The 41,404-nt window shown below is 73.6% G+C and carries 43 protein-coding genes and 1 pseudogene; 19 read left to right on the forward strand and 25 right to left on the reverse strand.

Annotated elements, in window-relative coordinates:
- Positions 1–70: 70 nt before the first annotated feature.
- The 6 genes from ABEA42_RS10830 to ABEA42_RS10855 all read right to left on the reverse strand — a co-directional run bounded on the left by ABEA42_RS10830 (position 71) and on the right by ABEA42_RS10855 (position 6,539).
- Complete coding sequence (locus tag ABEA42_RS10830) at positions 71–406, reverse strand: PadR family transcriptional regulator (RefSeq protein ID WP_345503233.1); 336 nt, start codon at positions 404–406, stop codon at positions 71–73.
- A gap of 311 nt (positions 407–717) precedes the next feature.
- On the reverse strand, positions 718–2,223 hold the full coding sequence (locus ABEA42_RS10835; protein ID WP_345503234.1) for a carboxylesterase/lipase family protein: 1,506 nt from the start codon (positions 2,221–2,223) through the stop codon (positions 718–720).
- 38 nt (positions 2,224–2,261) lie between these two features.
- A complete protein-coding gene (locus ABEA42_RS10840) occupies positions 2,262–3,287 on the reverse strand; it encodes an SDR family oxidoreductase (protein WP_345503235.1) in 1,026 nt (341 codons plus the stop codon).
- Between the two features lie 69 nt (positions 3,288–3,356).
- Positions 3,357–5,063 (reverse strand): alpha-amylase family protein, encoded by a 1,707-nt coding sequence (locus ABEA42_RS10845; protein WP_345503237.1) that lies wholly within the window; start codon positions 5,061–5,063, stop codon positions 3,357–3,359.
- Between the two features lie 111 nt (positions 5,064–5,174).
- On the reverse strand, positions 5,175–5,702 hold the full coding sequence (locus ABEA42_RS10850; RefSeq protein WP_345503238.1) for an FUSC family protein: 528 nt from the start codon (positions 5,700–5,702) through the stop codon (positions 5,175–5,177).
- A 375-nt stretch (positions 5,703–6,077) separates the two neighbouring features.
- Complete coding sequence (locus ABEA42_RS10855; protein WP_345503239.1) at positions 6,078–6,539, reverse strand: SRPBCC family protein; 462 nt, start codon at positions 6,537–6,539, stop codon at positions 6,078–6,080.
- 104 nt (positions 6,540–6,643) lie between these two features.
- Between ABEA42_RS10855 and sqr the strand changes: the two genes are divergently transcribed.
- From sqr to ABEA42_RS10895, 8 genes are all read left to right on the forward strand, one after another.
- Positions 6,644–7,912: a type III sulfide quinone reductase, selenoprotein subtype gene (gene sqr, locus ABEA42_RS10860; RefSeq protein ID WP_345503241.1), complete on the forward strand. Its 1,269-nt coding sequence runs from the start codon at positions 6,644–6,646 to the stop codon at positions 7,910–7,912.
- 6 nt (positions 7,913–7,918) lie between these two features.
- On the forward strand, positions 7,919–8,233 hold the full coding sequence (locus tag ABEA42_RS10865; protein ID WP_345503243.1) for a TusE/DsrC/DsvC family sulfur relay protein: 315 nt from the start codon (positions 7,919–7,921) through the stop codon (positions 8,231–8,233).
- Positions 8,234–8,287: 54 nt separating this feature from the next.
- Complete coding sequence (locus ABEA42_RS10870; protein WP_345503245.1) at positions 8,288–8,803, forward strand: DsrE/DsrF/DrsH-like family protein; 516 nt, start codon at positions 8,288–8,290, stop codon at positions 8,801–8,803.
- A 36-nt stretch (positions 8,804–8,839) separates the two neighbouring features.
- Entirely contained in the window at positions 8,840–9,487 is a 648-nt protein-coding gene (locus ABEA42_RS10875) for a hypothetical protein (RefSeq protein WP_345503247.1), read from the forward strand.
- A gap of 5 nt (positions 9,488–9,492) precedes the next feature.
- Positions 9,493–11,025 carry an FAD-dependent monooxygenase gene (locus tag ABEA42_RS10880; protein WP_345503248.1) on the forward strand — a complete coding sequence of 511 codons (1,533 nt, stop codon included), beginning with the start codon at positions 9,493–9,495 and terminating at the stop codon, positions 11,023–11,025.
- 131 nt (positions 11,026–11,156) lie between these two features.
- Entirely contained in the window at positions 11,157–11,618 is a 462-nt protein-coding gene (locus ABEA42_RS10885; protein ID WP_345503249.1) for an Hsp20/alpha crystallin family protein, read from the forward strand.
- A gap of 27 nt (positions 11,619–11,645) precedes the next feature.
- Positions 11,646–12,020 (forward strand): hypothetical protein, encoded by a 375-nt coding sequence (locus ABEA42_RS10890; protein WP_345503251.1) that lies wholly within the window; start codon positions 11,646–11,648, stop codon positions 12,018–12,020.
- Positions 12,014–13,189 carry a hypothetical protein gene (locus ABEA42_RS10895; protein ID WP_345503253.1) on the forward strand — a complete coding sequence of 392 codons (1,176 nt, stop codon included), beginning with the start codon at positions 12,014–12,016 and terminating at the stop codon, positions 13,187–13,189. The genes ABEA42_RS10890 and ABEA42_RS10895 overlap by 7 nt, the downstream gene beginning before the upstream one ends.
- A 63-nt stretch (positions 13,190–13,252) precedes the next feature.
- Here the strand turns inward: ABEA42_RS10895 and ABEA42_RS10900 are convergent, their stop codons facing one another.
- The 15 genes from ABEA42_RS10900 to ABEA42_RS10970 form a co-directional block, all read right to left on the reverse strand.
- Positions 13,253–13,891 carry a GyrI-like domain-containing protein gene (locus ABEA42_RS10900; protein ID WP_345503255.1) on the reverse strand — a complete coding sequence of 213 codons (639 nt, stop codon included), beginning with the start codon at positions 13,889–13,891 and terminating at the stop codon, positions 13,253–13,255.
- A gap of 76 nt (positions 13,892–13,967) precedes the next feature.
- Positions 13,968–14,222 carry an acyl carrier protein gene (locus tag ABEA42_RS10905; protein WP_345503257.1) on the reverse strand — a complete coding sequence of 85 codons (255 nt, stop codon included), beginning with the start codon at positions 14,220–14,222 and terminating at the stop codon, positions 13,968–13,970.
- Positions 14,219–15,688 (reverse strand): 2-oxo acid dehydrogenase subunit E2, encoded by a 1,470-nt coding sequence (locus tag ABEA42_RS10910; RefSeq protein WP_345503259.1) that lies wholly within the window; start codon positions 15,686–15,688, stop codon positions 14,219–14,221. Before ABEA42_RS10910 ends, ABEA42_RS10905 begins: the two co-directional genes overlap by 4 nt.
- Positions 15,681–16,727 carry an alpha-ketoacid dehydrogenase subunit beta gene (locus ABEA42_RS10915; protein ID WP_345503260.1) on the reverse strand — a complete coding sequence of 349 codons (1,047 nt, stop codon included), beginning with the start codon at positions 16,725–16,727 and terminating at the stop codon, positions 15,681–15,683. The genes ABEA42_RS10910 and ABEA42_RS10915 overlap by 8 nt, the downstream gene beginning before the upstream one ends.
- Positions 16,724–17,794 carry a pyruvate dehydrogenase (acetyl-transferring) E1 component subunit alpha gene (gene pdhA, locus ABEA42_RS10920; protein ID WP_345503261.1) on the reverse strand — a complete coding sequence of 357 codons (1,071 nt, stop codon included), beginning with the start codon at positions 17,792–17,794 and terminating at the stop codon, positions 16,724–16,726. The genes ABEA42_RS10915 and pdhA overlap by 4 nt, the downstream gene beginning before the upstream one ends.
- Entirely contained in the window at positions 17,791–19,590 is a 1,800-nt protein-coding gene (acsA, locus tag ABEA42_RS10925) for an acetate--CoA ligase (RefSeq protein ID WP_345503263.1), read from the reverse strand. Before acsA ends, pdhA begins: the two co-directional genes overlap by 4 nt.
- 59 nt (positions 19,591–19,649) lie before the next feature.
- Positions 19,650–20,285 carry a V-type ATP synthase subunit D gene (locus tag ABEA42_RS10930; protein WP_345503264.1) on the reverse strand — a complete coding sequence of 212 codons (636 nt, stop codon included), beginning with the start codon at positions 20,283–20,285 and terminating at the stop codon, positions 19,650–19,652.
- A complete protein-coding gene (locus tag ABEA42_RS10935) occupies positions 20,282–21,691 on the reverse strand; it encodes a V-type ATP synthase subunit B (RefSeq protein WP_345503266.1) in 1,410 nt (469 codons plus the stop codon). The genes ABEA42_RS10930 and ABEA42_RS10935 overlap by 4 nt, the downstream gene beginning before the upstream one ends.
- Positions 21,688–23,421, reverse strand: a complete 1,734-nt coding sequence (locus tag ABEA42_RS10940; protein ID WP_345503268.1) for a V-type ATP synthase subunit A — start codon at positions 23,419–23,421, stop codon at positions 21,688–21,690. The genes ABEA42_RS10935 and ABEA42_RS10940 overlap by 4 nt, the downstream gene beginning before the upstream one ends.
- The gene (locus ABEA42_RS10945) at positions 23,406–23,939 is read right to left on the reverse strand and encodes a hypothetical protein (protein WP_345503269.1); all 534 of its coding nucleotides are present in this window, start codon (positions 23,937–23,939) and stop codon (positions 23,406–23,408) included. Before ABEA42_RS10945 ends, ABEA42_RS10940 begins: the two co-directional genes overlap by 16 nt.
- A complete protein-coding gene (locus ABEA42_RS10950) occupies positions 23,936–24,217 on the reverse strand; it encodes a hypothetical protein (protein ID WP_345503271.1) in 282 nt (93 codons plus the stop codon). The genes ABEA42_RS10945 and ABEA42_RS10950 overlap by 4 nt, the downstream gene beginning before the upstream one ends.
- 7 nt (positions 24,218–24,224) lie before the next feature.
- Positions 24,225–24,650 carry an ATP synthase subunit C gene (locus tag ABEA42_RS10955; RefSeq protein WP_345503273.1) on the reverse strand — a complete coding sequence of 142 codons (426 nt, stop codon included), beginning with the start codon at positions 24,648–24,650 and terminating at the stop codon, positions 24,225–24,227.
- Positions 24,644–26,056, reverse strand: a complete 1,413-nt coding sequence (locus ABEA42_RS10960; protein WP_345503274.1) for a V-type ATPase 116kDa subunit family protein — start codon at positions 26,054–26,056, stop codon at positions 24,644–24,646. Before ABEA42_RS10960 ends, ABEA42_RS10955 begins: the two co-directional genes overlap by 7 nt.
- A complete protein-coding gene (locus tag ABEA42_RS10965; RefSeq protein WP_345503275.1) occupies positions 26,043–26,978 on the reverse strand; it encodes a hypothetical protein in 936 nt (311 codons plus the stop codon). The genes ABEA42_RS10960 and ABEA42_RS10965 overlap by 14 nt, the downstream gene beginning before the upstream one ends.
- Positions 26,975–27,439, reverse strand: a complete 465-nt coding sequence (locus tag ABEA42_RS10970; protein ID WP_345503276.1) for a hypothetical protein — start codon at positions 27,437–27,439, stop codon at positions 26,975–26,977. Before ABEA42_RS10970 ends, ABEA42_RS10965 begins: the two co-directional genes overlap by 4 nt.
- Before the next feature lie 251 nt (positions 27,440–27,690).
- Here ABEA42_RS10970 and ABEA42_RS10975 point away from each other — a divergent pair, with 251 nt between their 5' ends.
- Positions 27,691–27,957 (forward strand): hypothetical protein, encoded by a 267-nt coding sequence (locus ABEA42_RS10975; RefSeq protein ID WP_345503277.1) that lies wholly within the window; start codon positions 27,691–27,693, stop codon positions 27,955–27,957.
- On the forward strand, positions 27,954–28,871 hold the full coding sequence (locus tag ABEA42_RS10980; RefSeq protein WP_345503278.1) for a class I fructose-bisphosphate aldolase: 918 nt from the start codon (positions 27,954–27,956) through the stop codon (positions 28,869–28,871). Before ABEA42_RS10975 ends, ABEA42_RS10980 begins: the two co-directional genes overlap by 4 nt.
- 71 nt (positions 28,872–28,942) lie before the next feature.
- Here ABEA42_RS10980 and ABEA42_RS10985 read toward each other — a convergent pair whose 3' ends face one another.
- Positions 28,943–30,289, reverse strand: coding sequence for a GAF domain-containing protein (locus tag ABEA42_RS10985; RefSeq protein WP_345503279.1), 1,347 nt, complete (start codon positions 30,287–30,289; stop codon positions 28,943–28,945).
- A gap of 170 nt (positions 30,290–30,459) precedes the next feature.
- Between ABEA42_RS10985 and ABEA42_RS10990 the strand changes: the two genes are divergently transcribed.
- The 5 genes from ABEA42_RS10990 (at position 30,460) to ABEA42_RS11010 (ending at position 35,966) form a co-directional block, all read left to right on the forward strand.
- A complete protein-coding gene (locus tag ABEA42_RS10990; RefSeq protein WP_345503280.1) occupies positions 30,460–31,392 on the forward strand; it encodes a polysaccharide deacetylase family protein in 933 nt (310 codons plus the stop codon).
- Positions 31,393–31,444: 52 nt separating this feature from the next.
- Positions 31,445–32,647, forward strand: a complete 1,203-nt coding sequence (locus ABEA42_RS10995) for a geranylgeranyl reductase family protein (protein ID WP_345503282.1) — start codon at positions 31,445–31,447, stop codon at positions 32,645–32,647.
- Between the two features lie 96 nt (positions 32,648–32,743).
- The gene (locus ABEA42_RS11000) at positions 32,744–33,898 is read left to right on the forward strand and encodes an acyltransferase family protein (RefSeq protein WP_345503283.1); all 1,155 of its coding nucleotides are present in this window, start codon (positions 32,744–32,746) and stop codon (positions 33,896–33,898) included.
- 94 nt (positions 33,899–33,992) lie between these two features.
- A complete protein-coding gene (locus ABEA42_RS11005) occupies positions 33,993–34,409 on the forward strand; it encodes a nuclear transport factor 2 family protein (RefSeq protein WP_345503285.1) in 417 nt (138 codons plus the stop codon).
- Between the two features lie 42 nt (positions 34,410–34,451).
- Positions 34,452–35,966, forward strand: a complete 1,515-nt coding sequence (locus ABEA42_RS11010; protein ID WP_345503287.1) for a phospholipase D-like domain-containing protein — start codon at positions 34,452–34,454, stop codon at positions 35,964–35,966.
- A 16-nt stretch (positions 35,967–35,982) separates the two neighbouring features.
- Here the strand turns inward: ABEA42_RS11010 and ABEA42_RS11015 are convergent, their stop codons facing one another.
- Positions 35,983–36,939, reverse strand: a complete 957-nt coding sequence (locus ABEA42_RS11015) for an SMP-30/gluconolactonase/LRE family protein (RefSeq protein ID WP_345503288.1) — start codon at positions 36,937–36,939, stop codon at positions 35,983–35,985.
- A gap of 311 nt (positions 36,940–37,250) precedes the next feature.
- Between ABEA42_RS11015 and ABEA42_RS11020 the strand changes: the two genes are divergently transcribed.
- Together ABEA42_RS11020 and ABEA42_RS11025 are read left to right on the forward strand one after the other, a co-directional pair.
- Complete coding sequence (locus ABEA42_RS11020; protein ID WP_345503289.1) at positions 37,251–38,153, forward strand: ATP-binding cassette domain-containing protein; 903 nt, start codon at positions 37,251–37,253, stop codon at positions 38,151–38,153.
- Positions 38,154–38,290: 137 nt separating this feature from the next.
- Positions 38,291–39,010: an ABC transporter permease gene (locus tag ABEA42_RS11025; protein ID WP_345503290.1), complete on the forward strand. Its 720-nt coding sequence runs from the start codon at positions 38,291–38,293 to the stop codon at positions 39,008–39,010.
- Between the two features lie 61 nt (positions 39,011–39,071).
- Here the strand turns inward: ABEA42_RS11025 and ABEA42_RS11030 are convergent, their stop codons facing one another.
- The gene (locus tag ABEA42_RS11030; RefSeq protein ID WP_345503291.1) at positions 39,072–39,425 is read right to left on the reverse strand and encodes a VOC family protein; all 354 of its coding nucleotides are present in this window, start codon (positions 39,423–39,425) and stop codon (positions 39,072–39,074) included.
- A gap of 183 nt (positions 39,426–39,608) precedes the next feature.
- Between ABEA42_RS11030 and ABEA42_RS11035 the strand changes: the two genes are divergently transcribed.
- Both ABEA42_RS11035 and ABEA42_RS11040 read left to right on the forward strand, forming a co-directional pair.
- Positions 39,609–40,211: a DUF1326 domain-containing protein gene (locus ABEA42_RS11035; RefSeq protein ID WP_345503293.1), complete on the forward strand. Its 603-nt coding sequence runs from the start codon at positions 39,609–39,611 to the stop codon at positions 40,209–40,211.
- A 5-nt stretch (positions 40,212–40,216) separates the two neighbouring features.
- Positions 40,217–41,020, forward strand: coding sequence for a DUF2182 domain-containing protein (locus ABEA42_RS11040; RefSeq protein ID WP_345503294.1), 804 nt, complete (start codon positions 40,217–40,219; stop codon positions 41,018–41,020).
- A gap of 7 nt (positions 41,021–41,027) precedes the next feature.
- Here the strand turns inward: ABEA42_RS11040 and ABEA42_RS11045 are convergent.
- Positions 41,028–41,404 (reverse strand): annotated as a pseudogene (locus tag ABEA42_RS11045) (inositol-3-phosphate synthase); the annotation flags it as partial.

Here is a 41,404-nt window from a genome sequence, read left to right on the forward strand (position 1 = left end):
CACCACGCGCTTGGGCCACGGCCGGCCACGGCCGACCTGCCCCGCGAGTGATGGTGCCAGCGTGCGCATCTCATGCCTCCCCGCTCGCCGGGTGGGGGAGGGAGAAGCCGCGCCGAGGTCGGTGTGCCCGGGCCACCGCCGACTGCGCGGACTGGGCACCGGCACCCGTCAGGCGGTAGTACCGCCGCGCGGGGCGGCCTTCGACGCGTGGGTCGATGTCCTCCCATCGCGACTCCAGCCAGCCGAAGCCCTCGAGCCTGGCGAGGATTGGGTGCACGGTGCCGCTGGGGAGCCCGGCCTCCGCGCCGATGTCGCTGCCGTACCGGTCGCGGGTGGCGTCATCGAGGAAGACCTGCAGCACGAGCTGGGTCGGGATCGTCATCCGTGGCTGGTGACCGGTGCCCACGGCCGTACTCTACCTAGCCCCTAGGTAGAGTACAAGGGAGTCGGGAGTCTCACTGGATGACTCCGCGGTGGTTGGCGACGCCGTCAAGGCCGTCGGCGGTTCAATGCTCTGAAATCAACCTAGGCCCGCGCCTACGGCGCCTAGCGAGCCGGACGGCCACGTGCGCGAACGCGGCGATGTGTGGAACGTCCGCTCATCGGCTGATCCGGTAAAGGCGTCTGACCGACGTGTGGGCGTCAATGGGGACACGACCCAGTGAGCCAACCGCCCGCGACCCGGCGCCCCCTCCTGCGCCGAGAGGGCGACGGACCTCAGCGCCAGAGGGCCAGCTCGTCGGCCCGTGGCGCCCGCACGACCTCCGACGGGGTGTCGAACGTCATCACCGCCCGGTCCTGCGGTGTCCACAGCTCCCACCCGGGGTCGCCGTCGCGGACGAAGCGCGCCCACGCTGAGTGCACCTCGTCGGCCAGGGCCTGCGGCGCGTCGGTCCCCAGCATGAGGCCACCGTCGCCGAGGGTGTCGAACACGAACGGCAGCTCGAGTGCGTGGCTGGCGCCGAGGTCCGCGACCTTGGTCTGCCAGGCGAACTCATAGGAATGCACCGCTCCCCCGGCGCCGTGCTGGGCGGCGGCGAGGTCGTGCGACGGCACCCGGAACCCCGCGTCGGTGAGGATGGCCGCCGCGACGTCGCCGGGCGAGGCGCCCGGGCGGTTCGCCGTGTAGGTCTCGACGACTCCCGTGGGCCAGCCGTACCGCGCACCCAGCGCCGGGAGGGCCGCCTCGGTGACCTGCCCCGCGATGCCGGTGGGCACGAGGAAGAGCCGGAACTCTTCCCGGGTGGTGCCGATGAGCAGCGGTATACCGGCTGCGGAGCCGTCCGCCACCGCGGACAGGGGCACGTCGGGCACGACGTCACCGTCGACGACCGGGAACGTGCTCATGATGCCGAGGCCACCCCGGAGGACGCTGGCGCCCCAGCGCGCCGGGTCGGGGTCGGACTGGATCGCGAGCGTGAGCGCGGTCTGGGCCGCCACCACGGTCTGCGGGTCGAGGGCCGCGAAGGCCTCGGCGGTCGGCGGCACCCCGAGCATCTTGGCCACCTCACCGGCGACGAGCCGAGCGTCGTCGAGGGTGCACACCGCCGTCCCGCCACCGCTCTGCACCACGGCCTGCTGGAACAGCCCCTTCGCCGCGGGCGAGGCCATCAGGGTGGCGACGCTCATCGCGCCGGCCGACTCACCGACGACCGTCACCCGGTCGGGGTCGCCACCGAATGCCTCGACGTTGTCACGCACCCACTCCAGCGCGGCCACCTGGTCGCGGATGCCGAGGTTGGTCGGAGCGCCCTCCAGCACGGCGAAACCCGGCACGCCGAGCCGGTAGTTGATGCCGACCACGACCACCCCGTCGCGGGCGAAGGCGGTCCCGTCGTAGGTCGGCACGGAGTTGGCCCCGCGCACGAACGCCCCGCCGTGCACCCACACGAGCACCGGCCGGCCCGCGCCACCCGTGGGCGCCCACACGTCCACGTTGAGGTAGTCGTCGCCCGGGGTCACCGAGCTCGGCAGCAGCCGGTCCATCGGTGTGGGGTACGGCGACTGCGCGGCGGTCGGCCCGTGCCTCGTGGCGTCGCGCTCTCCCTCCCACGGCTCGGCCGGGCGCGGCGCCCGGTAGCGGTCCGCTCCCACGGCCGGCGCGGCGTACGGGATGCCGAGGAAGGCGCTCACCCCGCCGCGGGTGGTGCCGCGCACACGGCCACCGGTGACCTCGACGACGACGGGCTCGCTACCTGCGGGGCGGGTTCCTCGGGGGTCCATGGCTCCATCCAACCCTGCCGGGACGTGCCCTGCAGGGTTCAGGAGCGACGCCGGCCGCCGCGCCCACCCAGCACCGAGGCCAGCGCCGCCACCCCCGCCGCTCCGACGGCGAGGCCCCCGGCGACCTGCGGGTAGTGGTGGGCGACGACCTGCTGCCAGCTGCGGGCCCTGGCCCGGTCGCCGAAGGCGCCGTGCGCCCCGAAGTCCCGTCCGTCCGGACCGTCGGCGGGCTCCCACAGGTTCGCCGGCTGGTCGGGGTCGCGCGGCTCGCCGGTCTGCTGGGAGGAGTACCCGGTGCGGGCGAGGTAGCGGTCGAGCAGCCCGGGAGCAACGGCGTTGGCGACGAGGGTGGCCACCGTGGACGCCCCCACCCAGTACTCGCGCCGCCGTGGGTGGTCGGCCGCGAAGGCGACGGCGCGCGCTGCCACCTCGGGCTGGTAGATGGGTGGCACCGGCTGGGCCTTCTGCGGCAGCTTCGAGAGCACCCAGGTGAACTGCGGCGTGTTGAGGGCCGGCATCTGCACCATCGTGACGCGGACGCCGCTGCGGTCGTGGAGCAGCTCGCAGCGCAGCGACTCGTGGAACCCCTGGACCGCGTGCCGGGCGCCGCAGTAGACGGTCTGGAGCGGCACGCCCCGGTAGGCCAGCGCCGACCCCACCTGCACGACCACGCCCCGGTCGCGCTCCTTCATGCGTCGCAGCACGGACATGGTGCAGTGCACGTAGCCGAGGTAGGTCACCTCGGTGGCGCGCTGGTACTCCTCGGGAGTGATCTGGTCGAACGGCGCGAAGACCGAGGTGAAGGCCGAGTTGACCCACACGTCCACCGGCCCCAGCTCGTCCTCGACCCGAGCCACAGCCTCCTCCACGGCGCGGGCATCCGCGACGTCGACCGGCACGGTGAGGACCTGCACCCCTGCGCGTCGCGCCTCCTCGGCCGCTGCGTCGAGCCCCGCGGTGCCCCGGGCGAGGAGCGCGAGCCGGTCACCACGGCGGGCGAACTCCCGGGCACAGGCGCGCCCGACTCCCCCGCTCGCCCCCGTCACGGCCACCACTCGACTCATGCGCCACCTCGTCCTCTCCGGCCCGCACCCGGGCCTGTCCTGCCCTCGCCCGGGCCCCTCGGCCCGGACTCAGGCGATGCGGTCGTCGCCCTCACGGACGACCCGTAGCCACCTGTACCCGTAACCGTCGAGGTCAACCTCGATGGTGGACGCACCCGTGCCCGTCGTGACCGGCTCGACCCGGTAGTCCGAGAGCAGGTCGGTGAGATGGGTGACCGGGGCGAGCCCGTCACCGCCGAGCGAGGCCAGCGACAGGGGCACCCGGCACGCGTCCGAGCCGAGGTTGTGGATGGCCACGGTCGCCCACCCGTCCAACCGGGCGACGTGGGCGAGGACGGCCGGGAACGGCTGGTCCAAGGGCTCTAAGCCACCCCACCCGAGCTCCGGGGACTGGCGGTACCGGCGGACGAGCTGGGCCATGAACGTCCACAGCGAGTCGGGGTCGTTGCGCTGCGCGGCGACGTTGACGTGCTCGGGACCGAACGCCCCCTGCGTCAGCGGCCGGGCCAGGCGTCGCGGCGCGGCCGCGGAGAACCCACCGTTGCGTGCGTCGCTCCACTGCATCGGCGTCCTGACCGCCAGGCGGCCGGGCACGTCGAGGTTCTCCCCCATGCCGATCTCCTCGCCGTAGAAGAGCACCGGGCTGCCGGGCAGGGAGAACATCAGCGAGTAGGCGAGCCGGATCCGGCGCGGGTCGCCGTCGAGCATCGTCGGCAGCCGGCGTCGCAGCCCCCGCCCGTAGAGCTGCATGTCGGGGTCCGGGCCGAAGGCGTCGAACACCTCCTGGCGTTCCTCGTCGGTGAGCTTGTCGAGGGTGAGCTCGTCGTGGTTGCGCAGGAAGTTGACCCACTGGCTCTCCTCGTCGCCCGGAGTCCTGCTCTCGAGCGCCTCGACCAGTGGGCGGGCGTCTCCCCGGGCGAGGGAGAGCCACGCTGCCTGCATCCCGATGAAGTCGAACTGCATCGTCAGCTCGTCGCCGTCGGCACCGCCGAAGAACGCCTGCTGCTGCTCGCGCGGCACGTTGACCTCGCCGAGCAGGACGACGTCGCTGCCTCGTCGGCCGCAGAACGCCTTGACGTGGCGCAGGGTCGAGTGCGGGTCCCACACGAACTTCTCGTCCTTCTTGGGCAGGGCGTCACGCGCGAAGAGGAACGGCACGGCGTCGATGCGGAACCCGGAGACACCGAGCTCCAGCCACAGGCCCATGACCTTGACGATCTCCTCGCGCACGCGAGGGTTGGCCGTGTTGAGGTCCGGCTGGGTCCGGTAGAAGTTGTGCAGGTACCACTCCCCGGTGCGCTCGTCCTCCTGCCAGATGCTGTCCTCCTCGTCGGGGAAGACGACCAGGGCCGAGGTGTCCGGCGGCGGGGTCGAGCGCCACACGTAGTAGTCGCGGTACGGGTTGTCCTTGCTCTTGCGCGCCTCCTTGAACCACGGGTGGTGGTCCGAGGTGTGGTTCATGACGAAGTCGAGGATGACGCGGATGCCGCGTGACCTCGCGGTCCGCACGAGCTCGACGAAGTCGGCCAGGTCGCCCAGGCGCGGGTCGACGGTGAGGAAGTCCGTGATGTCGTAGCCGTCGTCGACGTCGCGCGTCGGGTACAGCGGCATCAGCCACAGGCACGTCACCCCGAGGTCGGCGAGGTAGTCGACGCGCCGGGCCATCCCGGGCAGGTCACCCTGCCCGTCGCCGTCGGTGTCGAGGAAGGTCTGGACGTCGGCGCAGTAGAACACCGCGGTCTTCCACCACAGGTCGGCCGTCTTGGACATCTCCATGCGCCCTGACTACCACCGATGGGGTGCCCCAACCACCCTCGTGCGCCATGGGCATCCCTCGGCGAGGGTGGGCTCCACGGGCGAGGCGCAGCGTGGCGTCCTCGCGGCGGCTCAGCGGTGGAGCACCCGGCGCCCGTACCGGTGCACGGACGCGAGCACCGCGACGCCGACGAGGCTCCCCACCACCGTCTCCACCCCGCGGTCGAGGATGAGGCCGCCGGCGGGGACGTGGTGGGCGGTCTGGCCCATGAGCAGCGCGAGGGGGGTGATGAACAGCAGGGCGAGCCCGTAGTTGCGCCCCACCATCAGCTCCGTCACGAACTGCAGGACGGCGATCACCAGCACCAGGGCAACACCACGCAGGTCGAGCGCGAGCAGCGCCGCCGCCGGGAGCAGGCCCAGCAGGGTCCCCACGACGCGGTGGACGGCCCGCCCGAGCTGCCCGGTCACGCCTCGCACCCCCAGCGGGGCGAGGGCCGAGACCATCGCCCAGTACGGGTGACCGATCCCTGACGCGACCGCCGCACCACCCGCGACGAGGACGGCGACGCCATCGCGGACCGGCAGCCACGACCAGTGCCAGGCCAGGGGTAGCGGCGGCGTCCGCTGGCCGCGGACGAGACCACCGACCGCACCCACGANAGGCGAAGACGAGGAAGAGGGACCCCGGCGGGTGCCAGTCCTGGGCGCGGGCCAGGTGCGAGCCCGAGAAGGCGACGAGCCCGGCCACCGGAACGGCCCACCAGGCCGCCGACGGCAGGCAGCCCACGAGCACACCGGACACCGCGGCGAGCACCAGCGCGGCGCCCGCGGTCACCTGCATCGTGGCCCGCGACAGGTGCCGGTGGTTGCGGCCGTAGAGCGAGGCGAAGGCGCCGAACGCGGCGTACGCCGACCACTCGGGGCGGCCGGCCAGCGTCACCGTCGCGAGCGGGACGAAGACGGACACCGCTGCCCGGAGCGCGACGCGGTGCGCGCCCTGGTGCGGGCGCACGTGGAGCAGGTCGAGCCTCGTCACGATGTCGCCGTCGCCTCCCCGCGGGTCTCGAGCAACTCCTTGAGCCTGGCAAGGTCCTTGGTCGTGGCCCGTCTCATGGCGCGCTCCAGCGCCGGCGCCGCCATGCGCGAGAAGCCCGAGGGCTCCCCCCGGTTGCGCAGCCTCATCCTCGTGCCGCCCTCACCCGCCGGCTCCCACGAGTACGTGGTCTCCATCGGGAACGGGCCGTCCGCGGTGCGCATGACGAGACGTCGCCCCGGCTCCAGCTCGACGACCTCGTACGTGTACGCGAGCCGCCGCCCCAGGAAGCGGGCGACGAAGTCCATCCTCGACCCGACGGCGAGGGGTGGGGCCGTCACCCACTCGACGGACGTGATGTTCGCGTACCACTCGGGCGCCCTCCCGGGGTCACCCGCGAAGGCGGCCACCACCGCGACCGGTCGCGCCACCGTGCACTCCACCTCGACGTCGACACCCATGGGCCCATCGTCTCGCACCCCGGGGCGAGCGGGACGAAGTGCCCTGTGGCCCGCCGGCGGCTGCTCCTAGCGTCGGGGAGGGACGACACGGAGGAGTGAGGCGCATGCGACGGCTGCTGGTGCTCGGTGGTGGGACGGCGGGGACGATGGTCGTCAACAGGCTGCGCCGGGCCCTCCCACAGCGCGAGTGGCAGATCACGGTCGTCGACCGTGACGACGACCACTGCTACCAGCCGGGCTACCTGTTCCTGCCGTTCGGCACCTACACGCCGGACCAGGTCGTCCGGAAGCGGCACGCCTTCATCGCCGACGGCGTCGACCTGGTCCTGGGCGAGGTGGAGCACGTCGACGGGGACGCCGAGTCGGTCCTGCTGGTGGACGGCCGCGTCCTGGACTACGACTACCTCGTCATCGCCACCGGCACCTCACCGCGGCCCGACCAGACCCCCGGCATGCTCGGGCGGCAGTGGCGTCGCAGCATCTTCGACTTCTACACCTACGACGGCGCCGTGGCCCTCGCGGCAGCGCTGCCCTCGTTCGACCACGGTCGCCTGGTCGTCCACGTCACCGAGATGCCGGTCAAGTGCCCCGTGGCCCCGCTGGAGTTCACCTTCCTCGTGGACGCCTGGCTCCGCGAGCAGGGCCTGCGCGACCGAGTCGAGCTCGTCTACGTGACACCGCTGTCGGGCGCGTTCACCCAGCCGATCGCCTCCGACCTGCTCGGCGCCATGCTCGAGGACCGCAAGATCCTGCTCGAGACGGACTTCGTGGTCGAGCGCGTCGACGACGAGCGGAAGATGCTCGTGTCGTTCGACGAGCGCGAGGTCCCCTTCGACCTGCTGGTGACCGTCCCCCTCAACATGGGTGCCGACTTCATCGGGCAGTCCGGCCTGGGTGACGAGCTCAACTACGTGTGCGTCGACAAGCACACGTTGCGGTCGACCACGCACGACAACATCTTCGCCGTCGGCGACGCCTCCGACATCCCCGCGTCCAAGGCCGGGTCCGTCGCGCACTTCTCGGCCGAGGTCCTCGTCGACAACTTCCTCCAGCTCGTGCGGGGCGCGCCGATGACCGGGAGCTTCGACGGGCACGCCAACTGCTTCGTCGAGACCGGCGACGGCAAGGCCCTGCTCATCGACTTCAACTACGACACCCAGCCGCTGCCCGGGAGGTACCCGGTGCCCGTCATCGGGCCGCTGAGCCTGCTCAAGGAGTCCCGCGCCAACCACCTCGGAAAGCTCGCCTTCCGCTGGGTCTACTGGAACGTCCTGCTGCCCGGTCGACCACTGCCCCTCCCGTCGCGGATGTCCATGGCGGGCAAGGTCGCTCCCGTCGAGACCACCACCGCCACCCCACCAGAAGAGGACTGAGAGACCATGCCCGTGACCACGATCGACAGCCGCCCCGTCCACGTCGACCAGGAGGGCTTCCTCACCGAGCCCGACGAGTGGGACGAGGACCTCGCCACCGCCCTCGCGGCCCAGATCGGCATCACCCTGGGTGACGACCACTGGAAGGCGATCCGCTTCCTGCGCAACGACTTCGCGGCCCGGGGCGAGACCCCGACCCTGCGCCGGGTGACGGTCGCCGGCGGCATACCCACCAAGGAACTCTTCGCCCTGTTCCCGCAGAAGCCGGCCAAGAAGCTCGCCTACGTGGCCGGGCTGCCCAAGCCTCGCGGCTGTGTCTGAGCCGAACACCCGTACCCCGACCGCTCCGTACCCCGACCACAGAGGGAGTCCCCGATGACCACCACCGACACCGCACCCGCCATCGTGCCCAGCTTCGACACCCCGTCCACCCGGGGCCGCAAGCTCGCCATCATCTGCTCCAAGGGCAGCCTCGACATGGCCTACCCCGGGCTGATCCTCGCCAACGCCGCGCTCGGCGAGGGCGTCGAGACCCACATGTTCTTCACCTTCTGGGGCTTCGACATCATCAACAAGCAGACCATGGGCGACCTCAAGTTCACGCCCCTGGGCAACCCGGCCACGCACATGCCCCAGGGCCTCGGCGGCGTCCCCGGCGTCACCCACCTGGCCACCTCCCGGCTCAAGAAGTCGATCGCGGACCTCGACGTCCCCGAGGTGCCGGAGTTCCTCGAGCAGATCGTCGCCTCCGGTGGCCACCTGTGGGCGTGCCGGATGTCGGCCGACATGAACCACCTGACCGAGGAGGACCTCTACGACGAGGTGGAGGCGATCATCAGCGCCAGCGACTTCATCGAGAAGACCGAGGGTGCCCAGCTGCTGTTCATCTGAGCCGTCCGCCACCCGGCCCGTCCGAGGAGGACCCGCATGGACCTGGACCCATCGCCCGTCGGGGACGCCGCACCCGGTCCGCCCGGGGAAGCGCCGCAGCACGACCCACCACCCCTGCCCCTCGCCGTGTCGGCGGCAGCCGTCGGCCGCTGTGCGGTCAGGACGGCCGTGCTCCTCGCCCGCCGCGAGGTGCACCTGCCCAGGGGCAACGTGGGGCTGCGCCTGCGCTTCGGCGACGGCAGCACCGGGCGGGTCTACCGGGAGACGGTGGTCGACCACCCTCCCGAGACCCGGCGCTGCGTGCTCGTGGTGTCGTTCCGGCTGCGCGGTGTACGGGGCCGAGGGCACCGCGCGTTCGAGGTGGAGAGCCTGCTCAACACCCCCTTGTTCGTCGGCTTCCCCGGGTTCGTCTCCAAGCTGTGGGTCGCCGCGGACGGACGTGGGGTGTACCGGGGCGTGTACGAGTGGGACGACCCCAGCCTCGCCGACGCCTACGCCCGCGCGCTCTGGTGGGTCCTGGCCCTGGTCAGCCACCGTTCGTCGATCCACCACCACGTGGTCCCCGGCACCCGTCGCGACGACGTGCTGGTGGCGGCTGCCCGGCTCGGGCCCGGAGGCGACTCGGGCAGGCTCCTCGCCCCTGCGAGGGAGGACGGGTGGTGGAAGGTCGTCGGCACCCTCTGAGCGGCGTGGACGTCCTCGTCGTCGGGGCCGGCCCGACCGGGCTGGTGACCGCCCTGCAGGCGCACGACCACGGCGCGTCGGTGCGGGTGGTCGAGCGCAGGCCCGACGCCGTCCGGCCGTCGCGGGCCATGGTCGTGCACCCCCGGACCCTGGAGGGCCTGCGCCCGCTGGGGGTGACGGACGCCCTGCTCGACCGCACCGACCCGGACCCCCGGGCCGAGCTCCACCTCGGGCGGCGCACCGTACCCGTCCGGCTCGCGGACGTGGCGCTGCCCGACAGCGCCTTCCCGCACCTGGCCCTGGTGCGGCAGGCGGACGTCGAGGACGTGCTGACCCGCGCGCTGCACCGGCGGGGGGTCGCCGTCGAGCGGGGTACCGAGCTCGTCACCCACCACGCGGACGAGGAGGGTGCCTCGGCGAGGCTGCGTGGCAGCGGCCCGGACGAGGAGGCGCACTGCCGCTTCCTCGTGGGGTCCGACGGCTCGGCCAGCACCGTACGCCGCGCAGCCCGCATCGACTTCGCCGGCGCAGCCCACGCCGAGGAGGTCGTCCTGGCCGACATGCACCTGGCCACGGAGCTCTCCCCCGGCTCCCTGCACGTCGCCGTCGGCCGCCACGGGCTCGCCTTCCTCTTCCCGCTCGGGGAGAACGCGGCGCCGTGGCGCCTCCTGGCCACGCGGGCCAGCCAGCACACCCGTGCCACCCGGCCCACCACGGTGACGGAACCCGAGCTGGCGCGGCTGCTGGAGGACTCCGGGCTCCCAGCCACGCCGACCGGCTGCACCTGGTCATCGGTGGTGCCGCTGCAGCACCGGGTCGCCTCGGCCTTCCGCACCGGGGCGGTGTTCCTGGCCGGCGACGCCGCCCACACCAGCTCACCGGCGGCCGCGCAGGGGATGAACACCGGGCTGCTCGACGGCATCGACCTCGGCTGGAAGCTGGCCTTCGCGGCGGAGCACCGCAGGGCGAGCCGCGGTACGGCGGAGGTCCTGCTCGCGTCGTACGGCGACGAACGCCGCCGCGTGGCGCAGCAGGTGGTGGCGCTGACCCGGCTCGTGCTCTTCGCGGAGGCGTCGACCTCGCCCGTCGCCGAGCTGGCGCGGGCGCGCCTGGTGCCCCTCGTGGTTCCCGTCCTGCCTCATCTGCTCGGCCGGCGACGCCTCGCCATGACCGTGGCGGCCGTCCTCTCCCAGCGCTGGGTCCACCACCGTGGCAGCGCCCTCTCACTCGACGACACCCCGTGGGTCGCAGGGCCCCGGCCCGGCCACCGGCTGCCGGACCGTGAGGTCCTCGTCGCGGGGTGCAAGCGCACGCTGCACGAGCTGACCGCCGGCCCCGGCATCCACGTGCTGCTCGACCGCGAGTCCGCGGCACCGCCTCGCCCACTCCTCGGGCCGCACGTGGTGGTCCACCGCCTCGACGACGCGCGGGGACACGGGCTGGTCGCCGTGCGCCCGGACGGCCACCTCGGCTACCGCTCCGCCCGCGGCGACGTCACGGGGCTGGGCAGGTGGCTCGACCTGGTGGCAGCCCGGTAGCCGCGGCCCGTCGGCAGGGCCCGGCGAGGACCCGGGGCGGCCGGGACCTAAGGCACTGGACCCTCCCCGAACCCCCTGCTGGACTGGCCCCGCAGGGTGTCCACGACCACGTGTCGAACGAGGAGACCAGCATGAGCAGCACCACCTCACCATCCACCGAGCTGCGCCGCCGTACACCGGGACGCGATGTGGACCCCTGGACCGGCTTCGCCCCGTGGGGACCGCGGTTCCAGGAGCTCATCGAGCAGATGTGGCCGTCGGCCGAGGGCACCAGCGACTTCTCCCCCGGCGGCCAGATCTCCGAGACCGACGACGCGTTCACCCTCGAGCTCGACCTGCCGGGCGTGGACAAGAAGGACATCGAGATCGACATCTCCGGCCGGCGGGTCAGCGTCACGGGCACCAAGGTGGTCAAGGAGCGCGAGGGCGTGCTGCGTCGGTCCACCCGCGCCTCAGGGTCCTTCGCGTACGAGGCCGTCCTCCCCGTCGCCGTGGATGCGTCCCGCACGACGGCGTCGCTGGCCGACGGGGTCCTCGTCGTGTCGATGCCGAAGGTGGCCGAGTCCAAGGCCACCCGCGTCGAGATCCACTGACTGGCCACGACGGGGTCGACACCGATGATGAAGCGCTCATCGCAGGACAGCCGGCTCTGGGCCCGACGCCTCGCAACCCGGCAGGACGGGTCCCTGGACGGCGTCCCGCTGCGCGAGCTGCTGCAGCGGCTCATGGCCACCGAGGAGGCCCTTGCCGCGCTGGGGTCCGACATCCCCGAGTTCGCCGACTTCGCCGACTCGGCCCCGGGAGCGGACGCCCCCGGCGGCTGGATGGCACCCGACGAGGTGCCCGGTCCGGCGCTGGAGGACACCCGGGAGCTGATCCTGCGCCAGCAGGGCGCGCTGGTGCGCGAGCTGCGACGTCGCCGGGTGGCCTCGCGTCGCCTGGCCGCCGAGCCCCTCCGGAAACCGTCGGCCGCCTGGCCGCCACCGCCATGGTGACCACCGCCGGGCACGGCGTCTCCGCGGGGCCCAGCTCCCCCGACCCCGAGGCCCTCGAGGCGTGGGTCGGGCGCTGGGTCGAGGGCGGGATCATCACCCCCGAGCAGGCCCACCGCATCCTCGTGATGGAGGCCGTGGACCTCGAGCCCACCGGGGCCGGGCCCAAACCGCTGGCCACCGTGGCCGCGCAGCCCCGTGACGTCCCACCGGCCGCCGTCCCGCTCCCCCGTGCCGTCACCACCGCCCCCTCCGGCAGCCTGGTCACCGAGGCGCTCGGCTACGTGGGCGGGGTGCTCATCCTCATCGCCGCGCTCGTCATCGGTGGTCTCTACTTCGACGACCTCGGGCGGGTCGGACGCCTGGCAGTCACCCTGGCGGCCGCCGCGGCACTGTTCGCAGGGGGGTACCTCGTGCCGGTGGCCCCGGACCGCCCCGCCGCCGGCCGGCTCCGCTCGGTGCTGTGGGTGCTCACGGTGGTCGCCGTCGCTGCATTCGTGGGCCTGCTGGGTGACGAGGTGTTCAGGCTGAGCGGCGAGCGGGTGGGCTTCGTCGCAGCGTCGGGTGCTGCCCTGGTCGGCGCGGAGCTGTGGCGTCGGCACCGCTGGCTGCCGCAGCAGGCGGCCTTCGTCACCGCCCTGGCTGTGGCGGTGGGTTCGGGGACCGCGGCCTTCCTCGGCGACGGTGGCTCGGACGCCACCGGCCTGGCGCTCTGGGGGCTGGGTGGTGTGTGGCTCATGCTGGGTTGGGGCCGCCACCTTACGCCGCGCTACGGCACCGACCTGCTCGGCGGCACCATCCTCGCCATCGGCTCCGAGGTGACCATGGAGCACGACTGGGGCTCGGTGCTCGCCGTGGTGACCGCCGCGGTGCTCGTGCTGGCCGGGGTGCGGCTGCGCAGCCTCGTGCTGCTCGCCGTGGGCTCCGTGGCCACGCTGTCCACCGTGCCCGGCCTCATGCAGCGCTACTTCCCCGACACCGTCGCCGCACCCCTGGCGCTGCTCGGGGTGGGCATCCTTCTCGTGCTCGTCGCCTCGACCACCGCCACGAGCTGGGGGCGGCGCCGCGGCGCGAGGCGCGAACCCGCCCCGCTGCCCGGTCTCGGCCTGCCGACCATCGCCGGCTTCGCCGCGGTGGTGGCGGGCGCGACCGTCCTCGTCGCCCTCACCTGAGGAGACTCGCCTTCACCTGGGGAGACGCGACCCCGGCGCGTGCCGCGGGGATCCTGCCCCAGGTCAGACCGGCTCCACCGGTTGGCGCAGGATCGTCCGCAACCGTTGCGGCGCAGCGCGTCTGGGGTCGCCGAGGTAGATCTCGTGGTGGCGTCCACGGGGGCGCAGCCCGGCCTCGGCGATCACGGAGTGGAGCCGCACCAGGGACGGCGACTCGTCGGCATACGGACCGACGTGGAGCAGCTGGGCGCAGCGGCCCTCCTCCCACGTGCGGAGCTCGAGCCGGCCGAGCGCGGTGAGGTCCTTGCCCCGGGCCCGCGCGACCGCCTCCGCGACGACCACGGCGTCGATCGGGTCGCCCTGCATGATCATCGCCTCCCAGCGCCACTGGCTCCGGTCGGTCGAGGCCATCGTCGCCCTGCCGCGCGACACCTCCTCGACGAGGCCCTGCTGCTCGGCTCCGACCCACCACAGCGCCTCGAGGGGCATGACCGGCGGGGCCTCCCCGAACGCCTTGCGCGCGAGGAAGTGGGCGCCCCAGCTCACGGCGTAGAGCGCTTGGACGGCTGCTGCGAAGTCGAAGCCCTCGGGCGCCCCCTGGCCCGCGACCACCAGGAACGACAGCTCCGGGACGTCGACGAGCTCGACCCTGCCCCGGCGGGGCTTGTACAGCGCGGACAGTGGCTGGGCGGCGACGGTCATCCCACCAGCGTGCGGGTGCGTGCGACCTCGAGTTGAGGACAAAGGTCCCGATCCGTCGTGGTCGCTGCACGCGGGGTCAGGACCGACCCGCCGAGCCCCTCACGAGGAACGACGTGGCCGAGTCGGGGGTACGCAGCTCGTCCGCGTCGTCGTCCTCGATTCGAAAACCCGCGCGCTTGCTGAGCCGGTCGACCAGCTCGACGAAGTCGAGGGAGTCGAGCTCGAGCTCCTGCCGCAGGTCTGCGGTGCCGCCCAGCTCGTCCAGCGACGCGTCCGGGACGATCTCCCGCAGCGTCGTCTCGAGCATGGTGCGGGCCTCCAGTGGTGTCATAGCTCCTCCGGTCTCTGTAGCAACGCGTCGATGGCCTTGAGCAGCCGTGAACCGGTCGCGCCGTCCGTCGCGCGGTGGTCGCCGGCGAGGGTCGCCGTGACCAGGGGGCGCACCCCGATGAGCCCGTCCACGGCCCACGGTCGCTCGACGACGGCGCCGAACCCCACCAGCGCCACCTGCGGCGGGTAGATGACCCCGTGGACGCTCTCGACGCCCTGCTCCCCCAGGTTGGACACGGTGATGCTGGGCTCGGCCAGCTCGGAGGCGCGGAGCCTGCCGGCGCGGGCCCGCCGCGTGAGGTCGCGGATCCCGGCCATGGTCTCCACCACCGACAGCGTGTCCGCCGCGCCCAGGGCTGGCACGAGCAGGCCGCCCCCGCGCAGCGACACGATGAGCCCCAGGCGCACCTCGGTCGCGGCCACGAAGCCACCGTCGACCCAGTGCCCGTTGAGCTCCGGCACCTGTCTCGCGGCCCGCGCGGTCGCGGCGAGCAGCAGCGCGGCGGGTACGAGGCGGTCGGCCACCTCGAGCTCACGGTTGCGCTCACGCATCCACCGCAGGGCCTCGTGCAGGTCGATGGTGCTGGACAGGTAGTAGTGCGGCACCTCCCGGTTGGACCGGCTCATCAGGGCGGCGATGCTGGTCCGCATGTCCGCGGCTGCACCGTCGTGGGTCGCGACGGCGGCGCGGGCGGAGGTCTCGGGCACCCCCTCGGAGGGCGGAGCCACCGCGACTGCCGGGGCCCCGGGGTGCCCGTTCGCCGATGGCCCGGGTGTGCCGTTCGTCGACGGCGCGTAGGCGCCGCCGGCCAGCCGCGTGGCGACGGCGTCCCTGACGTCGTCGGCACGGATGCTGCCTCCCGGACCGGTACCGGTCAGGGTCGCGAGGTCGATGCCCTGCTCCGCCGCGAGCCGCCGCGCCAGCGGGGAGACACGTCGGCGGCCGGCGCGGCCCGTGCCCGCCGCCGGGTGACCGCCCGCACGGCGACCACCACCGGGTACCCCCTGGTCCACCGCGTGCTCGACGTCGTGGCGCGTCACCGAGCCACCCGGTCCGGTGCCCCTGAGGTGGGCCAGGTCGACCCCGAGCTCGCGGGCCCGGTGACGCAGGACCGGGGACGGTGCGTGTGCAGCCGCGAGCGGCACCACGGGTGCGGCCTCGCCGGGTGCGGGCGTGGCGGGTGCGGGCGCGGCAGCCGAGGCCGGTACGGCACTGACAGGCTCGGGTACGGCGGCCTCGCCGATCACCGCGAGTGGCGCCCCGACCGGCACGGTCTGCCCCTCCTCGACCAGGAGCTGCTGCACCGTGCCGTCGTCGAAGGTCTCCACCTCGACCGCGGACTTGGGGGTCTCCACCACGGCCACGATGTCGCCCCGGTGCACCGCGTCGCCGGGCTTGACGAGCCACTCGAGCAGGATGCCCTGCTCCATGTCGGCGCCGAGCGACGGCATGCGGAACTCAGCCACCCTCACCCACCGCCCGTCGAGCCGCCGCGACGATGCCCGAGACCTGCGGCAGGGCCGCCTCCTCCAGGTGCTGGGCGTAGGGCACGGGGACCTCCACGGAGCAGACCCGTTCCGGCGGTGCGTCCAGCTCGAAGAAGGCCTGCTCGGCCACCCGCGCACTGACCTCGCCCGCGAGGCTGCCCGAGCGCCAGGCCTCGTCCACGACGACGAGCCGGTGCGTCCGCCCGACGGACTCCAGGATGGTCGCGTCGTCCAGCGGGCGGAGCACCCGCAGGTCGATGACCTCGGCACTGATGCCCTGCGCTGCAAGGGATTCCGCGGCGGTGAGTGACTTGCCGACAGTACCCCCGAAGGCGACGAGCGTGACGTCGGTGCCGGCGCGGCGTACCGCTGCCTTCTCGATGTCGACCGTCACGGGCTCGGCCGGGAGGTGTCCGGCGAGGTTGTAGAGGGAACCGTGCTCGAACACCACGACGGGGTCGGGGTCCTGCAGCGCCGGCCACAGCATCCCGCGGGCGTCCTCCAGCGTGGCGGGAGCCAGGACGCGCAGGCCTGGGATGTGCGCGTACCAGCCCTCCAGGCTGTGGGAGTGCTGGGCGGCCAGCTGGCGCCCAGCCCCGGTGGTCATGCGGATCACCAGCGGCACCGACAGCTGCCCGCCGGACATGTGCCTGAGCGTGGCCGCGTTGTTGAGGACCTGGTCCAGCGCCAGGAGGCTGAAGTTCACCGTCATGATCTCGACGATCGGCCGCAGCCCGCCCAGCGCCGCACCGATCCCGGCCCCGGTGAACGCGGACTCGGACAGTGGTGTGTCGCGCACCCGGTCCTCGCCGAACTCCTCGAGCAGCCCGAGGCTCACGGCGAACGCACCGCCGTAGCGGCCGACGTCCTCGCCCATGAGGAACACCCGGGGGTCGCGGCGCATCGCCTCGCGGTGGGCCTCGCGCAGCGCCTCGCGGTACGTCGTGGTGGTGGAGGCGCCTGCCGCCGGCGCCTTGCGTGCCCTGCGTCGCGTGGGCGTGGCCGCCCGCGGGGTCATGACGTGCTCCCGGCGCCGGCTCGTGTCGTGAGGTGCCTCGTGAGGTCCTCGACAGGCTCCACCGGAGCCGCCTCGGCGGCGGTGATCGCGTCCGCGAGCTCCTGGCCTATCTGCCGCTCCCACTCCTCGACCCGGCCGGGCGACAGAAGGCCGTCGTGGATGAGCTGGGCGGTGAGGTGCGGGATCGGGTCGGACTGCTTCCACTGCTCGACCTCGGCGGGCTCGCGGTAGCGGTCCGGGTCGTACATCGAGTGGGCGCGGAAGCGGTAGGTGCGCAGCTCGAGGAAACACGGCTGCCCGCTGTCGCGGACGTAGGCGAGGGCCTTGGTCGTCGCCTCCCGCACCTGCGTGACGTCCATGCCGTCGACCGCCCACGAGACCATGCCGTATGACGCGGCGCGCGCGGCGAGGTCGATCTGCGCGTGCTCGCGGGCCAGGGACGTCCCCATGGCGTACCGGTTGTTCTCGCAGCAGAACAGCACGGGGAGGTGCCACAGGGCTGCGAGGTTCGCGCTCTCGTGCCACTCGCCCTCGGCGAACGCCCCGTCGCCGAAGAGGCACGCCGTCACGGCAGGGCTTCCCGTGAGGTGGTCGGCCAGCGCCAGTCCCACGGCGACCGGCAGGCCGCCGGCCACGACGGCGTTGCCACCGTAGAACCGCCGCCCGATGTCGAACAGGTGCATGGAGCCGCCGCGGCCTCCGCTGCAGCCGGTGGCCCGTCCGAACATCTCGGCCATGATCGAGCCCATGGGCACCCCACGCGCCAGTGCGTGGCCGTGCTCGCGGTAGGTCGAGACGACGGCGTCCTCGTCGGCCAGGGCGCCCACGACCCCGACCGCCACCGCCTCCTCCCCGATGCACAGGTGGAGGAAGCCGCGGATCCTGGTGGCGCTGTACAGCTCTGCACACTTCTCCTCGAACCGCCGGATCCGCAGCATCGCCCGCAGCTGGTCGACTGCCGAGCCGGTGCCCGGCGTCGCCAGCGGGCCCTGCCCGCTCGACACCTGCTCTGTCGCAACCTGTTCTGTCGCAACACCTTCGGTGACGTTCTGCTCGGTCGCGGTCATGGCTGTCCCTCCACGGTCGACAGGTCACCCTCGGGCAGCCCGAGCTCACGGGCCTTGAGCAGCCTGCGCATCACCTTGCCGCTGCGGGTGTGGGGCAGCGCCTGGTCGAAGGCGATCTCCCGTGGGGCGACCGACCCGAGCCGGTGCCGCCCGAAGGTGATCAGCTCGCGCTGCAGGGCCGGCGTGGGTTCGTACCCGGCGCGCAGGGTGACGAACGCCTTGACGACCTCACCGGCCAGCGGGTCGGGCTTGCCGATGACCCCGACCTCGGCGACGGCGGGGTGCTCCATCAGCGCGCTCTCCACCTCGAACGGCCCGATGAGGTGTCCCGCGGACTTGATGACGTCGTCGGCGCGGCCGACGAACCAGCCGTAGCCGTCCGCGTCGAAGCGGGCGAGGTCGCCACTGAGGTACCAGCCGTCGGCGAAGCACTGGGCGTAGCGCTCCGGGTCGTCGAGGTAGGCGCGGAACATCGACGGCCAGCCGGGTCGCAGGGCGAGCTCCCCCACCGCGTCCGGCTCGGTCAGGACGTGGACGTGGCCGTCGACCACGGCGGCCCGGCCGTCGGGTCCGCGCTCGAGGACCGCGGCGGTGATGCCCGGCACCGGGCGCCCCATCGACCCGGGGCGGATCGGCATCCCGGGGAAGTTGCTCACCATGATCGCGCCCGTCTCGGTCTGCCACCACGTGTCGTGGACCGGCATGCCGAACGCCTCGACACCCCAGACCACCGCCTCCGGGTTGAGCGGCTCGCCGACGCTGACCACGTGCCGCAGCGCCGGGAAGCTGTGCTCGTGCGCCAGGTCGGCCCCGACCCGCATGAGCATCCGCAGGGCCGTGGGTGCGGTGTAGAACACGGTGACCCGCTGGTCCTGCAGGACGCGGTACCACCGCCGGGCATCGAAGTCCGAGGAGTCGGTGACGACGGTGACGCCACGGCACAGCGGCCCGATGATGCCGTAGGACGTGCCGGTCACCCAGCCGGGGTCGGCGGTGCACCAGTAGACGTCTCCCGGCCGCAGGTCCAGGGCCCACATGGCGGTCACGTGGTGGGCGACCACGGCCTCGTGGACGTGCACGGCTGCCTTGGGCCGCCCGGTGGTGCCGCTGGTGAAGTGCAGCAGGGCGGGCTGCTCCGGCCGGGTCCGTGCGATCTCGAAGCTGCTGCGGTCCAGGGCGTCGGTGGCGCTGGCCACCATGGCGTCCCACGAAGCCGTCCCCTCGGTCGGGGCGGCGTCGTCGTCCACGAGCAGGACGGTCTCGAGGTGGGGCAGGCGCGCGCGGAACGGCGCGACCTTGCGCTCGTAGGAGAGCCGGTCGGTGACCAGGACCCGGACACTGCCCAGCGACAGCCGGTCACAGACCGGTTCGGGGCCGAAGGCCGGGAAGAGCGGGCAGTACACGGCGCCGGCCTTGAGCGTCCCGAGCACGGTCAGGTAGAGCGCGGGCGAGCGCTGCAGCAGGGTGCACACGCGGTCGCCCGGGACCACCCCGAGCGCCTGGAGCCCGACGGCCACCACGTCGCTGGCCCGCCGCAGCTCGGCATAGGTGAGCTCTGCGGTGGGCACCCCGCGGTCGAGGAAGCGCAGCGCCACCACGTCGCTAAGGGGCCCGGCGGCGTGGCGGTCCACGGCCTCGTACGCCATGTTGAGCCCACCGTCCGGCAGGCCGGCGAGGAGGTCTCGCGCCTGCTCCCAGCCGAAGGTGCGGCAGCGCTCCTCGTAGTCCCCGATCAGGGGTTCGAGGAGCGGGACGTGCCTGATCTCACCGGCTCTGCGGGTCGAGGTGTCCGCCATGGGGCCACGATGCCCCGGCGCCGCGAGGGCCAGCAGGGACCAATGGCACGCTCCCTGGCCTACGGGCCGGACGGGGTGCGCCGGGTGCCGGTCGCCCCACCGTGGCGCAGCCGGATCCCGTCCTCCAGCTCGGTCTGCTCCAGGACGAGCTCGAGGTCGGTCAGCGCCCCGGTGAGCTGCGGGAGCCACCGCTGGTCCAGCACGCGCAGCCGCCGCCGGGTCAGGGTGATCTCCGCGTCGAGCCGCCGCAGCGCCTCCTCCGTCACCGCGAGCGCGGCCGCCGCCTGCGTCATCCGCCAGGCGGCAGCCGCGGCGGGGGCCAGGGCCGGGTTGCCCCAGAGCCGCTCTACCTCGGGTCCTGTGCGCCCCACCCTGGCCTCGACCGGGAACGTGACGCCCATCGAGCTCACCCACGCCACCTCGACCTCCACCCGCTGTCCGCTGCGGGCCAGGTCCAGGGCGTCCTCCCCACCGAGGACCGCAGCCCTGCGCAGCCAGGTGGCGGCCTCCTCGCAGGCCACGGACCAGTCGTGCCGCTGCTGGTCGACCACCGCCACGAGCCCTCGCCGCAGCGGCAGCAGGATGCGCAGCCGGCGGTCCATCTGCTCGCGTCCGCGGCGGGCGGTCCGGAGGCGCCGACGCAGCCACACCCGCCCGGCGCGGCCCGGCGGCACGGACCGGTGCCCGGGGGTCACGGCGACTGCACCCCGTACCGGTCCAGCAGCCCGGTGGGCAGCATCGCCAGCTCCCGGCGCGGGAGCGTGCCGACGACCCCCCAGCACCGCCGCAGGGTCTCGTCGAGGGTGCGCCGTTCGGTCCGTCCCTGGTGCACCAGGTCGCGCTCGAGGTGGTCCTCGAGCTCGAGGTAGAGCCGGTCGGTGGCGCTGAGCCCCTCCGTGCCGACGAGCTCGGACAGCTCTGCGACGTCGCGGGCGCGGGCCAGCGCGGCCAGCAGCTGCGCCGCGACCTCGACGTGCCCCTCACGGGTGTGCCCCTTCCCGGCACCGTTGCGCATGAGGCGGGACAGCGAGCCCAGCGGGTCCACGGGTGGGTAGACCCCGCGCGCGTGGGCCTCGTGGCTGAGCACGACCTGCCCCTCGGTGATGTACCCGGTGAGGTCGGGCACGGGGTGGGTGATGTCGCCCGCGGGCATGGTGAGCACCGGCACCACCGTCACCGAGCCGGGTGTCCCCTCGATCCGCCCGCAGCGTTCGTAGAGGCTGGCGAGGTCGCTGTAGAGGTAGCCGGGGTAGGCGCGCCGCCCGGGCAGCTCGCCGCGCGCCGAGGACACCTCGCGCAGCGCCTCGGCGTAGCTCGTCATGTCGGCGAGGACCACCAGCACGTGGCGCCCGAGCTCGAAGGCCAGGTGCTCGGCCACGGTGAGGGCGATCCGCGGGGTGAGGATCCGCTCGATCACCGGGTCGTCGGCGGTGTTGAGCATGAGCACCAGCTCGCCTGCGTCGAGCCGCTCCTCGAGGACGTCGCGCACGGCGTCGGCGTCGGCGTGGGTCAGGCCCATCCCTGCGAACACCACGCAGAACGGCTCCCCGCCGGCCGTGGACTGGGCGGCGAGCTGGGCGGCGAGCTCGAGGTGGGGCAGGCCGGCGGCCGAGAAGATCGGCAGCTTCTGCCCGCGGACCAGCGTGGTCAGCGCGTCGATGACCGAGATGCCGGTCAGGACGGGCTCGGCCGGGGAGAGCCTGCGGGTGGGGTTGAGCGGGCTCCCGGCCACCGCGGCCGTGCTGGCCCCGGACACCGGCGGTCCCCCGTCCATGGGCTCGCCGCGGCCGTTGCACACGCGGCCCAGCCACCCCGGCCCCACGGGCACCCGAAGTGGGCTGCCGGTGAACACGACCCCCGTCGTCTCGGGCACGAGGCCGTCGGTGCCCTCGAGCACCTGCACGACCGCGACGTCCCGGTCGACCTCGAGCACCACCCCGTGCCGGTCGTGGCGCCGGGTGCCGTCGGTGCGCACCCTCACCTGCGCGAACTCGTCCCACCCGGTGCCCTCGACGGCAGAGAGGACGAGCAGCGGGCCGTGGACCGCGACGACCCCGGAGTGCTCGACGCGAAGCAGCGCCCGGCCGTCGGCCCCGCTCATCGCAGCGTCCCCAGCCGCTCGGACATGATCCGGCGGCGCTCGACCACCGGGGCGCTCTCCCCGGGCGGGGACTCCTGGGCCGCCCGCAGCACCGGGGAGAAGTCGACCTCCTCGACCTCGGAGGCCGTCACCCCGTGCGCCACCAGGTCCTGGCACTCGTCGACGACCCCCAGCACCAGGTCGATGAGGGCGGCGGTCTTGGCCGCGGAGCAGTGGGCCTCGTTCGGCGACAGGGCGCCCTGCTGCAGGACCCCCTCCCGCAGGAGGCGGCCGGCCAGCAGGGAGACGCGCTCGGCGCCGGGCAGGGCGTTGACGCCGACGAGGGCGGCCAACGCCCCGAGGCGGTCGGCCTCGGCGAGGAGCCCGACCACCCGGGCCCTCCGGACAGCCCACTCGGGGTCGCCGTGGCGCGCGTACCAGGCGCCGACCGCCTCGGCCTCGCGCGAGAAGCTGCCCGACCACGCGACCGCCGGGTAGTGCCGCGCATAGGCCAGGTCGCGGTCGAGGCCCCAGACGGCCCGGACGAACCGCTCGGTATGGGCGGTGACCGGCTCCGTGAGGTCCCCGCCGGGTGGCGAGATCGCCCCGACGATGGTGACCGAGGCCAGGTCGCCGCCGAGGGTCTCCACGGAGCCCGCGCGCTCGTAGAACGCCGCGAGCGCGGAGGGGAGCTCCGCCGGGTACCCCTCCTCGGCCGGGAGGGCGCCGGAGCGTGACGCGAACTCGCGCAGCGCCTCCGCCCACCGCGAGGTCGAGTCGGCGATGACGACGACGTGGTAGCCCATGTCGCGGAAGTACTCGGCGACGGTCACCCCGCTGTAGATGCTCGCCTCGCGCGCCATCATCGGCATGTTGGAGGTGTTGGCGATGATGACCGTCCGCTCGGCCAGCCGCCGGCCGGTGACGGGGTCGGTGAGCTCACGCAGCTCGGCCAGCACGTCGGCCATCTCGTTGCCGCGCTCGCCGCAGCCGACGTAGACGATGACCTCGGCGGAGCACCACTTCGCGATCTGCTGCAACAGCATCGTCTTGCCCGTCCCGAAGCCCCCGGGGACGGCCACCGTGCCACCCCGGGCCACGGGGAAGACCGCGTCGAGCACCCGCTGCCCCGTGAGCAGCGGCTCGGCGGCCTCGACCCTGCGGCGGACGGGGCGCGGGTGGCGTACCGGCCAGTCCTCCACCGCCCGCACCACCTCGCCCGCGACCGTCACCAGTGGCTCGGCGGCGGAGAGGGAACCGGCGGGGGCGACCCACTCCACACTCCCGCCGAGACCCGGGGGCACGAGGACCCGGTGCTCGAGCGCGCCCGGCCCCGGCACCACCCCGAGCACCGTGCCGCCCGCGACCTCGGCCCCCACGACCACCCGGGGCTCCCAGACCACCTGAGCGGCGCCGGCGGCGGGTCGGCCGGCGTCCGCGGTCAGCCACGTCGACGCGCCGAGCAGGGGACGGAGCAGGCCGTCGAAGACACCGCCGAGCAGGTGCTGGCCCAGCCGTGCCGACAGCGGCCGGCCGAGGGCTCTCGCCGGTTCCCCCACCGCGAGCCCGCCCGTGTACTCGTAGGCCTGCACGGTCGCCACGGAGCCGCGCAGCGCGACCACCTCGCCGGGCACCTCGAGCCCGCCCAGCGCGACGAGCTCGGACATGGCGACCTCCGACAGGCCGTCGACCTCCACCAGGGGGCCGCTGACCCTCGACACCGTGGCGCGGGTCCTCAGGAGGTCGTCCACAGCGCCCCCAGGTCGAGCTCGTCGACGGCACGACCGGCCAGGGCCGCGACGGAGGCGTCGAGCGCCCGGCCGTCGCCCGACACGGCCTCCAGGCCGCCGTCGGGGGTCGGCCGGACCTGGGCGGCGTCCCCGAGCGCGTCCCGCAGGACCGCCGCGAGCCGCTCGCGCTTGCCCGGCACGTCGAGCAGCTCCCGGACCGCCTGCCGGGCGGCCCGGCGGACCTCCTCGCGGGCGGCCGACTGTGCCTGCAGGAGCCTGGCGCGACCCCGGCGCCGTGCTGCGGCGAGGTCGGCTGCCACCCGTTCGGAGCCCTCGGCCCGCCCCTGGTCGGCCGCGGCCCGCACGGCCGCGTCGACGGTGCGACGGGTGTCCGCGACGGCCGCGGCGCCCTCCTGCTCGGCCGCCCGCACGAGCTCTGCGGCCTGCTCGCCGGCTCGCCGCAGCAACGCGGCGACCAACGGCTCGAGGGCCGCGGCGGACGCGTCGAGCGCGGGGCGGGGGCCGGTGACCGTGGTCATGACGGCACCACCACCGACAGGGGCGCACCTGCGGCCACCCGTGCCTCACCGAGCGCCTCGGCGGCTGCCGACGTCAGGACGACCAGGCCGCTGCCCTGCAGGAGCGCCCAGGCCTCGCGAGCCTCCTCGGTCGTCCCGGCGGCGTGGACCGCGACGCCCACGAGGCGCAGGGGTCCGAGTGCGGCTGCCTCGCCGATCGCGGCCACCTCGCGGGGGCCGCGAGTGGTCGCAGGGCTGGTCGCGCGGGTGGTCGCGCGAGGGACCTCGGGAGTGGCCATCGGATGGTCACGCCCGGCCGATGAGGATGACGGAGACGATGAGCCCGTAGATGGCGATGCCCTCGGCGAGGCCGACGATGACCATGGCGCGCCCGAACAGCTCCGGCCGCTCGCTGATCGCCGCGAGCGCCGCCGAGCCCGTGTAGGCCACGGCGATGGCCGCACCGATGGACGACCCGGCCACGGCGATGGCCGCGCCGAGCAGGGCCGACCCGTTCGCAGCGGCACCGGTCGCTGCCGCGGTACTGGTGGCCTGGGCTGCGGCAGACGGCCCGGCGCGGCTGGCCAGCTCGACGAGGACGAGGGCGGCCACGAGCAGGGCGCCGTTGGCGGCGGCGACCCAGCGCAGGCGCCGACCGCCTCGCCGCAGCAGCAGGTGCGTCGCCAGGCTCACGACGGCCACGGCGGGTAGGGCGATGAGCCAGGTCAGCACGGGACCTCCTCGGTGGTGATGGGGACGTGCCACGGACGGAAGGGCACGCCTTCGCTGTCGAAGACGCGGGAGAAGAGCTCGTAGTACTCCAGCCGCAGGGCCTGGATGCCCGCGACGAGGCCCTCCAGGGCGAACGTCACCGCGTTGCCCACGACGAACAGCACCACCGCGCCCACCACCGCCAGGCCGCCGCCGGACCACAGGCCGGTCGTGCCCTCCCACACCACGGCGCCCAGGGCTGCGTGGGTGAGCCCGAAGGCCGCGAGCCGGGCGAAGCTGACCAGGTTGGAGCCGAGCCGCACGACGAGGTCGAACAGCTCCACCCCCGCCTCCGCCGCACCGGCGCCGCCTCCCCCGCTGCGGGCCAGCAGCCCGGCGTACGCCGTGGCGAGCCCGGCCACCGCGAGCACCACCGCGACCGCGACGAGCGCACCGGATCCGAGGTAGGCGCCGCCCACGGCGGCGACCATGGCGAGGAACAGGGTGGCCCCGGCGAGCCCGGTGGGTGCGTACGCCGCCCGCCGCCAGCCGCCCTCGCGGTAGCGGTTGACGGTGCCGAGCGCGTACGCGCCGGCGAGCAGCACCCCACCGACACCGACACTCGCGGCGAGCAGCTCCACCGGGCTCTCCATCGGGTCGAGCCAGAGGGTCGGCAGGACGTCGGTGGGCCCGAACAGCTCGCCGTACAGCGCGCCGAACACGATGCTGCACAGGCCCGCGCCGGCGAGGAAGAGCCAGACCTGGCGCCCCGCCCGCATCCACGGCATCGGGCGCCACCGCAGCACCAGGGCGCCGGCCAGCAGGAGGGCGCCGTGCCCCGCGTCGGCGAACATCATCCCGAACATCACGACGTAGGCGAGGCCGGCGACCAGGGACGGATTGACGTCGGCGTAGGGCACGGTGGCGTAGGTCTCGACCAGGGGGGCGAAGTCGCGGGAGGCGCCCCGCTCGCTGAGGAGGGTGGGCGGCTGCACGCCACGGGGCCTCGCCAACGGCACCACCGCTCCCCCGCACGTGGCGAGCCGGTCGGCGAGGGCCGGCAACCGGTCTGCCGGCACCCACCCGACGAGGGCCGAGACGCCGCTGCGGGTGAACGCCTGCGCGGTCCGCTGCTCCACGGCCGCCTCGCCGGCGATGAGGTCGATGCGCCCCAGCCGCTCCCAGCGGTCGAGGTCCGGCGGGTGCGTCGACAACGCCGGTGACGGGGGGGCGCCGGGCTGCAGCCGGCCGAGCCGCCGCGCGGCTGGTGTGGCGAGCCCGGCCCCGTCCGGACCGGGCGGGGCGTCATCGAGCTGCACGGTCCCCTCGTCGGCCGCCTGGACCAGGACGTCCCGGACCGCGTCGCTGCACGCGGCCAGCGCCACCCGTTGCATGACGACCGGCTCCAGCGCCTCACGCCACCGCATCGACGTCCTCCCCGCTCGCGCGTACCCCGCGTCCGGCGAGAGCGGCCAGCTCCAGCGCTGCCCGCACCCGCCAGGCGTCGACGCAGAGCGCAGCCACGGCCCCGACCAGCACCTCACGGCCGGGAGGGCTGTGACGGACCATCGCGCCGGCATCCCGGTCCACGCGACGCCACCAGTCCGCCTGCGCCCGCCACAGGTCCTCGGGCCGGGCCGCACCCGCGAGCGCCCACGCGGCGGTCCGGGGCAGGACGGCAGCGAGCCCCTTCAGCGTGGTCGCGCGGACGGCCGGCCACCCCACCACGCGGGCCGCCGCGACCCGGCAGGGTTCGGGCAGCGGCCCCTGCCCGGTGTCGAGCTCGCGGGCGAGCAGCAGCGCCACCGAGCCCGCCGCCCACGCGGTGGCCTCGGGCACGGCCGCCACGAGGCGGTCCGCAGCCACCGCCTCCATGCTCAGGCCGACGGCACGCACCCCGTCGCCCCCGGGGTCGCCCCACGCCGACGTCGCCAGCACCTGGCGCAGCTGTGGCACGGTCGTCGCCTGCTCGAGCCGCTGCCAGGCGGTGCCGAGACCTGCGATGCGGTGGGGGTCCGGGGTGCGGCGCCCGGCCAGCGCCTCGAGGTGGTCGAGGGTGTTGGCCACCTCGACCGGCGCCAGCATCGCGCGCAGGATCGTGACGCCCTCCCGTGGGGCCCACCCGGCCAGGACCCGCAGGTTCCAGACCATGGTCGCGACGACGCCGTGCTGCGCCTGCGCGAGTGTCTGCCCGGGGTGGACATCGTGGCCGTAGGTCGAGGCCGCGAGCAGCTCGACGGCGTCCGCCCAGGAGTCGACGGCGGCCAGCCCCCTGGCGCCCCCGGACCCGAGCCGGCGGCTGGTCATGGCCCGCGCCCGCACGCCCACGGCGACCCACCCGGCACTCACGGACGGCCCCCGGGTGCGTCCCCGTGCTGTGGCGCGGACGCCAGCAGCGACTCGACCGAGGCGACGGCCTGCGCGCGGTAGGTCGGCAACAGCTCCTCCAGACGTCCCCGGAGCCGGGCGGCCCGGGCGTCTGCGTCGGCCTCCACACGTGCCCCGTCCGAGTCGGCCTCCGCCAGTGCCCGGTCCCTGGCGTGGGCGCGCTCGGCCGCGGCGCGGGCCGACGAGCCCGCCAGCAGCCGCTCGACCACGAGGGCGTCCCGGGCACGGATCCCGTCGGCGTCACGGCGGCCCTGCTCCACGACCTCCCGGCACCGCGCCAGGGTCGGGGCGAGGGCCACGAAGACCGGCTCCAGCTCGGCCGCGAGGTCCCGCTCCCGGTCCGCCGGCACCCCTGCCGGCGTGGCGGACCCCGGCCCGCCCGCAGGACGGAACCGGTACAGCAGGTCACGGACACGCGGCACGGATGCCTCCTCTCCTTCGCCACGGTAGGCAGCACCGCAGGCACCCGAGGGGACATAGGTCCCGTGCGCCCCCGGGGTGGTCCCGGGGTGGTCCCGGGGTGGTCCCGGGGGTCCGTACCCGTTCCGCAGCACCTCGGGGCGCGTCCCCGGGGCGTCGGAGGACCTAGGTCCCCGAACGACGCCCGTCGCCGCTCCTAGCCTGAGGAGGCAGGACCAGCGACCGGCGACGCCGGTGACCAGCGAGGTGGGCGATGTCAGATATCGAGCGCAGCCGCATACGCAAGGAAGCCGCGGACTCCGTCACGTCGAGGACGCCGCAGGAGTCCGACCAGGCCGTCGACACCGCCCTGAGGCGCTACCTCGGCATCGCGATGTTCGACGCGCTGCGCCGCCGCAAGGACGCGCGTCGTACCGAGACCTCCCCGGCCGGCACCACGGTGGAGGACACGGCGAAGGGCCCTGCGAAGGGCACTGCGAAGGGTGCGGCCACGACGAGGAAGCAGGGACCACGGCCATGACCAGGCGCGTCGAGGAGATCCTGTCCTGGTACCCCGCGTCCAGCCACCGCACGCTCGCGAACCTGCGCCGGATCCTGGAGCAGGGCCGCACGGGCGGCTCGGGCAAGCTCGTCGTGCTGCCCGTGGACCAGGGCGTCGAGCACGGGCCCGCGCGCAGCTTCGCGGCCAACCCTGCCGGCTACGACCCCCGGTACCACGCCCGTCTCGCCCTCGACGCCGGGTGCAGCGCGCACGCCCTGCCGCTCGGTGCGGCCGAGCTCGTGGCCCCGACGTTCGCCACCGAGCTGCCGCTCATCCTCAAGTGCAACGGCTCCGACTCGCTCTACACGGGCGTCGACCCGGAGCCGGCAGTGGTCGCGGGGGTCGAGGACGCGCTGCGGCTGGAGTGCGCGGCGGTCGGCTTCACGATCTACCCGGGCTCCGCGGCCCGCAACCACATGTATGAGGACCTGCGTCGGCTCGCGCGCGACGCCGCCGAGGCCGGGCTACCCCTCGTGGTCTGGTCCTACCCGCGCGGCTCCGGGGTCTCGACGGAGGGACGGACCGCGGTCGACGTCGTCGCGTACGCGGCGCACCTCGCCTGCCAGCTCGGCGCCCACGTCGTCAAGGTGAAGCCGCCCACGCACGTCATCGAGAACGACGCCGCGCGCGCGGCGCTGGAGAAGGCCGGGGTGCCGCTCGAGGCGCTGGCCGACCGGGTCAGGCACGTCGTGCAGTCGGCCTTCGACGGCCACCGGATCGTCATCTTCTCCGGCGGGGCGGCCAAGGAGACGGCCGCGGTGCTGGAGGAGAACCGGCAGACGGCCCTCGGCGGTGGCTTCGGGACCATCATGGGCCGCAACTCGTTCCAGCGACCGCACCACGAGGCCGTCCAGCTGCTGCACAACGTCATGGACATCCACCTGGGCGACTGAGGTCCGGCAGCCGTGACGTCAGCCAGGGCTGGGGCCGCGTGGCTCCAGGTTGCTGGAGTCGTTGCGGGAGGTCAGAGCCGCCTGGCGGGAGGTACGGCGTCCGGCTGGTCGGACCGCAGCGAGAAGACCGTGGCCCGGATGCGGTGGATGGTCGCGTCGATCGACTCGACCATCTCCAGCACCCGGGAATGGGTCACGGGGTCCTGCTGGACGCGCCCGGCGAGCCCCTGCAGCGCCATGCCGACGCTGAACAGCTCGGTGATCACGTCGTCGTGCAGCTCTGCGGCGATGCGGTCGCGGTCGAGCAGCAGGTTCATGAGCTCCTGGTCCGAGCGGCTCCGGTCGAGCTCGAGGGCCAGGCCGGCGTGCGAGGCGAACAGGGACAGGTGCTTGACGTCCGAGGGCGTGAACACGGGACGGTCGGCGAGCCGAGCCACGCTGAGGGTGCCGATCACCTCGTCGCCGGCCTGCAGGGGGACGATGACGACCGGCCCGAGCATGGCCGCGTCGTCGGAGTCGCCCAGCTGCCCGCCGTAGTTCTCGAGGAGCTCTGGCCGCCCGGTCGTGAAGACGCGGCCGACGTGGCTGCCGTCGATCGGGATGGGGGCGAGTGGCACGTCGTCGGCGAGCGGGCCCGCGGACGCGTCGACCCGCAGGGTGCCGGCCTCCCCCGCGACGGAGATGACGGCGAGGTCCGCCTCCGCCCCGAGGGCCGCCCGCCGCGCCACCTGCTCGGTGGCGCGGTCACCGCCCTGGAACAGCTCCTGCGTGAGCAGCGTCGTCTCCGAGAGCCAGCGCCGCTGCTCCTCGACCTCCGCGTGGGCGCGCGAGTTGGCGATGGCCACGGCCGCGCTGCGGGCCAGGGCCGTGACGAGCTGCTCGTCCTCCTCGGAGAACTCGCCGTTGGCGCTCTCGGTGAGGTAGAGGTTGCCGAAGACCTCGTCGTGCACCCTGATCGGCACACCGAGGAAGCTTCGCATCGGCGGGTGGTGCTCCGGGAAGCCCACGGATGACGCGTGCTGCTCGAGCGCGGCGAGCCGCAACGGCTCGGGGTGGGTGACGAGCTGGCCCAGCAGGCCGAGGCCCTTCGGGGGGTCCCCGATCAGGGCGACGGTCTCCGGGTCCATGCCCGAGTGCACGAACTCCACGAGGTTGCCGCCCTTGACGACCCCCAGCGCGCCGTACTCCGCCCCCACCAGCTCGCGGGCGGCCTCCACGACGTGGCGCAGCACCATCCGCAGGTCGAGGTCGCCGCTGAAGGCGGCGGTCGCGCGCAGCAGCGCACGCAGGCGACCCTGGGTGGCCAGCACGTCCTGCGCGCGGCTGGTGAGCGCGATCAGGGTCTCCTCGAGGGCGAGCCGTGGCCCGTCGGGGAACGTCAGCCGTGCCTCTTGCCTGCCGTGCTCGTCGTCGCCCACACCAACACCTCCCGCCACGCTCGACCCAGCGCGGACCGGCACCGTGGCCCCGGCGCCTTTTCCCCCAGCATAGGGACTGGCCACGGGGTTTCCCAGCACTTCGCGCCCCGCCTCGGGGCGGGGACCTTGGGCACTGTGCGGGCCGCCCCGAGGAGGACTAGTCCTGGGACATGAGGAGTACTCGCGTCGGCGCCGCCGTGGCCGTGCTCCTCGTGGCTGCGTGCAGTACCGGGCCTTCGCCCTCGTCTCCGACCTCACCGGGCACCGTGGCCCCGACCTCGACCGCGCAGACCGCGACGGCGGGGACCTCCACGACAGCCACCACCGCGACGACGACTCACCCGACCGGGACCACGCCACCGCGCACAGCGACGAGCACACGGCCCACCACGGCTCCACGGACGACCCCGCCGCGGACGACCTCGCACACCAGCCCGAGCGGCACCACCGCACCGTCCACCGGTCTGCCCCCGGCCCTGCGCGACGGCGTCGTGACCCGGCTGCCCACGTCGTCGAAGGTGGTGGCGCTGACCTTCGACGGAGGGGCCGGCAGCCAGGGTGCGGCGACGATCCTGGCCACCCTGCACGCGCAGGGCGTGCCCGCGTCCTTCTTCGTGACCGGCCGGTTCGCCACCGCCAACCCCTCGACGACCCGCCAGATGGCCGCGGTCGGCCCGGTCGGCAACCACAGCTGGAGCCACCCCGACCTGACCACCGTGGGTGCGGCCACCCTCCAGCAGGAGCTGTCCACGACCCGTACCGCGATCATCGCGGCCACGGGCAGGGACCCCCGGCCCCTGTTCCGCTTTCCCTTCGGCGCGTACGATTCCCGCGTCCTGGGCCTCGTCCATGCCCAGGGCTACGGCGCGGTCGGGTGGACCACCGACTCCCTCGGGTGGAAGGGGACCTCAGGGGGCATGACGGTGGACAGCGTCGTCGCCCGCGTGCTCGCCGGCCGCGCCCCGGGACAGGTCGTCCTGATGCACGTGGGCGCCAACCCCGACGACGGCACCACTCTCGACGCGGCGGCGCTGCCGAGGATCATCGCCGGCTACCGCGCGGCCGGCTACGGCTTCACCACCCTGTCGGTCCTCACGCACTGACAGCCCCGGCCGAGCCCATGCCGTCGGGCCCGGCCGTCCGTACGGTGGGGCCATGGGAACCGGGCCGCTCTGGGACCTCGTCGTGGTCGGCGCCGGCCCCGCGGGTGCGGCCGCCGCACTGGCTGCGCTGCACGAGCGCCCCGACGCCCGCGTCCTGCTCCTCGACCGGGCGGACTTCCCCCGGGACAAGTCGTGCGGCGACGGCGTGGCGCCCCACGTCCTCGCCGTGCTCGAGCAGCTCGGCGCCCACGACGTGGCAGACGGGCTGCGGCGGGACCACTCCCCCGTCACCCGGCTGCAGCTGGCACTCGGTGCGCTCGAGGTGGAGCGACCCATGCGGCGCCCGGCCCTGGTGGTGCCCCGCGTCGTGCTCGACGCCCGCCTCGTCGACGCCGCGGTCGCGGCGGGAGCGGTGCTCCTCCGCCACCGGGTACGGCACGTGGAGGCCGGACGCGACCAGGTCGTGCTCGACGGCTCCGTCCGTGGCCGCGTCGTGGTCGCGGCAGACGGTGCGCGCTCGCCGGTACGGCGCGTGCTGGGCGTACCGCTCCCCGGGCTAAATGCCCTGGGGCTGCGCGGATATGCGCCGACACCCGCTCACCGGGTCGGCCGACAGGTGATCAGGTTCGGCGAGGAGCGGCAGCCGTCGTACGCCTGGTCCTTCGACCGTGGCGACGGGTGGTCCAACGTGGGCTACGGCGAGGTGCTCAGCGACCGGCAGACGGCCCCGACGCACGCCCTGATGGTGGGGCGGCTCGAGTCGCTGCTCCCGGGGTCGACGGCCGGTGCACACTCGTGGCGTGGTCACCACCTGCCCCTGTCGACGATGCGGTCCGGGCGGGAGCAACCGGACGGTCGCGTGCTCTTTGTCGGCGACGCGGCGGGGCTGGTCAACCCGCTGACCGGTGAGGGCATCTACTACGCCGTCGCCACGGGCGCGCTCGCCGGACGCCTGGCCGTGGGCGACTCCCGTGGGGGCAGGCCCGGGGTGGGAGCGGCGAGACTGGCGACGGGCGACCGGGAGGCCCCCGGCGCGGAGTACCGACGTGCCCTGCGGCGCCTGCTGCGCACCAACCTCGCGAGCACGGCCGGCGCCGCGGCGCTGGCCTCGAAGCCAAGCGTCCTCTGCGCGGGACTGCGCGCCGCCTCCGCCGAGCAGTCGGTGTTCGACGACCTCGTCGAGCTCGGGCTCGGCCGCGGACGGCTCACCCTCGGGCTGCTGGCTGGTCTGGCGCGCAACCTCGCAGCCGGGTGACCGACGCGCATGGGCGTGGGACCAACGCCTCTGTGCCCCAGTGGCGTCGCGGACCTACGACTGGGAGCAGGTCGAGTTCGGCGATGGAGGCTCGTCATGGTTGTTGCCCACGGCGCGCGGCCCACTCTCGCCGGTCAGCCCCCTGCGCGGCTCGCGTACGCCGACAACCTCAAGGTCGCCCTGGTGGCCGGTGTCGTCCTGGCGCACGTCTGCCTGGCGTGGAACGGCCTGGAGGGCGCCTGGGTCCTCAGCGAGCCGACGGTCCGCGAACCGTTGCTCAGCGTGCTGCTGCTGGCCACCATCGTCGGCGTCACCTTCGGCATGCCCCTGTTCTTCATGGTGGCCGGTCTGTTCACACCCAAGTCGTTGCAGCGCAAGGGCACTCGGCAGTTCCTCCGGGACCGCGCGTTCAGGTTGCTGCTGCCCAGCATCGCTTTCGTCCTGCTGCTGACCCCGCCCATCGAGTTCGTCGACTCCAGCAACGCGGGATTCCGTGGCAGCTTCTGGGAGTTCATCCCGCACGCCTGGTGGCCACTGCCCCCTCCTCCTGGTCCGACGTGGTTCCTGGGGGTGCTGCTGGTGTTCTCGACCGCGTACGCCGTGGTGCGCCGGACGTGGCCCCGGGGCCCGGGGACGGGGCGAAGGCTGACCGGCCGCGGGCTGGCTGTCACCGTCGTGCTGGTGACGGTGGCGTCGTACGCGGTGCGGATCTGGGCGCCCTTCGGTGAGGAACGCTGGCACCTCGCGGTCGCCCAGGCACCCGGCTGGGTCGCGGGCTTCGCCCTCGGGCTCCTCGCCGGTGAGAACGGCTGGTTCGACCACCTCGACGCGAGGCTCGCCACCAGGGTGCGCCACCTCGCCTGGCTGTCCATGGCCGGCTGCGCGGCGCTCGTCGCGGCCCTGTCGACGGCAGGCGCCGACGTGGACGTGTTCGGCGGCGGGGGCACCTGGCAGTCGCTGGTCTTCGCGGCCATAGAGTCGACCGTCCTCGTCACGGCCTCGTTCTGGGTGGTCGACGCGTTCCGGCGGCGGGCCGACAGGCAGGGGCCGTTGGCGCGCAGCCTGGGCCGCGCTGCCTACGCGACCTTCTTCGTGCACCAGGGGGTGCTGGTCCTGCTCATCCTGGCCAGCAGGCACCTGCCGTGGCCCACCGAGGCGCGGTTCGTCCTGGTCGCCGTACTCGGTGTGGTCCTGTCCTTCGCCTTCGGCGCCGCCCTGCTGCGCGTCCCCGGAGTCGCGAAGGTCCTGTGACCGACCCGACCTCGTCACACAGCGCAGCGAGCACGCAGCGATGGGGGGCGCCCGGGCCTCCCGCACCGACCCCTCCCGGGGCTACCGTCGGACCATGAGGAGCATGCTGGAGCGCCTCACCGAGGCGCAGAACACCCACGACGCCGAACGGATGGCGTCTTGCTTCGCCGAGGACTACCGCAGCACCCAACCCGCTCATCCCGGCCGGGCGTTCCGCGGCCGGGCGCAGGTGCTCTCGAACTGGACCTCGGTCTTCGAAGACGTGCCCGACTTCCGCGCAGAGCTCGTCGCGCACCTCGTCGACGGGTCGACGGAGTGGGGCGAACTGTCCTGGCACGGACACCACGTCGACGGCTCGGCCTTCGCCATGTGCGGTGTCATCATCCTGGCCGTCCGCGACGAACTCATCGCCGACGCCAGGCTCTACATGGAACCTGTCGAGAGCAGCGACGAGGACATCGAGACCGCCGTCGCGACGCTGTACCGACCCCCGGTCGGGCCGTCCTCCTGAGTCCACCTCCGGGCCGTCGACCGGCATGGCACGATCGGCACCATGCCCCAGCACGAAGCGCGCCCACGGCCCGGTGCGACGAGCCGTGGGCGTGGGGCGGAACTTCCCTCCCCGGTCGCCGGTCTCGCCGGCAGGACCGACGGCTGGCTGGGTGACCGGCTGGAGCACCTCGTGAAGGCGAGGCACCGTCGACGGCTGCAGCGCACCGGCAACTCCGCCGCGCTCGAGGGCGACACCACAGGACCCACGTGGGTCGACCCGTCCCGCGTCCGTCGCGGCAACAGCCTCGAGGTCCTCATCGACGGGGCCGAGGCGCTGCCGCAGGTCCAGGAAGCCATCCTCGGCGCGCGCCGCAGTGTGCACATCGCCGGCTGGCACTGCAGCCCGGACTTCCGCCTGGTGCACGGACCCGACAGCATGACCCTGCGGGAGCTGCTGGCGACGACGGCGCAACGCGTCCCCGTGCGCGTGCTGATGTGGGGCGGTCCACCCCTGCCGGTGTTCAAGCCGACCCGCGCCGACGCGCGGGCCTCCGCAGCCGAGCTGATGCGCGGTTCCGCGGTCGAGTGCGCCCTGGACACCCGCGAGTTCACCATGCACTGCCACCACGAGAAGCTCGTGGTCGTCGACGACGAGATCGCCTTCGTCGGCGGCATCGACCTCACGGCGCTGGCCGGCGACCGGCTCGACTCCCGTGCGCACCCGAGGCTCCACACCCTCGGCTGGCACGACGCCGCGACGGTCCTGCGCGGCCCGGTCGTGGCCGACGTCGCGGCGCACTTCAACGCCAGGTGGGGTGCGGTCACGGGTACGGTCCTGCCGGCTCCCGAGCCCCCTGCCCCCGCCGGTGACCTCGATCTCGAGCTGCTGCGCACCGTGCCGGAGAAGGTCTACGACTTCCTCCCCCAGGGCGAGTTCAGCATCCTGGCCGGCTACCTCGCAGCGCTGCGCTCCGCCCGGTCGCACATCTACCTCGAGAACCAGTTCCTCTGGTCGCCCGAGGTCACCGACGTCCTCGTCGACAAGCTGCTCCGGCCGCCGAGCGAGGCCTTCCGCCTCGTGCTGGTCCTCCCCCGCCGTCCCAACAACGGCAGCGACACCACGCGGGGGCAGCTCGCCCGCCTCATCGCCGCGGATGCCGGCCGTGGCCACCTGCTCGCGACCACCATGGTCGGGGCCTCGCGTGGGGGCCCGGGCGTCTACGTCCACGCCAAGATCGGCATCGTCGACGACCGCTGGCTGACCATCGGGTCGGCCAACCTCAACGAGCACTCGCTGTTCAACGACACCGAGGTGAACATCCTCGCCCTCGACGAGGCCCTTGCCCGGGACACCCGCCTCAGGTTGTGGGAGGAGCACACCGGCCGGCCGCAGGGCGACCTCTCCGGCGCGGTGGCGGACGTGGTCGACACGGTCTGGCGCCCCATCTGCGACGAGCAGGACGAGGTGAGCGCCCGCGGCGGCGAACCCATCCACCGCATCGAGCACCTGCAGGCCCTCTCCCGGCGCGTCGACCTCCTCCAGGGCCCCCTCCGGGGCCTGCTCGTCGACGGCTGAGCCGGTGACCGCTCGGCTAACGGTCGATGACCACGACCTCGTAATGCGTTGCGGTGGGCGGGAACCCGGTGTCGAACTTGGCGTTGGCCACGACCAGGTGGCCGCCTGACAGCGCCAGGGTCGTAGGCGTCTCGAACAGGCTGGTCGTGATCGACCTCCTGACCGTCCCGGTGCGCAGGTCACCTGAGAGCCGGGCCTTGACGACCAGGTTGTCGTTGTTGCGGACCACCCACAGGTCGTGTCCCTCGAGCAGGATCCCATCGACGTTGGGGACGCTGAGCCCCGCGATCGCACGGCTCGCCCCGGTGGCGGGGTCGACGACGTTCACCGCCCCCTGCGCGCTGTGGGCGACGAGCAGTCGCGACCCGTCCGCGGTCGCCTGGATCCCGTTGTTGTTGAACGCGCCCCCGAGGTCTGCGGCGGGTCCGCTCAGCTGCAGCGTGGAGAACGGTCCCGGTGCGCCCGCCGTGACGGGCACGAAGTACAGGACCGACCGCGAGGAGTCGGTGAACCACGCACCGCGGCTGGTCAGGGCCACGTCGTTGATGAACGTCGGGGCGGTGGCGAAGGTGTAGGAGGCGACGGGGGCGCCGGTGACCGTGCTGTACACGTAGCCCTGCCCCGTCGGGCCGCCGGCCACGAAGAGCAGGTGGTGGCGCAGGTCCGCCTTCATGCCGGTCGCGAACCGTCCGGCAGGGGCGTGGACGAGCTTGGTGGCGGTGCGCCGGCGCACATCTCCCAGGTAGACGTCCCCGGTGAGCAGGTCGCCGGCGTAGAACGTCGCCCCCGCTCCCTTGGCAACGCCCTCCGTACCCGTCGCACCGGGAAGCGCGATGGTGTGGGCGCGCGACGCCGTCTGCACGGAGGGTGGGGCCACCGGGTGGGCGGCCACGGCAGGCGGTGCGGAGAGCGCCAGCGCGGCCGTCGCCGCGACGGCCGCAGCCAGGACGGAAGCCTTCCTCAGTGCAGACATCGGGGCACCTCTCTAGTCACGGCAGCCCCGCAATGCCTCGGCGTGTGGGTGCGATCGGCCCACCGCACCAGCGTCCGCTCCCCCGGGCCCGGACACAAGGGCCCGGACGCAAGGGCCCGGGCCTGCGGGACCGGGGCGCCCGGGGTGCCCGGGGTGCCCGGGGTGCCTGGGGTGCCTGGGGTGCGGACCCCGAGCCGTCTCCCCCGGGTCGCCGGGCGGTGGACCCCGAGAGTGCGTCAGGGTCGCCTCAGGGTGTGCATCCGGCGTCTCCCCGATGTGGCGACCCACGCGCGACGGACACGATGCTCCGCATGATCACTGTCGAAGCACTCACCAAGACCTACGGACGCGGCATGACCGCCGTCGACGACGTCTCGTTCACCGCGGCCCGGGGTCGGGTGACCGGGTTCCTCGGCCCGAACGGCGCCGGCAAGTCGACCACGATGCGCATCATCGTCGGCCTCACCCCCGCGACCTCGGGCTCTGCCACGATCGACGGCCGGCGGTTCACCGACCTGCCCAACCCGGGCACCGAGGTGGGCGTCCTGCTGGACGCCTCCGCCCAGCACGCCGGGCGCACCGGACGCGAGATCCTCACCATCGCCCAGCGGACCATGGGTCTGCCCCGACGGCGGGTCCAGGAGATGCTCGACCTCGTCAGCCTCACGTCCGACGAGGCCGACCGACGCGTCCGCGACTACTCGCTGGGCATGCGCCAGCGCCTCGGCATCGGCACGGCCCTGCTCGGGGACCCGCAGGTGCTCGTCCTCGACGAGCCCGCGAACGGTCTCGACCCTGCGGGCATCCGCTGGATGCGTGACCTCCTGCGCAGGTTCGCCGATGGTGGCGGCACGGTGCTGCTGTCGTCCCACCTGCTGCACGAGATCGAGGTGGTCGCCGACGACCTGGTCGTCATCGGCAACGGCCGCGTCGTCGCCCAGGGCACCAAGGCCGACCTGCTGGCCGCCGCAGGGACGGTCGCCCGCGCCCGCGACGCCGCCGCCCTGGCCCTGGCCATGGAGCAGGCCGGGCTGGCGTTCACCACCCACGCCGACGGCAGCGTCCACACCGAGGCACCACCGGAGCACGTCGGGCAGGCGGCCCTGTCCGCCCGCGTGGTCCTCACCGAGCTCCGTACCGCCGACGGGGCCGGGCTCGAGGAGATGTTCCTCGAGCTCACCGCAGACACCCAGCGCGAAGGAGCAGCAGCATGAGCACCGTCATCACGAGCCCGGGTCCCGCCCCGAGCTCCGGGTCCGTCCCTGACCATGCCACCGTCAACACATCGGGTGGGCCGGGCACCGGCCGGCGTCGTCCAGCGTCGCGAATTCCCCTGCAGCGCATAGTGAACGTGGAGCTGCGCAAGATGTTCGACACCCGGTCGGGCTTCTGGCTGATGGCCAGCATCGTCATCACCAGCCTGATCGCGACGGCGGCGATCATCGTGTTCGCGCCGGACGACCAGCTCACCTTCGACAGCTTCGCGGCCGCGATCGGGGCGCCGATGACCGTGATCCTGCCGATGATCGGGATCCTCGCGGTGACCAGCGAATGGAGCCAGCGCAGCGGGCTGACGACCTTCACCCTCGTGCCGCACCGCGGACGCGTCCTGGGGGCGAAGTTCCTCGCGGCCACCCTGGTCGGTGTCGCGTCGATGGTCGTCGCCCTCGTCGTCGGCGTGCTGGGCACCCTCGTCGGGAGCGCGATCGCCGGCATCGACCCCGTCTGGGACGTCACGGCCGCCCACTTCGCGCTCATCGTCCTGGGCAGCGTGCTCGGGATGCTGTTCGGGTTCATGCTGGGCCTGCTCATCCGCAGCTCGGCCGGCGCGATCGTCATCTACTTCGTCCTCACCCTGGTGCTGCCCCCGCTGCTCGGCCTGCTGGCCGCCTACCAGAAGTGGTTCGCCGACCTGCGGCCGTGGGTGGACTACACCGACGCGCAGGGACCGCTGTTCAACGGCACCGTCTCGAGCCAGCAGTGGGCGCACCTCGGTGTCGCCGGTGCGCTCTGGTTCCTGCTGCCGCTGGCGATCGGCCTCCTGGTCGTGCGGCGCGCAGAGGTCAAGTAGGGGTCACGGGACCGACCCCGGGCGGCTGGACACCCAGCCGGCCGGGGTCGGCGCGCCGTCCTCAGGACAGCTGCCAGAGCTCCACCCGGTTGCCGTCCGGGTCGGTGACCCAGCCGAACCGGCCGACCCCCTCCATCTCCTGCACCTCGGCCGCCACGTCCGCCCCCTTCGCACGGAGCTGGGACAGCATCGCGTCGAGGTCGCGGACGCGGAAGTTGAGCATGACCTGCTGGCTCCGGGAGCCGAAGTAGTCGGTCCCCGCCTCGAAGGTGGCGAACACCATCGGCCCCGCCTGCGGCTCCCAGACCCCGTGCTCGTCGGCGTCCAGGCCGAGGCAGTCGCGGTACCAGGCCCGCAGCGCCTCGGGGTCCGCGGACCGCATGAAGTACCCACCCACTCCGAGCACCCGTTCCATGCGCCCACCCTGCCTCGTCGGACGGGCCGGCACCAGCACCCGGATCGCCCCGGTCGCCGGCCCTCCGGGAGATTTCCGGACAACACCCCGTAACACCGCCAGCAGAGGTCGCAGGGGCCGCCAGATCCATTGACGGGCCGCAGCAGCGTGGCGAGACTTGGTGGTCTGGAAAGGGGGTCCGCCATGGCGTGGAACCTGTCCGGCAGCTATGTGGAGACCTGCTCGTGCGAGCTGATGTGTCCGTGCAACCTCTCCCTCGACCACGGGGCGACCTACGACTTCTGCAGGGTCACCCTGGTGTTCAACCTCCGGGAGGGGCAGGTCGAGGGCACGGACGTCGCGGGCCGCAGGGTCGCCCTGATCGCGGACACCCCCAAGGTGATGACCGAGGGCGGCTGGCGACTCGGCGTCTACATCGACGACGGGTCCAGCGACGAGCAGTTCGACAAGCTGGTCAAGGTCTTCGGCGGTGAGCTCGGGGGGCCGATGGGTGCGCTGGCTCCTCTGGTCGGCGAGGTGGTGGGTGTGGAACGCGCCGCCATCGAGGTCCGGGACGACGGCCTGCGCCACAGCGTGCGGGTGGCGGACACCATCGACTTCGAGATCGAGGACATCGTCCCGTTCGGGGTGGAGAGCGGACAGCCCGTCCGGTTCCAGGGGATGTTCCACCCCGTCGCCTCCGACCTGACCATGGCCGAGGCCCGGCACGCACGGATCGACGCCTTCGGGATCTCCTACGAGGCGAGGACCGGCCTGTCCACGTCGTCGTTCTCCTGGGCTGCCTGAGCGCCATGCGCGCGGCGGCCGCCCCCGACGGTGGCCAGCAGGCCCTGAACCCTGCGTACGCCGCCGCCCGGACGAGGCTCGCCCTCGTGGCGGCGCTGTGCTTGGTCGCCGCCCTCGGGTGGGTGTGGAGCGCCCACGCGATGCAGGGCATGGACGCCGGCCCCTGGTCGGCGCTGGGCACCCTCGGCTGGTTCCTCGGCACCTGGGTCGTCATGATGGCCGCGATGATGCTGCCGTCGGTGGCACCCACGATCGCCCTGTACAGCCGGCTCACGAGGGCTCGGACCCCGCTCGCCCCCTGGCTCTTCGCCGGCGGCTACCTGCTGACCTGGGCAGCGGCCGGCCTGGCCGGCTACGCCATCGGTGCCACGGCCCACGCGGTGCTCGGCGACACGCTGAGCTGGGAGAGGTCCGGGAGGATGCTCGCCGGGGCCACGTTGCTCGTGGCCGCCGTCTACGAGCTCACTCCCCTGAAGGACGTGTGCCTGGGCCACTGCCGGAGCCCGCTGGGGGCGCTCCTGGGGTCGTGGCGGGACGGACCCCTGGGGTCGGTGCGCATGGGGGTGCGCAACGGGGCGTGGTGCGTCGGCTGCTGCTGGGCGCTGATGGCGTCGCTGTTCGCGCTCGGGGTGATGAGCCTGACGTGGATGGCCCTGGTCGCCGCCATCATCGCGGTCGAGAAGCTGCTCCCCTGGCGTCGCGTCGTGACGTATGGCACCGCGGCGCTGCTGCTCGGCCTCGGCCTCTTCCTGCTCACTGCGCCGGACGCCCTGCCGGGCCTCACGACCCCGTCCGGCATGACCATGTGAGCGCGGGTCAGCGCTGCTCGGTGCCGGCGATGAAGGCCTCGAGCCGGGTGCGGCCCTCGGTGTCCTCGCGCTGCACCGGCGGGGACTTCATCAGGTAGGAGGAGGCGCTGATGAGGGCGCCGCCGATGCCGCGGTCCTTGGCGATCTTGGCCGCGCGGATGGCGTCGATGATGATACCGGCCGAGTTCGGGGAGTCCCAGACCTCGAGCTTGTACTCCAGGTTGAGCGGGACGTCGCCGAACGCGCGGCCCTCGAGACGCACGTAGGCCCACTTGCGGTCGTCGAGCCAGGCGACGTAGTCCGAGGGGCCGATGTGGACGTTGCGGCTGTCGGTCTGGCCGGCCAGGGCGCCGGTCAGGTTGGAGGTGACGGCCTGGGTCTTGG

Source organism: Pedococcus ginsenosidimutans (assembly GCF_039544395.1).
Classification (GTDB): Bacteria; Actinomycetota; Actinomycetes; order Actinomycetales; family Dermatophilaceae; genus Pedococcus; species Pedococcus ginsenosidimutans.

Excerpts from the sequence above, each read along its gene's own strand:
- ABEA42_RS10980 (WP_345503278.1), top strand. The coding sequence starts at position 27,954 with ATGACCAGGCGCGTCGAGGAGATCCTGTCCTGGTACCCCGCGTCCAGC.
- ABEA42_RS11000 (WP_345503283.1), top strand. The coding sequence starts at position 32,744 with ATGGTTGTTGCCCACGGCGCGCGGCCCACTCTCGCCGGTCAGCCCCCT.
- ABEA42_RS10945 (WP_345503269.1), bottom strand. The coding sequence starts at position 23,939 with ATGACCACGGTCACCGGCCCCCGCCCCGCGCTCGACGCGTCCGCCGCG.
- ABEA42_RS11010 (WP_345503287.1), top strand. The coding sequence starts at position 34,452 with ATGCCCCAGCACGAAGCGCGCCCACGGCCCGGTGCGACGAGCCGTGGG.
- ABEA42_RS10915 (WP_345503260.1), bottom strand. The coding sequence starts at position 16,727 with ATGACCCCGCGGGCGGCCACGCCCACGCGACGCAGGGCACGCAAGGCG.
- ABEA42_RS10895 (WP_345503253.1), top strand. The coding sequence starts at position 12,014 with ATGGTGACCACCGCCGGGCACGGCGTCTCCGCGGGGCCCAGCTCCCCC.
- ABEA42_RS10835 (WP_345503234.1), bottom strand. The coding sequence starts at position 2,223 with ATGGACCCCCGAGGAACCCGCCCCGCAGGTAGCGAGCCCGTCGTCGTC.
- ABEA42_RS10935 (WP_345503266.1), bottom strand. The coding sequence starts at position 21,691 with ATGAGCGGGGCCGACGGCCGGGCGCTGCTTCGCGTCGAGCACTCCGGG.
- ABEA42_RS10960 (WP_345503274.1), bottom strand. The coding sequence starts at position 26,056 with ATGCGGTGGCGTGAGGCGCTGGAGCCGGTCGTCATGCAACGGGTGGCG.
- ABEA42_RS10905 (WP_345503257.1), bottom strand. The coding sequence starts at position 14,222 with ATGACACCACTGGAGGCCCGCACCATGCTCGAGACGACGCTGCGGGAG.
- ABEA42_RS11015 (WP_345503288.1), bottom strand. The coding sequence starts at position 36,939 with ATGTCTGCACTGAGGAAGGCTTCCGTCCTGGCTGCGGCCGTCGCGGCG.
- ABEA42_RS10865 (WP_345503243.1), top strand. The coding sequence starts at position 7,919 with ATGCCCGTGACCACGATCGACAGCCGCCCCGTCCACGTCGACCAGGAG.
- ABEA42_RS10950 (WP_345503271.1), bottom strand. The coding sequence starts at position 24,217 with ATGGCCACTCCCGAGGTCCCTCGCGCGACCACCCGCGCGACCAGCCCT.
- ABEA42_RS11040 (WP_345503294.1), top strand. The coding sequence starts at position 40,217 with ATGCGCGCGGCGGCCGCCCCCGACGGTGGCCAGCAGGCCCTGAACCCT.
- ABEA42_RS11030 (WP_345503291.1), bottom strand. The coding sequence starts at position 39,425 with ATGGAACGGGTGCTCGGAGTGGGTGGGTACTTCATGCGGTCCGCGGAC.
- ABEA42_RS11035 (WP_345503293.1), top strand. The coding sequence starts at position 39,609 with ATGGCGTGGAACCTGTCCGGCAGCTATGTGGAGACCTGCTCGTGCGAG.
- acsA (WP_345503263.1), bottom strand. The coding sequence starts at position 19,590 with ATGGCGGACACCTCGACCCGCAGAGCCGGTGAGATCAGGCACGTCCCG.
- ABEA42_RS10990 (WP_345503280.1), top strand. The coding sequence starts at position 30,460 with ATGAGGAGTACTCGCGTCGGCGCCGCCGTGGCCGTGCTCCTCGTGGCT.
- ABEA42_RS11005 (WP_345503285.1), top strand. The coding sequence starts at position 33,993 with ATGAGGAGCATGCTGGAGCGCCTCACCGAGGCGCAGAACACCCACGAC.
- ABEA42_RS11020 (WP_345503289.1), top strand. The coding sequence starts at position 37,251 with ATGATCACTGTCGAAGCACTCACCAAGACCTACGGACGCGGCATGACC.
- ABEA42_RS10875 (WP_345503247.1), top strand. The coding sequence starts at position 8,840 with ATGGACCTGGACCCATCGCCCGTCGGGGACGCCGCACCCGGTCCGCCC.
- ABEA42_RS10870 (WP_345503245.1), top strand. The coding sequence starts at position 8,288 with ATGACCACCACCGACACCGCACCCGCCATCGTGCCCAGCTTCGACACC.
- ABEA42_RS10845 (WP_345503237.1), bottom strand. The coding sequence starts at position 5,063 with ATGGAGATGTCCAAGACGGCCGACCTGTGGTGGAAGACCGCGGTGTTC.
- ABEA42_RS10975 (WP_345503277.1), top strand. The coding sequence starts at position 27,691 with ATGTCAGATATCGAGCGCAGCCGCATACGCAAGGAAGCCGCGGACTCC.
- ABEA42_RS10900 (WP_345503255.1), bottom strand. The coding sequence starts at position 13,891 with ATGACCGTCGCCGCCCAGCCACTGTCCGCGCTGTACAAGCCCCGCCGG.
- ABEA42_RS10995 (WP_345503282.1), top strand. The coding sequence starts at position 31,445 with ATGGGAACCGGGCCGCTCTGGGACCTCGTCGTGGTCGGCGCCGGCCCC.
- ABEA42_RS10885 (WP_345503249.1), top strand. The coding sequence starts at position 11,157 with ATGAGCAGCACCACCTCACCATCCACCGAGCTGCGCCGCCGTACACCG.
- sqr (WP_345503241.1), top strand. The coding sequence starts at position 6,644 with ATGCGACGGCTGCTGGTGCTCGGTGGTGGGACGGCGGGGACGATGGTC.
- ABEA42_RS10855 (WP_345503239.1), bottom strand. The coding sequence starts at position 6,539 with ATGGGTGTCGACGTCGAGGTGGAGTGCACGGTGGCGCGACCGGTCGCG.
- ABEA42_RS10840 (WP_345503235.1), bottom strand. The coding sequence starts at position 3,287 with ATGAGTCGAGTGGTGGCCGTGACGGGGGCGAGCGGGGGAGTCGGGCGC.
- pdhA (WP_345503261.1), bottom strand. The coding sequence starts at position 17,794 with ATGACCGCGACCGAGCAGAACGTCACCGAAGGTGTTGCGACAGAACAG.
- ABEA42_RS10890 (WP_345503251.1), top strand. The coding sequence starts at position 11,646 with ATGAAGCGCTCATCGCAGGACAGCCGGCTCTGGGCCCGACGCCTCGCA.